Below are 56000 nucleotides of genomic sequence, written 5' to 3' on the forward strand. Positions count from 1 at the left end.
TTGCGTCACAACATGATCCTGGATGCCCTCTCTTCATACCCAGACATCGACCCCTGACATCGGAACTACTCGTCTAGGCGGTGGTCCCGGCTCCGGATCAAAGCATCGCGATCTGATCGTCCGGGCGCCGGCGCGTCGGTGCCAGGGTCATCAGCGGTCCGAGCGTGTCGCCCGGCCGTCCGCGCGCGGCGACGCGACGGCTCGGGCATTCCCGGCAAGTAGCGTCCTGCCCACTGTTCGATGGAAGGAAACTTTCGCTCGATCTCTTGCGCGCGCCAATGCTTGCCGCGGACAGTCTGGACCACCACCAGCATTCGACGTCCGTCGATGCGCTTTCCGGTGGGCAGCTGAGGAGGAAGCATGGCACCCGTCCCTCGCCGCAGAAGCCGCCTCGTCACACTCGCGATCGCCGTCCTCGCCGGCCTGGCACCGGCCGTGCTGTGGGCGCTGCCCGCACAGGCGGCCGCGCCGCTCTACACCGCCCTGGGCGACTCGTACGCCTCGGGCGTCGGCACCCGCACGTACTACTCCGACGGCACCAGCTGCTACCGCTCGCCGTACGCGTACCCGGTCCTCGACGCGAACCAGATCGGCGCCAGCCTCACGTTCGCCGCCTGCTCTGGCGCGAAGGTCGCCGACGTGTCCAACAACCAGCTCGGCAGCCTCAGCTCCTCGACCAGCTACGTCACGCTCACCGTCGGCGGCAACGACGCCGGATTCTCCAACGTCATTACGCAATGCGCCAAGCCGTGGCCGTACACCTGCTGGGGTGACATCGACAACGCGAACTCCTACATCCGGAACACCCTGCCCGGCACCCTGGACACGCTCTACAACAAGATCCGCTCGCGGGCACCGTACGCCCGGGTGGTGATCGTCGGGTATCCACGCCTGTTCAACGAGAGCGACTGCCAGTCGCTGTCCCGGATCAGCCCGGGGGAGCAGGCGGCGCTGAACGACACCGCCGATCTGCTGAACCAGACCATCAAGGCCCGGGCAGTCGCCCACTCGTTCCCGTTCGTGGACCCGCGAGCAGCATTCACCGGACACGCCGTCTGCGACTCCACCGAGTGGATCAACGGCCTGTCGGACCCGATCAGGGAGTCGTACCACCCGAACCGCACCGGCCAGTCGAGCGGGTACGCCCCGCTGGTCAAGAACGCCATGCTCAGCACCACGACGGCGGCCGCCGACAAGGCGTAGACACCGCCAGCGGGTACCGGCCGGTGCGCGTGCCCGGCCGGTACCCGGCTCCGCCGCATCAGGGGGGGCTAGGGCGAGGCGTCCCGGTGCCCGGGTCGATCTTCGTCGGTCCGGCGGCCAACGTGCGTAGATGGAGCAAAGATCGCGGCCGGGAGGTCACCCGTCCAGTGCCGCCGACGGCCGTCCCGACCATGTCCGTTACCAACCTCTCATGGAGCGGCGCCAGGACGGCGGCGACGTCGGGTGGCTGGCCCCGTCATCTAGGCCAGCTGTCCGGCATAGCGGAACGTCGGAGGCTCGCTGCCGTCGCCCTCCCGGACGTATCGATAGTGTGCAGCTCGACTGTGGCCATGATGTGCGGCACCCGGTTGATGTGCCTGGGTCACCGCCGCGTGACGCCGACGGTGCTGACCCGGGCAGCTACGTCCGCCGCCGCAGACCGGTCCTCACCGCCGTGGTCGCCATCACCGGCGCCCAGTTCGTCCCTGGACCCGCCACCGAAGCTATCCGCGTGGTCGGGGGCGTCGGAATTGTCGCCGCGGCCGCCGACGTCGAGACCGTTCTCCACCACGCGGCCCGGGCGACGGCGGTCAGCAGGACGGGACGTCCAGCGGCCGGGATCGGTGTCGGCCAGGAACCCTTCGATCCCGGGATCGCGGCCGGTCACGCAGTTGTCCAGGATCTCTCGCGCGGCGGATCGGCTCGACTCGGCGAGGCCGACGTTCCCGGTCATCTGGTGCACTCGAGCGGACTGCCGGAGCACGATGCCGTACAGGAAGGGGCGGCCCAGACCTTCGGCGAGGTGTCCAGCGCGGTGTAGGTCGGCAAGGGCCGCCTCAGCGTCACCGCGCCGCACCGCTACGTCGGACCGGACGATCAAGCCGTGCCATTCCGCCTCGCCGTAGCCCACCTCGCGGGCCTCGGCGATTCCGCGGTCCAGCCACCGGCGGGCTTCCTCAGCCCGGCCCTGTCGGACCAGGGCTCGACCGACTGACACGCGGGACATCGCCAGGAACCGGTCCCCGAGCGCCTGCCGGACTTCCAGTGCGCGGCGGGAAAAACGCTCCGCGGCCGCCGGGCGGCCCAGGACGTCGTACGCCTCGCCGAGGTTGTGCAGGCTGATTGCCAGATTGAAGTCGTTACCCGTGTCCCGATGCAGGCGGTACGCCTGGAGGAAACACGAGACGGCATCGGCGGGCCGGTCGATCTCGTAGTAAATCAATCCGATGAGCTGCAGCGTCGTCGCCTGCAGCGGGTCACCGGTACGCTTCCTTATCGCCAGTGCGGTCCGGAGATGCGCCAACGCTTCCTCCGGGCTACCGAGTCGGTGCCTGGCCAGCCCCAGTGAGGTCAGCGCCAGCGACTCGCCCCAAGGCTCGCCGGCCGCGGCGTCCCGGGCTAGCGCTGCGAGCTCGCCGAGTTCCGTCCACCGTGACCGAGGCGCCAGGTAGTGGCCGATCGCCCGCAACAGATCCAGTGCGGCCTCGTCGGGATGACGACGAGCGACAGCCAGCAGCGTGGGAAGTTCGCGCTCGAGCCATCGGTCGGCAGCCGTCGGGTCGACGAAAAGTGCGGCGTGCGGCGACTCGACCGGACGGTGGTCGAGCGGTCCCGGCCGGACCATGTTGGCCGCCCGCCAGGCGCTCGCAACGTAGTAGGCGACGACGCGCTCTGCGGCGGCGAGCATCTCGTGACCGGCCTCGTCGCCGTCGATCAGTTCCTGGCCGGTGAGACGCAGCAGGTCGTGGAGTCGATACCGGTCGGACCCGAGTAGCTCCAGCAGTTGCAGTTCGACCAGGCGCTCCACGACGGCGTCGGCCCGAGCCGGAGGTACGTCCAACAGCGCGGAGACCGCGGCGGCGTCGAACGGCTGCGCGACCAGTTCGGCCAGCAGCCGGAACGCCTGAGCCGCCAGCTGGTCTACCAGGGTTCCGGATTCCTGCAATTGCTGGTACCCGGATCGCAGGCAGGCGCGGACGCTGATCTGCGGAAGTTCCAGCAGGTCCAACCGGTTCCGCTCGTCGGTCAGCCGATCCGCCAGCCGGCGGAGCGGCAGCGTCGGGTGAGCGGCCAGACGGGCACCGACCACCCGCAGCGGCAACGGGAGATGCTCGCACAAGCGGCCAAGTCGGGCGGCCTGCTCCGGCTCTGCCGCCACCCGTTCCGCACCAATCAGCTCGGAGAGCATCCGCACGGACTCCGCGGGTGACAGCGGGCCGACCGGCACGTGAGCCGCACCGTCCAGCGAGTTGAGCATCATCCGGCTGGTTACCAGCACCAGGCAATCCGCCGACGCGGGCAGGAGCGGGGCGACCTGGTTCGCGTCGACGGCGTTGTCGAGCAGGATCATCACCTTGCGGCTGGCCGACAGAGAACGGAACTGGGCGGCCGCCTCCGCCTGGTCCCCACTGATAGCGGAGGCAGGCAAGCCCAGGCCGGTCAACAATCGGGTCAGCGCCGCGAGCGGAGTGAGCGGGGTGAGCGCCGGGGTGGAACCATGCAGGTCCAGGTAGAGCTGGCCGTCTGGGAACCGGTCGGCGAACGTGTGCGCCAGCCAGACCGCCAGGGTCGACTTCCCGGAGCCAGCGGGACCGTTGAGGGCGAGCACGGCGGGACGCGCCCGGGTGCGGGACGCCCCGGCGGCGAGCCGCAGGGCGGCACGCTCCCGGACCCGACCGACCAGTACGGCGGGCGCGGGCGGCAGCTGTCGCGGTCGGACCGGGACTGGTTCCGCCGACGACACCGGGCCGGTGGCCGAATTGCTCGGTGCCCACAGCGTCCGGTCCTGCGTCAGCACCGCGCGGTGGGCCTGCCGCAGATCCGGCCCCGGTTCAATGCCGAGCTGCTGACGCAGGGCGAGCCGGGCACGTTCGTACGCCTCCAGCGCGCCGGCCGGGTCACCGGCCTGGCTGAGCCCGTTCATCAACAGGGCGTGGGCCCGTTCCCTGGTTGGATTGGCAGCGACGTGCCGACGCAGGAGCGGCACCGCGTCGCTCGCCCGATCCAGTCGCAACAGCAGGCCGGCCTGCTCCTCCACCGCGTACGTGAACTCCGCGTCGAGTTGCGCCGTGTACCAGCTGAGCAGCGGTCCGGTTCGCACGTCGGCGAGCGCCACGCCGCGGCGCAGGGCGAACGCCCGGCCCAGAAGGGACAACGCCTGGTCCTGATCGTCGGCGGTCCGAGCGGCCCGGGCGGCGTCGGTCAGCTGTCGGAAGGTCTGGGCGTCGAGCTGGTCCGGCGCCAGATGCATGACGTAGCCACTCCCGGCGGGCACCAGCAGGTCTCGACCGGCCGGGCCGAGGTGGTGCCGGATGGCGTCGACGCGTCCGCGCAGTTCGGTGTGGGCCGCTGGAGGCGGATCCATCCCCCAGATCTCCTCCGCCAGGGTGTCGAGATCAACGGACTCGCCGGCCCGCACCAGCAGGCAGGCGAGCACGATGCGGGATCGGGGTGGCAGTGCCGGAAGCGCCGAGCCGTCCCGTTCCACTCGCAGCCGACCGAGCAACCCGAACCACAGCACTTGAGCGGGAGGCGCAGAACGTCGCTCCGTCGTCACGATCCTGGCCTGGCGGTCGGCGTCAGCGCTCGACCGGCCCGCCCGCCTCGGCGCCGAACCACCGTGAAGGCTCTCCTGGTGGAGTTCTCTGGGCGTGGGCTCGGGCACGACCCGGAGGCTGGGATCGTTGCGGAGGATCAGGTCCCGCAGCCGTACCAGCTCCGGCGTCGGGTCGACGCCGAGTTCCTCGGCCAGCCGGCGGCGAAGCTGGTCGAAGCGGTCCAGCGCCTCGCCCGGCCGGTTGGTCAGGTACAGCGCCCGCATGAGCCGTCCGACCAGCGGCTCGCGCCACGGGTACGCCTCGACGAGTTCCAGCAGCCGGCCGATCACCTCGTCGTACCGGCCGAGGCTCAGTTCGAGATCGAGGCACCGCTCGACGACGGTCATCCGGCGCTCGTCGAGACGTTGTGCGGCGGCGGTCAGAGCCGGCGTACGCAGGCCGTCGAGCGCCGGACCATGCCACAGCGCCAGCGCCTCCCGGAGGCTGGCCACGCCCGCCTCCGGCCTGCCCTGGTCGACGTGCCGGTCGGACTGGCGGACCCGTGCCTCGAAGACGTCCAGGTCGAGCTGACCGTCGGCGACCGTCAGCAGGTACCCGGAGCCCTGGGTGCCGATGGCATCGGCGGCGAGTCCGGCCCCGCGCATCGCCCGCCGCGCGGCGGCCACCCGGTTGCGGACCTGCACCTCGGCGCTCGCCGGGGGATGGTCGCCCCAGGCGGCGTCCACGAGCCGGGAGACCGGTACCAGGCGGTTGGCTTCCAGCAGCAACGCGGCCAGCATCGCCTGGCTGCGCGGGCCGCCCACGCGTACCGGCCGGTGGTCGACGCGCACCTCGACCGGACCGAGCAGCCGGAACGTCACCGCTGGCACCTGTTCGCCCTCCGAAGCGCCGATCAGGGCGACCGCGTCGGGTTGATCGCGGTCGCCGTGTCAGGCTCGACAGTAGGCGAGGGCGGGAAATCGGCAACGTGGGTATCCGGGTGCAGTGGCGGACCGGCCAGCCTGCCGGGCGGGTCAGTCCAGTCGGTCAGCCGGTGGGCATCGGCTCGGCCTGCGGCACGTGGCGGGCGGTGGACGGCCGCCGGCGGCGCCGGGCGTGCCGGCGGTAGAGCGTGCCGAGGAAGATCGCCTGCAACGTGCCCTCGACCGCCAGGACGAGTGCCCCGTCCACGGCCGCGAGCAGGCTTCCACCGGTCGCACCGGTGACCACCGCCGAGCCGGCCTTGACCGCCCCGTGCAGGAGGATCGGGATCCCGAACCCGATGAAACTGGCCAGCGCGACCAGGCTGCCGAGCACGACCGCCGCCGAGTAGACCCGCACCGCGCGGCGCTCGTGAGCCGGCAGCTCGGCGCTCGGATCCGCCCCGGTCGCCGCCATCCGGCCGGGCAGCGCCGCGTGGCCGCACCGGCGCAGCAGATGCCGGGCGTACGCGAGACCGTCGTGGAACAGGTTGCGGCACCGCAGCAGGTCGAGCAGGACGAAGTAGAGGTCGGTCCGCATGTAGACGTGCAGTTGCAGCGCCATCGACATGAGGATCACCAGCGCGACGGCGGCCAGCAGCCCTTCGATCACCGGGTGCGGCCGGGCGTACCCGATCACCAGCAGCGCGCCGCAGACGACGGCGAGGTCCCAGAGCAGCCCGCTGAGGTAGACCCGGTAGCGGTACCGGCGCGGCACCGACCAGATCGCCGTCACGTCGGTCTCCAGCACCAGGTGGTGCAGCCGGGTCGCGAACCGGATCCGGGCCGGCGCGCCCAGCGAGCGGGCCGCGACCAGGTGGCTCAGCTCGTGAACCGTCACCGTGACCGAGAAGAGCATGGTGTTCACGAGCACGGCGAGGCCGATGTAGTCGGTCCAGAAGAAGTCCCGGTACGACGGCAGCAGCTCGGGACGCCGAACCACGGTGACCAGGGTCGCCGCGACCAGCGCCAGGTAGCCCAGCTTCGCTATGGGGCCGAAGAGCCAGCTGACGTGCCGGGCCTGCAGGCGGGGCAGGTGCGGCCGGAGCGGGCGGTGCGGGTCGATGACCGGCCGGCCGTCGATCTCGGCGACCATGCCCGCCTCCCGCAGCGCCACCACCAGGTCCACGAGGTCGACGTCGACGTCGTGTTCGGTGGCGAGCCGGTGCTCGGCCGCGCCGATCGACATCCCGGCGTCGAGCAGTTCGACCGCCCGGGCGCCGATCGCCGGCAACTCCACGAACTCGCCGACGTCCGGCCGACCTACCACGACCGTGTCGGGGTCGTCGTCGGACGGCCGGACCCGAAGCGGGCGGAACCGGACGAGGCTGCCGGTCGTCGCGGCCGGCTCTGCCGGCGCCGTCTGCGTGCCGGTCATCTCCCCGCCCTCAGCGATTCTCAAGCCCGCAGGAGGGGCAGTCGGGGTCGCGCGGCACGTCCACGAAGTACTGGTGGTCCCAGCGTGCGACGTTGTGGTGGAAGACCCGTCCGGCAACCTGCCGCGGCAGCCCGGCAAGGTGATAGAGGACCTCCAGGGCGCACAGGTGCCCGGTGACGTTGGCGCTCGCCGCGATGACCGCGTTCGGTCGCTCCAGCTCGATCAGCGGCGTGCCGTTCGCGTAGAACTCGTTCTGGTCCTGCCGGCGGCACATGCAGGTGTAGCAGCCGGTTCGGTACGGCAGGAACGAGCCGACGACGGTCATCGGACCGGTGTAGAGGGCCATGAACCAGGGCGTGCGGGTACGCAACGCGGCCTCGTTCGTCCAGCTCTGGATGAGCTGCACAGGCTTGTCCGCGCAGAGCACGAAGGCGTCGCAGCCGACCATCAGCGATGCCAGCTCCTCGGCGGAGCGCACCTGGCGCTCCTCGCCGGTCACCTTCACCCGGGAGTTCATCGCCCGCAGCCGCTCCACCGCGACCTTCGTCTTCGGCTGGCCGACGTCCCGCTCGGTGTAGAGCAGTTGGCGGGTCAGGTTCGGCTCGTCGACGACGTCGAAGTCGACGCAGTGCAGGCTGCCGACGCCGCTGGCGACCAGACCGGCGGCCACCGCCGTACCGGTGCCGCCGAGGCCGAGCAGGCCCACCCGGCCCCGCCCGATCCGCGCCTGAACCTCGTGGGGCGACCGGCGCGGAGCGGTATCGATCCAGGAGTAGAAGTGCCGGGCGCGATCGTACCGGGCGGCGGCCTCGGGGGTGAATCCGTCGGGCAGCGGCGCACCCGCGTCCTCGACGAACCCCTGCTCGATCAGCTGGTCCACCACGTCGCGGACGCTCTCCTCGTCGAGATCCGGGTGGGTGGCGGCGAGGTCGGCACAGACCTGGGCCAGGTCGCGCGTGCCGTCCAGCAACGTCAGGATCCGGGCTATGGTGCCGTCCTCGTCGTCCTGGATCTCGGCGGCCACGCCGTACTGCATCAGGCCGATGATCAGTCGGTTCCCCGGTAGGGTGTACGGCTGGTGAACACTCTTGACGCGCGGTCGGACCATGCGCATCCGCGACCTCACAACGCTCGCTGGGACAGGGGCCGAGCCGGTCGTGGGGACCGGAGTCTGGACAGAACCCGGTGTGGAGCCGGCACTTCGGTCGCCACCCCCGATACACGTGACGACCGAAGTGCCGGCGCGCGATCAGCCGCCGACGGCGTCGCGGACAGCCGTCGTTTCCAGCTTCTCCAGCTTGCGGACCTTGAGCGCGAGCTTCTTCTTGCCGCTCTGCTCGACCTTGGCCTTCTCCATGTCGTGCCTCCTCGGGTCGCGTCACCTCCCGGTCACCCCGGAAGGTGAGCCCACCCTGTCGCCTGCCGTCATCAGCCGAGCACAAGTTGATCATCAATGCCGGCGGTGACCGTTGCGGATTCCCGGCGGCGGCGTCGCGCAGGCGACGCAGCGTACGGCCCTCCACCGGACCGTCCAGCGCGGCAACCAGCAGGGCGTCTGACGCCTGCGGACCGAGCGCGGCGAGGTCGATCCGGACGACGCCGGCGTCCTTCCACAGCGCGGTTAGCGCATCCGGACCCGGCTCGTCGGTACGCGCCGTGGCGAGCAGCGTGACTAGGCCCTCGATAACGGCCTGGTGAAGTACGGCGAGAGATGTCTCCTCGGGCCGCTGGGCGTCATCGACGAACAGGATTGTTCGGCCCTGCTCGGCGGGGCGACGGAGGCCGAGCAGTCCGAGTTGCACGCGGCCCAGCCCGCCGGCCCGGCTGGCGGCGGCCGGGAGCCGCCCGGTGAACCTGGCGAGCGCCAGGCCGGAGCCGGCGACCGGCCAGCGCACCGGCAGGATCCGGACGCCTCGTATCCAGTCGGCCGCTTCATGGGCCAGGCGGGTCTTGCCCACCGCGATCGGCCCAACGAGCAACGCGCCCGGGGATCCGGCACCCGCAGCGCGGCTACCGCCGAGGCCATCTCCTTTCGCGGCCGACTCGGTAGCCGGCCAGGTCGTGGCTGCACCCTAGTCCGGGGTGCACATACGATCGGCTCAGGCGAACAGCGGTCGGCTTGGCGGCGGACCGGCGAAGTCAAGTGCCTGCCGGGTTGTCTGTGACGGCAAGTCCGCGACGTCAACCTGGCGGGCACCGGCGCGGTTGATGACCACGCTCAGTCCCGACTCCCGGGTCACTGACGGGCAGCTCAACGAAGGCGTGCCCCACACGCCGGCGCCTGACCGTCTCGAAGTAGCACCACAGGATCGCCATCTGAGCTGGCCGCCGGACCGGCCGCCACCCGATCGGTGGGGGCCCGGGCAGGAGGCCCGGTTCGTACTTCAGCGGGAGGGGTGGCCCTGCCTCGGACAGGTCAAGGGGTGCTTGTCGGGATGGGACACACTGGGCGCCACCGCCGGCGGCTGCCGTCGGCGAGCTCTCTGACAGGAGCCGCCATGCAGGCCAGAGCGATCATTTCAACCGTCACCGCGTTCACCCTCACTCTTACGGTCACGCTGCTGCCGGCCGGTCCTGCGGCGGCCGACACCGCCCTGGACAGCTGCTACGACTCGGCCACCCCGCAGCACCAGGACCCCGCCGCCTGGCCCGCGCCGGGAAGCCAGCAGACGACGTGGGCGTCGCCCATCAGCATCATCCACGGTGACGCCTTCCGGGTGAGAGCCCAGGGCAGCGTCCGGATCGACGTGTGGGGCACCACCAAGAGCATCGCCGGCGAGCTACCGACCGCTCCGACCACCGGCGGATGGCCGGCACCCGGTGCCCCCCGGTACGCGCTCATAGCCAGGGTTACCACGGGCTCCATGTGGGTGAAGAAGACCAGCCGGATCTACGGGCCCAGCTCCTGGTTCCCGGTCGGCACCGACAGCGACTGCATGCTGTTCTCCAGTAACGGCGATCCGGCGCCGCACCTGGTCTTCACCTTCAATGACAACAACCTGGGTGACAACGGCGGCGGCGCGGGGGTCACCGTACGGCAGTGGTTCTGAGCAGGCGGGGTCCCGACCGGGGATGGGGGCTCCCGACCGGTGCTGGCGTGACCCGGCCGGTCGGCCCGAACGGGCGGACCGGGTAGTGCCAGCCGGTCTTCGGGCTGTCCATGACCTGCACGAAGCCCTTCGGAATCCTGATGAGAGGGTGGCTGTCCGCACCGCCGGCCTCGATCAACAGCACCCGCGCGCCGGGGTCTTCGGAGAGGCGGTTGGCGAGCACGCAGCCCGCCGATCCCGCTCCGACGATGACGTAGTCGAACTCGTCCACGCGAATCCCTTCCTGCCGATGGCCGGGCGGGTCAGCCGGGCGGTGTGGCGCGCCGCACCGCCACAGCGCCGCAAGCGGCTCCACGGGCGAGCCGTCCGCTGGCCGGGGAACGCCACCCGCGAGACGCTGCCGCCAATGAAGGCGGGAGATGGCGATCGATGGGGGAAGCGTCACGTCAACGACGGCTGGGCGTACGGCGCGCACACGGCGCACGCCCATGTGGGCGCTTACGTAAATCCCGCGGGGTCGGCTCACGTATTGGGACCAGTCGGGGCTGTGCCGGCTAGGCCTGGGTCGCTCGGTAAGTGGGTAGCGTGTTGTTGCGTGTGTTAGGACACTGCGTCGGTGACCGGTTCTGCACTGCCTCAACCGCTTCGACCTCGTGCCCTGAGGTTCGGAGATCTCGTCGTTGTCGCATCGCTGTCCGGGCCGCTGCATGCCGCTTACGAGCCCGATCTCGAGCAGGCGGTAGTCGTGCTCGAGCGGATGGGATTCCGCGTGCGTCGCGCACCGCTGCTCGAAGCAGGGCGGCACCATTGGTGGAGCGCGGCTACTCCGGCGGAGATTGCGAGGGAATTCAATGCTCTGCTGCGTGATCCTGAGGTGCGCGCCATCATCGCGCATGACGGCGGCCAGACGGCGCTGGGCTACCTCGACCTGATCGATGTTGAGGCGATCGCTGCCGACCCCAAGCCGATCCTCGGCTACAGCGACATCTCGCTGCTGCATCTGGTGCTCTACGCCCGCACTGGTCTGGTCGGGTTCCATGCCGACTTGGCCACGCCCTGGACTCGGTGGGGCGTGGCAGGTTGTGCCCGCAGCGCGCCGAGCGGAACTTGAAAGGCTCTACTCGACGTTGCTTACCGGTACGGAGGCGATCGGTGCGCTGCCTGCCACCCCGTCGTGGGAGTGCTGGCGTGCCGGTCGCGCCGAAGGCCGGCTGATCGGCGGGGTGATCAATCGCATTGTGCTGGCGCAGGCGACGCGTTACGCGCTGCCGCTCGAGTGGTTCGACGGTGCGGTGCTGTTCTGGGAGGAGATGGGCGGCCAAGCGTCGTACGTGTGGAGCTATCTGCAGGTGCTGCGGCACTGCGGCATCCTCGATCGGATCTCCGGCATGGTCGTGGGCGTCCCGTACGCGATCGACGGGCTCGGGGCGCCCGACGTGTCCCCGACCCTGCCCGAGATAGTCCTCGACGTCCTCGGTGAACGCGACATCCCGGTCCTGGGCAACGTCGAGTTCGGACACGCCGGCCCGAATCTGCCGATGCCGGTCGGCATCCGCGTCGGCCTCGACGCGCAGCAGCGGACGTTGTCGCTGCTCGAACCGGCGGTACGGTCGCATGCGGCAACGGGGTGACCGACGCCTTGGGTCATTTGTTCGGCCGGTATGCCGATCATGGCCACCTGCTCGGCGGCAGTAATCGGCTGAGGCGGTTACCTTGGCGCGAGTTGTAGTTCGCCACAAACGACGATCATGGATTCGTGGTCGACGTCGCCCTCGGACACAATCCATTACCCCACGGTGCGCACCGAGATCCACTGCGGCGCGCACCGTTTGCGCTTCCGGCACTTAGGTGAGCCGAAGCCGAGCTGCCGGCAGACCTCGGCCTTGTCGGCTGGGTTGGCGTCGCGGAGCACGGTGGCGATGTCGCCGAGCGCCCTGATTTCTGTTCCGCTCATTCGCCGCGGGCTGTTGCCCAGGCTCGTATGCAGATCTGCTTCGGCGCGGGCGCGTTCGGTCTGGGCGATCCGGCCGGTCACTACCGCCGGGTCGGCACCGGCGTCGAGAGCCGCTCGGGTAACGCTCCAGCCTGCCGTCGCATGGACCGGGAGCCGCGCGCAGCGTTGCCGGCGAGCTCGGCTGTCGCCAAGAGAGACCACCATCAGGCTCTTCGGTCCAGATGCCGGTGAGGGCGTCACGCGGATGAGACGACAACGTGCTTGACCTCTGCCATGTAGCGCCCGGCGGCCGCGGAGGCATCGTCCGGGGGACTCCCGGTTTCACGCGCCCGCATGTACGCCGCGTACCAGTCCCACCAGTCGTGCGGTGGGGCGACCGCCTCGAACGAGCCGTGGTGTTCGGCCGCCTCATGCAGGAGCTGCGCAAGATCTTCGACGTCCATCAGTCAGAACCTCCTCGGTCGTGCGGACTCGTCACCGTCCGGGTTGCCGCTCCTTGACCTCCTGCAGCAGCCACCCGTTGCCGTCCGGGTCGGTGAAGGAGGCGAATGAGGCGTAGCTGCGACGGTCTGGGGCGGGGCCGTCCACCCGTTCTTGGTCGCCGGTGTCGTAGACGTTGTGGTAGACCTCGCTCACCTCCACGCCCCTGCTGATCAGGTCGGCGCGGGCTTGATCGATGTCGGAGACCACGAGGTAGGTGCCCTGGGCAGTGCCAGGCGCCGCGGGGGTGAGCCCGCGGCCGAGGTGGATCGAGCATGCCGACCCCGGCGGCGTCAGCTGCACGATCCTGAACTTCGGGCCGGCCTCGTAGTCCGCATCCAGCCGCCACCCCAAGCCCTGGTAGAAGCGCAGGGCGCGGTCGACGTCAGCCACCGGGATGACGACGACCTCGAGTTTCATGAGCGTTGTCGGCTCCTTGACGACGTCCGTTGCGACGTCCTGATCTTCCTGCGGGGTGCTCATGTCGACCTCCCGTGACGGATGCCCGGTTCGGTTCATGACCCTGGGTGAGCCGCACCGGCCGGGGCCCGAACGGTGGCTCCGGGTCATCCGTGGACCGGCTGACAGGACAATTGTGGCTTGCCGGACACTGCCGATGAGGGCCATTGGCGCAACGGCCAACGGCACGGTGGGTGGACCGGTGCTGTCCGCCGCGCGGCAACTCCTGCGGCTCGATCGGTTGCTGCCTCCGCCGGCACCCGGGTCACAGGTCTCGGTAGAGGCCCTGCGTTCGCAACACGGCAAACCGCCGCTGGTCTGGCGGCCACCTGCCGTCTGCCGCCGACCCACACTCCGTGGAGCGGGCTACCGTCACCGAGCCGGCCGGGCTCATAGCGGCTCGTACGAGAGCATCACTACACCGGTGGTGGTCGTCGTGCAGTCGATGAGCCGCAGCCGTCGCGGCCGGTCCATCTCCCGGAACAACCGCTTGCCGGTGCCGAGAAGCAGAGGATGCACAAACAAGCGGTAACCGTCGACCAGGTCGTTCGCGATGAGGTCCTGGACGAGCATTCCGCTGCCCAGCACGGCGATGTTGCCGTCGCCCTGGTCCTTCAGGTCCCGGAGGGCCGACCCGAGATCTCCGGCGAGCGCCTGGGAGTTTGACCAGGCGAGGTTGGTCAGCGTCCGCGTGGCCACGTACTTCGGCGTCGCGTTGAGGTGCGCGGCCATCGGGTTCTCGTCGGGCTGGCTCGGCCAGAACTCGGCCATTTTCTCGTAGGTCCTGCGCCCGAAGAGATACGCCGTCGTCGACTTCAGCCCTTCGACCGCGGCGGCTGCCTGTACCTCGTCGAAGTACGGCGCGGCCCAGCCGCCGTGCTCGAAACCGCCGTCGCGATCCTCGTCCGGCGATCCCAGCCCCTGCATGACCCCGTCAAGGGTCACGAACTCGATGACTGTCAGCTTCCGCATGGCCTCGCTCCTCCGCTGTGCGGTCGGCACCGTGCCGACCGGTCACCCTCGAGACGAACGGGCTGCGGCCAAATCGACAGCACCGGGAGAACGGCGGCCGACAGCCGCCCGTCCTGCCCATGGGGTCGGTCGGTCGTAGATCGTGCTCCATGGGAGGTGGAGCGCCGGCCTTTACGCGGTTCACCAGCTGATTCTGGCCGCCACCGGCAGGTGGTCGCTGCCGGTGGCCGGCAGCACCCACGAGCTCTCCGGCTTCACGCCTCTGACCAGGATCTGGTCGATCCGCACCACCGGGAACCCTGCCGGCCAGCTGAAGCCGAAGCCATCCCCGGCCGCGTCCTGGACCGAGCGCAGCTGGGAGGTGATGCTGGCGAACGCGCGGTCGTCCATGGTGCCGTTCAGGTCGCCGAGCAGCACCACCCGCTCGTTCTGCTCGGCGGCGATGGCCTTGCCGAGCGCCTGCGCGTTTCTGTCCCGGTGGGCCGTCCAAAAGCCCGCCCTGGGATTCACCCGTGCGGAACCCAGGTGGGCTACATACACCGCCAGTGGACCCTGGTCCGTGCTCACCGTGGTGCGCAGCGCCCGGGTGTAGGTCATCTTGATGTCGAGCGGCTTGGTGTCCGCCAGCGGCCCGTAGTCCATCTGGATGTCGACCGGCTGGGTGTCCGACAGCGGCAGCTTGCTCCACAGCCCGACCGTGCCCTGCACCGTGTGGTAGGGGTACGCCTTTTCCAGCTCCTTGTCGTACGTGCCCCGGGCCTGCTCGGTCAGCTCCACCAGAGCCAGCACGTCCGCCCCGGAGGCGGCCAGGTCGCGGGCGGTGCCGGCCGGGTCGGGATTGCCGGCGGCGACGTTGTGCTCGGCCACGGTGAGGTCGCCGCGCGGATGGGACTTGTCGCCGAGCAGCCCGCCGAACAGGTTCAGCCACACCATGACCGGCAGCAGCAGCGCGGCCACCGCGGAGGCGGAGCGGCGCCACAGCGCCCCGATCAGCAGTACGGGGATGAACAGGCCGAACCACGGCAGGAAAGTCTCCACCAGGCTGCCGAGGTTCCCGATCCGGTTCGGGATCTTCGCGTGCAGCAGCATGAGCAGCCCGAGCAGCAGCCCCAGCGCCGCGAGCACCCGGCCGCGCTTCCAGGGGCCCGGCCGGGAGGCGGCGCGTATCACCCGGCGGATGTGCGCGCGCCAGGTCCCGGCGCCGGTATCCTGATTCCCGGCGCCGCCCTGCCCGGTCTCCGCCGTGTCCACCCGCGTCATGTCTGTCCTCGCTCACTGCCGGTCACTGCTGCATCCTCGGGTCCTAGGTGGGGTCGGCCGGGTTGGTCAGGTGGTCGTCGGCGCCCAGCCCGAGGCCCTTCACCCGATCCCGGATACCGGCGGCAGCGGTGAGCAGGAGCACCTGGGTGCCGGCGTCGGACCCGGCGAGGCTCCGGAAACACCTCGTCACCCGTGTGACCCGGCATGTCCCGGTCCAGCACGGCCACGTCGTACGGTTAACGCCGATCGTGCCAGTGCTCCGTCGCCGTCGTAGCAGACATCGACCGCCATCGGAGACGACTCAACCCCTCGGCGACCATGTCCGCCAACAGCCGCTCGTCGTCCGCCACCAGCACCCGCTCGCTTCCGCTCCCCGTGTTCCCATGTCTTCCGGCATACGGTCTCAAACAGGAGTTAAGGGTTCTGTAAACACCCGCGGGAGCCATCCTCCACGCCGTGGCCCCGGACAAATCCCCGCAACCCGCACCGGGCGCCGGTGCCCCCGCTGCGCGCAGAGTGGCCTCGGCGGTGACCTGTCCGGCTTCGACGTCGGCGATACCTCGGCTCACGAGGATGGGTCGGCGCCGCTGTCGAGAGCGGCGCGGTAGCAGCCCAGTCGGGGTCGCTCGCAGTAAGGCCGAGGGCCGGCTTCCCCTGCTGGGTGGCTGGAGTCAAGGCGTCCGAGCCGGTCAAGGTAGCGGTTCACGCCCGACAGTCGGGCCGCGAGCGGGCAGTTGCCGCGTGGGGCGGTCGCGGGCGCACATCAGGTGGTGCAGCACCATCAGGGGAACCACGCCGGCCGGGTACCAGGCCAGATCGACGGGGTCGAACTGCACACCCAGCGCCAGCCTCGCCGCCAGGCTCCGCGCGGCCAGCTCGGCCGGTACCCCGGTCAGCTGCGCGCACTCCACCACCCAGCAGAACACGGTGGCGACCGTCCCGGCCGGGACCGGCGCCATCCGCGGCCACAGGAACAGCACCCCGGCCCAGACCATCGACGCGTACAGCGCGGTGCCCGAGTACTGCCGCAACGCCCCGTCGTCAACGAGGCGGATCAGCAGTGCGAGGCCCAGAAACAGCAGCGCGGCCACCGGCATGAGCAGCCGCAGCGTACGGGCCGTGATCGACATTCTCGCGATGGTAGCCACCCAGCGACGGTGGGGGTGCGGCGCGAGGCCGGTGCGGCGGCTACAGCGGCACGATTCCGGCGGCCAGGTCCGCGGCGGACACCGGCGTCCTCGGCGCCCTGGCGGGGCGGTCGAGCAGTAGGCGGTCGAGGCGTCCGCCACCTCGCCGTCGAGGAGCGCCGTCAGCCGGTCCTGGTCCACCGTCGCGACGAACATCTTCGCGGCCCGCGGCCCGCGGCCCGCGGCCCGCGGCCCGCGGCCCGCGGCCGCGGCGGCGTGCCGTCGCCGGCGTCGCGGGTCGCCGCCGCCCTGACCGCGGCCACCGTCTCGGCGCCGGGGCCGACCGGCACCTGCGTGGTGCTCCCGTCGGCGTGCGCGACGACGATCCGGTCGGCTCGCGCCGAGGCGTGCCAGGCGGCGAGGTCCAGCACGCTCGGGCGGGTGCCGGCGACGAAGTGTTCCCACAGGTCGGCGGCGAGCCGGCCGAGCCGCCCGCCGTACCGGCCGACGTTGTGGCCGTACCCGGTGGTCGACAGGCTCGCCTCGATCCACATCACCTCGCCGGTGCGCACGTTGAGCACCAGCGGCGCGAGTGACCGGGCGTCGCCGCGCAGGGTGAACGGCTGCACGACCCGGGCCACGTCGAACTGCCGGCCACCCCGCTCCGGCAGCGAGAAGCCGGCGAACGCGAGAAGGGGCCTGCCACCTCGCAGCGGTCGGTTGACCTCGGGCGAATTCCGAACCGACCCGGAGGTTCACGTTCGGTTGGGCGCGCCGATCAGGTAGCGCAGTTCGTCCAGCATGACGACCAGTACGCCGGTGATCAGCGCGCCGGCGACGGCCAGTACCGCTTCGCCCGGGCGTACGGGTCCGGCCGGTGCGAGCGCGCCGGTGACGGCGCAGCCGATGAGGAACGCGTTGCGCCACATGTGGTGCCGGCCCAGCGGTGCAGCGGTGCGGCCGAAACAGCGGCAGGTGGCGCCGCCCCGCCGCAGGCTCGCGGCGACGGCGACGGTGAAGGCGAGCAGCAGGGCGGCCGAGGAGAGGAAACCGGCCAGCGGAAACACCGCCAGCAGGATGACGGCGACGAACTCGGCGGCGACCACGGCCGCGGCGAGCGGGCCGGCCGGGCGGTAGCCCATGTCACGCACCGAGCGCGTGAACTCGCGGTAGGCGGCCCGCCCGGAGACCTTGCCGACCGCCGCCGCCAGCAGCACAGTGCCGAGCAGCACCCGGCATCCGATCTCGACGTACATGTGTCATCGCCTCCCTCTGGCCACGCCGAGGATCGCCTCGCGTGGCACCGCCCCGAAGTGCCGCGAGTCCTGGCTGTGGGCGTTGTCCCCGCGCACCGTCACGGCGCCGTCAGGTTCGACCCGGTGTACGCGTTTGACCATCCACGTCAGGTCCGCGCCGGGGACGACGTCGCAGGCCCGGAAGACGACGAGGTCGCCGGTGGCCGGTGTCCGCCCGACGCGGACGACGAGCCGGTCGCCGTCGTGCAGCGTCGGCGCCATGCTGTGCCCGCGTACGACCACCAGACGCCAGCGACGGCGCAGCCAGCCGGTCATGACACCGCCAGTTGGTAGCCGTCGGCCTGGAGGCGGAACAGCCGCGCGTATTCACCGTCGGCCGCCATCAGCTCGTCGTGCGCGCCCGATTCGATGACCCGTCCGGCGGCGAGCACGACGATGCGCTGCGCGTCGCGCAGGGTGCTGAGCCGGTGGGAGATCAGTAGCCCGGTGCGGCCGTGGCGGATCCGGGCCAGCGATGCGTGCACGCGGGTCTCGGCGTCGGCGTCGAGCCCGGAACTGGGTTCGTCCAGGATGAGCAGGTCGGCGTCGGCGCGCATCAGGGACCTGGCGAGCGCGACCCGCTGCCACTGCCCGCCGGAGAGCGTCACCCCTGGCTCGCCGTCCTGATCGGTGAAGGTGCGACTGAGCATCGTGGCGTATCCGTGGGGGAGAGCGCGGAGGCGGTCGTGGATCTCGGCTCGCGCCGCGGCCCGCTCGATCTGCTCGGTCGTGTGCGGCAGCCGGCCGATGCCGACGTTCTCCGCGGCGGTGAGGTCGTAGCACATGAAGTCCTGGAACACCGCCCCCATCCGCCGGCGCAATGTCTCGACCCGCAGCTCGCGCAGGTCCACGCCGTCCCAGGTGATCCGGCCGCGGTCGGGGTCGTAGAACCGGCAGAGCAGCTTGACGAGGGTGCTCTTGCCGGCACCGTTGAGGCCGACGAGCCCGACGGCCTCGCCGGCGGTGATCGTCAGGTCGACGCCCTGGAGGATCCAGGGGCCGCCTGCGTCGTAGCGGAACCACACGTTCTCGAACCTGATCCCGGTGCGCAGCGGCGGCGCCGGCAGCGTCCCGTCGGCCAGGTCGGCGGGAGCGTCGAGAACGGCGACGTAGTGCCGGAACAGCCGCACGGCCGCGCCGACCTCACCGAGCTGACCGGCGATACCGGCCAGGCCGCTCTGTGCCGAGCCGAGCGCGGCCAGCAGGAGGGTGAGGTCGCCGAGGCTGAGCCGGCCGCGGACCGCGGCGTTCACCGCGACCACCGTCGCGGTGAGTGTCACGGCGGCACCGGCCAGCGCCCAGCAGGCCTGCACCGCCGTGGCGTGCCGCGCGGTGGTCAGCTCGATCCGGCCGGCCGCCCGCAGGGCGCCCGTGAGCCGGTCGTGGAAGAACCGGCCGAGGTGGTAGAGACGCACCTCCCGGACGGCGCGCAGGTCGGTCAGCACGGTCTGGAACAGGAAGCGGGTCCGGAACAGGCCGGCGCTGTCCTCCACCGCCCGCGCGGCTCGCCGGGACAGCCGCAGCTGGATGAGGAACTCGGGCACGGCCACGGCGAGCAGGAGCAGGCCGGCCGGCGGCCAGAGGGACGCCAGGATCACGGCGAAACCGCCGATGGTGACGACGTTCTGGGCCACGTTGACCGCGAACATGACGACCGCGTACGGCGCCTGGTCGGCGGCCTGCTGTGCCAGTGCCAACCGGTCGCGCAGTGCCGGCTGCTCGAAGGGGTTCAAGCCGAGGAAGCTGTTCAGTTTCCGGTACAGCCGTACGTCGGCGGCGATCGTGATCGCGTGCTGCAACGCCGTGGTGAAGTAGCCGGACAGGCGGTTGGCGATCGCCGCCAGGGCCGTCAGCACGGCGATCGCCACCGCGTACCAGGTCGCGGTCGACGGGCTCGCCGAGCGGCCCCTGGTGATCTCGTCGAACAGCAGCTTCGTGAACCACGCGATGCCGATCGGGGGTGCCGCGCCGACGAGGACGAGGGCGACCATGGCGGTGAGCGCCTTCGGGTCGGCGCAGCCCAGCCGCAGGGCGGCTCGCAGCGTGGCCACGCTCAGGCCAGGACCGGAAGCTGGTGGCTGGAGTCGACGACGACGCCGTCGACGACCGACAGCACGGCGGGGAACCCCTTGACCCGGAACTCCTTCTCGGCGAGCTGCTCGGAGATCGTCGCCGTGTCGAAACCGGCCAGGCGTGCGGCCATCGCCGCCGTCTCCGCCGGCGTGCCGATCATGAGGACGAGGGTGTCGTGGCGGTGGCGCTCGGCCTCGGCCGTGAGGGTGTCCAGGAGAGTCTGGCACGGTGGACAGGTCGGGGTCAGCATGACCACCGTGCGCCGGCCGGCGGTCAGGTCGGCGTGCGGGAAGCCGCTGACGTCCAGTCCCGGGGTGGGCAACACCTCGGGGACGGGCTCGCCGTCGTGGGCGTGGCCGGCCTGCGCCTCGCGCAGCCGCCGGGCGAGGGCCAGGGTCAGGACGAGGTTGAGCATGGCGACCGCGCCGATGACAGCGACGGCGGCGTAGGCGAAACCTGGCATGGGAACTCCTCGGCGTCAGGGGTGGGGGCCGCGCCGGTCGGCGCGGCCCCCGGGCGGAAGCCAGGTCAGCAGGCGCCGACCTTCTTGACGTAGCAGATCGGCCGCGACGTCGAGGTCACGCACGAGCCGTAGCAGTTGTAGTAGCCCTGCCGGTAGTAGCGGAAGTAGGAACCGCCCGAGCAGTAGCCGTTGGACGCGACGCACGAGCACGCCTGGCCGTTCTCCGGCACGCAGGCGCCGGCCTCCTCGCGGCCGAGCACCTTGCCGAGGACGGCGTCGCCGACGCGGGTGATGATCCTGGTCATGGGCAAACCTCCTGTGTGGGTGGTGCCCATCACTGTGCTGGTCGCCGCTGCGCTCGCCCTGCGCTTCTACTGCGCGCAGGCTGCGCTCCGCCAGCGCGCCAGCCGTTCGCGCAGGTCATCGACGTACGCGGCGTCGAAGTGCTCGAAGACGCGCAGCGCCTCCTCGCCCAGCACGACGGCCCGCTCGTGCCGTCCCAGGGCGGCCTGCGCCCGCGCCAGCAGGCTCAGCGAGTTCGCCAGCGGGAACGGCTGCCCGATGCCGCGCAGCATCGCCACCGAGCCTTCCAGCTCGATGACGGCCCGACCCGCGTCGCCCGCCTCGAGGTGCACCTTGCCGAGCAGTCGGCGGGAGATCGCCTCACCCCACTCGTATCGCATCTCACGGAAAGCTGGCACCGTGCGGGTCAGCAGTCGGCGCGCCGAGCCGATGTCCCCGGCGGCGAGGTGCGTCGCGGCCAGCGCCTGCTCGCCGGTGGTCACGCTCAGCCGGTCACCGAGCCGCCGAGCGGCGGCCACCGCCTGCCCCAGGTGCTCCAGGGCCTGCGGCCACCGCTCGGCGTGCCGATGCAGCAGCCCGATGCTCTCCCGCGCGAGCGCCTCGCCCCAGAGGTCGCCACCGTCCTGGAAGACCCGCAGGGCCGCGGTGAAGGCGGCGTGGGCGAACGGTGAGGTGAGCTGGTACTGCGCGTGCTGCTCGCCGAGGGTCAGCAGCACGTGTCCGCCGACCGGTCCAACCGGCCAGTGCGCGGCGCACAACCGCACCATCAGCAGCAGCGCGGCGTCCGCCTCCCGCAACCGACCGAGCGTACGACAGCACAGTGAGTAGCCGTGCAGCGCGGCGAGCCGGTGTGCCACCAGCGGCCCGCGGCTGTCCCGGTGTGCCGCGCGCAGCAGCGGCACGGCTTCGGCGTGCCGGTTCAGCATCCGGTAGGCCGTGCCCAGATGAAGCCGCAGCGACATCCGGGTCGGCCCCGGCAGGTCGGCGTGGCGGTCGAGCACCCCGCGCAGGCAGTCGACGAACTCGGGCAGGTGTTGACTGCGCATCATCGCGAAGTTGCCCATCGTGCAGGCCAACCGCCCGGCCAGGTCGACCGCGTCCAGTCCCAGGAGGTCCTGTACCGCCGCGACCAGGTTCTCCCGCTCGGCCTCGAACCAGTCGACGGCGTCCCAGGCGTCGATCGGGGACTCGGCGTCCGCCACCGGCAAGGCCTTGCAGGGCAGCGACGCGCCGGCACGTTCGGCGTACGCGTGCAGTCGTGCGTACCAGGCGATCACCCGGTGGGCGGCGACGTCGCCGCGCTCCCGGGCGTGTAGCCGGACCAGGTCGTGCATGCGTACCCTGCCGCCGGCATCGGCGGTCAGCAGGTGGGCCCGGCAGAGCTGTTCCAGCAGCGGCTCGGTGGTCTCGTCCCACATGCCGAAGCTGCGCAGCGACGTACGGCTGAGCACGGCGAGCAGCAGCGCGGCTGGCGGTGGCAACCGCTCGAGCCCGACGGCGAAGCTGCTGCGCACGTCGAGCCCATCGAGCGACAGCTCATCCAGGCGGCGCCGTTCGTCGCGCAGCCGGTCGCGCAGTCGCGCCACGGTCATCGCCTCCCGCTCGGCCAGCCGGACGCCGGCGATGCGCAACGCCAGCGGCAGCCGACCGCACAGCTCTACGACGTCGACGGCCGCCGCGGCCTCCCGGCTGATTCGCTCGGCGCCGGCGAGCGCTGCCAACAGGTCCAAGCCGTCGTCGACCGGCAGGACGTCGAGCGGGACAACCTCCGTGCCCGGCAGCCCGGGCAACGCCGCCGTGCTGGTGATGAGAGCACTGCTGCCACCGGGTGGCAGCAGCGGACGCACCTGCGCCGCGTCCGCGGCGCTGTCCAACATCACCAACATCGGCTGGTCGGCGAGCACGGATCGGTACAGCGCCGCGCGTTCCTCGACCGCCACCGGGATGACCTCACCGGCCACCCCGAGAGCGCGCAGGAAGGCGCCGAGCACCGCGCCGGGCCGCGCGGGGTCGATTGTGTTGCCACGCAGGTCCGCGTACAGGCACCCCGCGGGAAAGCGGTGGCGGCTGTCGTGCGCTGCTCGCAGCGCGAGCGTGGTCTTGCCCGTTCCCGCGAGCCCGGTCACGACGATGACCTGAGCGGCTCCGGCGGCTGGTGGCGTGCGCCCCAGCAGCGACAGCAGCAGCCCGAGCTCCTTGTCGCGTCCGACGAAGTCACCGGTGACGCCGGGGAGCTGGTTGGGCCGCACCCACGCCCGTGGGGAGGAGGTCTCCTGTTCACTGCCGAGGATCTCCCGGTGCAGCTGCCGCAGCTGCGGCCCCGGGTCGATGCCGTGCTCCTCCGCGAGTACCCGGGCCCCGGCCCGGTACACGGCGAGCGCCTCCGCCTGCCGGCCGCTGCGGTGCAGGGCCACCATGAGCTGGCCGCGCAGCCGCTCCCGCAGGGGCCGGTCACGCACCAGCGTGGTCAGCTCCGGCACGAGCTCCTGGTGCAGACCGAGTGACAGCAATGCCTCGACGCGAAGCTCCACCGCGTGCTCGCGCAGCTCGCGAAGCCGATCGCGTTCGAAGTCGACCAGCGTCGCGCCCACGTCGACGAACGCGTCGTCGCGCCAGCGCGCCAGCGCCTGGTCGAGCAGCTCCACGGCACGGCGGGCGTCGGTGGTGGCCGCGGCGACCTGCACGTCGGCGGCGAACTCCGCGGCGTCCAGGACGACCGCGGTGTTCAGCTGATAACCGGGTGACCTGGTGAGGATGAGCTCCGGCGTCGCCCTGCGCCGGACCGAGGCGACGATCGCCTGGACCCGGTTGCGGGCTCCCGCGGGCGGATCATGTGGCCAGAGGCCGTCGATCAGGCGATCGACGGAGACGATACGCCCGCAGTGGGCCGCCAGGCTCGCGACGAATGCCCGTTCCAGCGGGGCGAGCGACACAGCGACCCCGTTGACGCTCAACTCGATCCGTCCGAGGATGCCGATCCGATACCCGCGCACCGCGCAACGCTAGCGCGGTGTCCACTCTGGTCGTCCACGGCGTCGAGGAAGGCTCCGGCTCTGATCCGAAGGAGGTTTCGGCCCGACGGCGAGGGGGATGGGAGCAGAACGATGGCCGAGCGAGCCGCATCGGCTACGGCTCGCTCGGCCCGTTCGGCATCCGTCCTGACGGAGCCGCCAGCAGCGGAACCGCCGGCGTGGCCACCTCGGTGAGGTGACCAGACGCCGGGGACTGCCCGAGTTCCGGGTGACCGGAGATCGGACAGTCCCCCGGCAATCAGCGCGGCCGGTCAGGCGTTGAGCTTGCTGGCGATCTTGACGACCCGCTCGGCCATGTGGTCGAGGGCGGCGAGTTGGGCGTCGCCCAGGGGGGCGTCATTGTTTCCGCCGGTGACGTGCGAGACGCCGTACGGGTTGCCGTCGGCGAACTTCAGCGAGTCGGTGTAGCCGGGGGCGACGACCAGGCCGCCGAAGTGGTGGATCGTGTTGTAGAGCGCCAGGAGCGTTGATTCCTGGCCGCCGTGGGCGGTCATGGAGGCGGTGAAGCCGGCGTACACCTTGTTGGCCAGCAATCCCTGCGCCCACTGCGGACCGAGGGTGTCAAGGAACTGCTTGAGCTGGCTGGAGACGTTGCCGTAGCGGGTGGGGGTGCCGAAGAGCACCGCATCGGCCCAGACGATGTCGTCGGCGTTCGCCTTCGGCTCGTTCTTGGTGGCGTCGAAGTGCTGACTCCAGGCGGCGTTGGAGGCGACGGCCTCCATGGGGGCAAGTTCCGGAACCTGTCGCAGCCGTACCTCCGCGCCGGCCTGCTCGCCGGCCTCGGCGAGCCGCTTGGCCATGGCGTGGAGGGTGCCGGTGGAGGAGTAGTAGATGACGGCGAGTTTGGCCTGTGCCATCGAAGGCATCCTTTCGTCACGATAGTTGTCAGCGATACATTTGCGCTATCAACAATCACGATGCTAGCCAACCGCCACGACGGGGTCCGCACCGACCTGGCTCGACGGCCGGTGGAGGAGCGCCGGGCCGAGTACCCCGCGCGCTGGCCTGGAGCGCGAGAACGGCGGGACGCTGGCCGGGCGTGCGGGCCGGTGGGCGCCGGTCGGGTCGAGGGAAGTGCAGATCTTGCCCTGTCCGTAGGATTGTCATACAGTCCGACAAACGCGTGTGAGGTGCGTCTCTGACATGAGCACGTAACACGCCGGCGGGCGATCGATAAGGAGGCAGCCATGGTGGCGACGGTGCAGCAGAGCGAGCCGCGAAAAATGGGACAGGTAGCCCTTGCCGTCGGCATCGGCAACTTCATGGAGTGGTACGACTTCGCGGTCTACGGCTTCTTCGCGGTCGTCATCGGTCAGCTGTTCTTCGTCGGCGACGATCCGGTCGTCGCCCTCCTCGCCTCGCTCGGGGTGTTCGCCGTCGGGTTCTTCTTCCGGCCGCTCGGGGGCCTGATCCTCGGCCCGATCGGCGACCGGTACGGCCGGCGGGCCGCGCTGGCGATCTCGGTCCTGGCGATGGGCGCCGCCACGCTCGTCATCGGATTCCTCCCCACCTACTCGTCCCTCGGGATCTGGGCCCCGGTGCTCCTGGTGCTGATGCGCTGCATCCAGGGTCTGTCCGCCGGCGGTGAGTGGACCGGTTCAGCCGCCTTCCTCATCGAAGGGGCCCCCAAGGACAAGCGGGCGCGGTACGGCAGCGTCATCTCGGCGACCGCCGCGCTGGCCACCCTCACCGGCAGCATGCTGGCCCTCTTCCTCGACAGCGTCCTGACCGACGCGCAACTGGAGTCGTTCGGCTGGCGCATCCCGTTCTGGCTCGCCGCTCCGCTGGCGGTTGTGGGTCTGCTGATCCGGCTCCGACTGGACGAGACCCCGGTCTTCCACGAGCTGCAAGCGACGGCGAAGGTGGCGAAGTCCCCGCTCGCCCACGGCGCGAAGCGGAATCTCAAGGCCATCCTGCTGACCATCGCCTTCGCCGCCGTGCAGGGGCTCGGCTACTACTACCTGGCCACGTATGTGGTGAATCACCTCCAGGTGTCTTTGGAACTGCCCCGCTCCGAGGCGCTCCTGCTGGCGGGCGCGGGCCTGCTGATGTACATGTGCATGTGCCCGCTGGCGGGCTGGCTCTCCGACCGGATGGGACGGCGTCGGCTCAACATCCTCGGCACGATCGGCTACGTCCTGCTGCCGGTTCCGGTCTTCGCCATGATCGGGCTGGGCAACCCGGTGCTGACCATCTTCGGCCTGTTCCTGCTCGGCGCGGCGCAGAGCCTGGTGTCGGTGACCACGGTCGTCATGCTCGTCGAGCTGTTCCCCGCGTCCACCCGGTCGTCGAGCAGCGCGATCGGCTTCAACATCGCGCTCGCGTTCATCGCCGGGCCGGGTCCGTACATCGGCGCCTGGCTCGCTACCACCTTCTCCTCAAGCGTCGCTCCCGCGTTCTACCAGGTGACGGTTGCGCTCATCGCCCTGATCGCGGTGCTGAAGTGGCTCCCGGAGAGCTCGGACAACGACCTGTCCGCCGAGGTCGTGAACTGGGACCGGGCCAAGCGCCCGACGGAAACCGCGCCGGTTCTGGCGAGCTGAGCGGGGAGTGGATAGTCGGGAGAAGGCGATGGAGTCGGACACGTACCAGGTGCTCGTCGTGAAGTTCGGCACCCGATCGGCGCGCAAGAGCGAGGTCTACCTCAACTACCCGATCTACGGGCGGGCTGACGAAGCCGTGGACATGGACTACTTCTTCTGGGTCGTCCGCAACAAGCACCGCACGGTGGTCGTCGACACCGGCTTCTCCAGAGCCGGTGGCGAGAAGCGGAGCAGGACGTTCCTCGTCGATCCTCGGCGGGCGTTCGAGGCACTCGGCATCACCGGTGATTCGCGGCCGACGGTCGTGGTGACGCACGCCCACTACGACCACATCGGCAACCTGGACTACTTCCCGCGCTCCGAGGTCGTCCTGACGGAGGCGGAACTTCGCTTCTGGACCGGCGAGATGCGGTTCCGGCGGCAGTTCGCCCACTCGGTGGAGTTCCGGGAGCTCGACGAGTTGGCCAAGGCCCGCGACGAGGGGCGGACGCGGACGTTCTCCGGCCGTCTGGAACTCGCCCCCGGGATTGAGTTGATGGAGGTGGGTGGGCACACCCCCGGCCAGTGCGTCGTGCGGGTGAACACCGCGGACGGCGCCGTCCTGCTCGCCTCGGACGCGGTTCATTACTTCGAGGAACTCGAGCGGGACCTGCCCTTCGCCTTCGTCAGTGACCTGCCAGCGATGTACGCCGGGTTCGACCGGATCAAGGAGATGGTGTCCGAGGACGCCGTCATCCTCATCCCGGGACACGACCCGAGCACGCTGGACGGCCTGACGGTGACCGGCGAGGGCGAACTGGCCGGACTGGTCGCAACGATCGGATGAGTGCGTCGTGCCAGGTGGGCGCCGGTCGAGCCGGGGCATGACGGAGAAGGGGAGGTGAGCGCGGGGATGTCCCGCTTCGATGGGAAGGTGGCGCTGGTAACCGGCGCCGGTGGCGGCCTGGGCCGGGCTTCGGCCGAGCGCCTCGCCGCGGAGGGCGCCAAAGTGGTCGTGGTCGACATCGACGGCGACTCGGCCCGGGAGCTGGCCGAGTCGCTGCCGACCGAGGCCGTCGCGGTCACCGCTGACGTATCCAGCGAGACTGACGTCGACCGCTACATGAGCGAGGCGGTGGCGGCCTTCGGCCAGGTGGACCTGTTCCACCTCAACGCGGGCATCTTCGGGCGGTTCGCCGTGCTGCCGGAGGTCACTGTCGAGGACTTCGACCGGGTGTACGCGGTGAACGTCCGCGGGCAGTTCCTCGGCGTCCGGGCCGCGTTCCGGCAGTTCCAGCACCGGCGCGCGGTCGGACACATCGTGGTCACCGCGTCCATCGCGAGTCTCGGCGGCAGCGCGGATCTGTTGGCGTACCAGACCTCTAAGCACGCCGTCGTCGGCCTGGTGCGCGGCGCGGCCCTCTACGGCGGCCCCCTCGGCGTGCGGGTCAACGCCGTGGCGCCGGGCATCGTCCCGACCGAGCTCTTCGCGGCCGGGGGCGCCACGGTCGGCGGCAAGAACGACATGGAACGCCGGGCGTCGACGACACCGCTGCGGCGGGCCGGCCGGCCGGAGGAAATCGCGTCGGTGGTGGCCTTCCTGCTCAGCGACGACGCCTCCTACATGACCGGCCAGGTCGTCTCGGCGGACGGCGGGGCGTCCCGGCTGAACACGGTCCGGCCGTCCGGCGGTGCCGGCGCGTGGGACACCGCCGCGGTCGACCGGGCGTTGTACGGCGACGACTTCACACAGGGGGGACGACAGTGACCGGACCGCGGGTGGGTTTCATCGGCCTGGGCAACATGGGCGGTCGGATGACCGGTTGCCTGATCCGGGACGGCATCGAGGTGCTCGGGTTCGACACCCGGGCCAAGAGCGTCGCGGAGGCCGGGGCGACGCCGGCCGCGTCCGCCGTCGACGTCGTCCGCAACGCCGACGTCGTCCTGCTGTCGCTGCCCAGCAGCCGGGTGGTCGAGGCAGTCATGCTCGGCGACGACGGCGTGGTGCCGGCGGCCCGGGCAGGGCAGACCATCGTCGACCTGAGCACCTCCGACCCCGCGTCCACCCGCCGCATCCACGGCCTCCTGGCCGAGCGGGGAGTTCCCTACGTCGACGCCGGCATCTCCGGTGGTGCCGCCGCCGCCGAGAAGGGCGAGCTCACCCTCATGGTGGGTGGTGAGCAGGAGGCCCTCGACCGGATCCGGCCCGTGCTCGACCACTTCGCGGCGAAGATCTTCCACCTCGGCGGCTCCGGGGCCGGGCACGCGGCGAAGCTGCTGAACAACTTCCTCAACGCGATCGCGCTGTCGGCCACCGCCGAGGTCATGGTCGCGGGCAAGAAGGCCGGCCTGGACCTGCAGGTGCTGCTGGACGTGCTCAACTCCAGCTCCGGCGTCAACTTCGCCACCCTCAACCGCTTCCCGAAGATCATCCACGGCGACTACCTCAAGGGTGGCCTCACGAACACCCTGATGCTCAAGGACGTGATGGCCTACACCGACCTCGTCGCGGGGCTCGGGGTGGCGAGCCTGCACTCGTCCGGGCCGATGGCGGCGTTCGGGCTGGCCAAGGCCCTCGGGTACGCCGAGGAGATCAGCAACACCGTCGTGGACGCGATCGGCGACGTCTCTGGCGGCATCCGCCTGCACGATCCGAAGGAGTCAGCATGAAGATCACCCGCGCCGCGGAGCAGGCCGGCACCGCCGGCAAGCCCGGCTCGCAGTTCACCGGCGACGTGTGGAACTACCTGACCATGCCGGCGACGGACGGCGTGACCATCAATACCGTGACCTTCTCGCCCTGCGCGCGCACGTACTGGCACAGCCACGAGCACGGGCAGATCCTGCAGGTCGTCGCCGGCCGCGGCCTGATCTGCACCGCCGGCGGGCAGCCCGAGGTACTCCGGGCGGGGGACACCGTCTGGGTCCCCGCCGGGGAGCGCCACTGGCACGGCGCCGCCCCGGACGCCTTCATGACCCATACCGCGATCTCGCTCGGCAGGACCGAGTGGGCCGAAGCGGTGGCCGGCGGCGAGTACCCCGCCGCCGGAACCACCTCGGCCGAACAGTGAAGGGAGCAGACAAGATGACGGCGCAGGGCACCCACGAGGAGTCCTACGAGCAGGGGCTCAAGGTGCGGCGGGAGGTCCTCGGCGCGGAACATGTCGACCGGTCCCTCGGCGGCGTGAGCGAGTTCTCGCGACCGATCCAGGAGCTCGTCACCGAGTACTGCTGGGGCGTTGTGTGGTCGAGCGACGGCTTGGAACGCAAGACCCGCAGCCTGCTCAACCTGGCGATGCTGACCGCGCTCAACCGCTCCCACGAACTGGCCGTCCACGTACGGGGCGCGGTCAACAACGGGGCGACCGAGAAGGAGATCCAGGAAACCCTCATGCAGACCGCGATCTATGTCGGAGTGCCGGCCGCGCTGGAGTCCTTCCGGGTGGCCGAACGGGTCCTGAAGGAGCTGCGCGGCGATGACTGACAACACAGTGGCCTTCATCGGCCTCGGTGCCATGGGCCTGCCGATGGCCGGGCGGCTGGTGGCGGCCGGGGTGGCGGTTCGGGGCTTCGACATCTCCGAGGCCACGCGGGCTGACTTCACCGCCGCCGGCGGGCGGGCGTTCCCGTCCCCGGACGAGGCGGTCGCCGGCAGCGACGCCGTCGTCCTCATGCTTCCCGACTCGGGCGTCGTCGAAGCCGTGGTGTCGCAGATCCGGGCGAGCCTCAAGCCCACCACCCTCGTGATCGACATGAGTTCCTCGGAACCGCTGAGCACGCGGCGGTTGGCCGACGACCTCCGCGGGCGCGAGGGCGTCGACCTCATCGATGCCCCGGTCTCCGGCGGCGTCAAGGGCGCCCGCGCGGGCACGCTCACCATCATGGTGGGCGGCGAGTCGGCCCAGGTCGACCGCGCCCGCGGCCTCCTGGCACACCTGGGCGTGGTCAAGCACGCCGGCCCGGTGGGCGCCGGTCACGCGGTCAAGGCCCTGAACAACCTCCTCTCGGCCACCCATCTCTGGGTGACCAGCGAGGCCGTCCTGGCCGGTGAGCGCTTCGGCCTCGACCCGAGCGTGCTGCTGGAGATCATCAACGGCTCCAGCGGGCGCAGTGGTTCGACCGAGAACAAGTGGCCCAACTTCATCCTGCCCGGCACGTTCGACTCCGGTTTCGCGCTGCGCCTGATGCTCAAGGACATGCGGATCGCCGCCGACCTCGCTCGGCAGGTGGGCCTGCCGAGTGTCCTCGGCGAGGCGGCGATCGAGCAGTGGGCCCGCGCCGACCAACGGCTGGGCCCGGGCGCCGACCACACCGAGGTGGCCCGCTGCATCGCCGAGCAGCCGGAACAGTCTGACTAGACTATTGTCAGACAATCGCTCGGCAGCTGAAGAGGACCTCATGAGCCTGACCCAGTCGTGGACATCGGCGGGTGTGCAGCGCACCGCCGCCCCCCTGCGCGTGCAGGTGACGAACGCGGTGCGGCAGGCCATCCTCGACGCCCGGCTGAAGCCGGGGCAGCGCCTGGTGGAACGCGAACTGGTGGAGGGGCTCGGCGTCTCCCGGACCACGGTGCGGGAAGCGCTGCGGGAACTCGAGGCGGAAGGACTGATCATCACCATCCCGCAGAAGGGGGCGGTGGTCAGAACCCTGTCGCGATCCGAGGCGGAGGACCTCTACGACGTGCGAGCGGGTCTCGAGTCGCTCATCGTCAACCGGTTCACCCACCGTGCCTCCGAGGGCGACGTCCGCGCGTTGCGCGCGGCGTTCGACGCCTTCGCCGAGGTCTCCGCGGGTCCGGCGCCGGTCGGCGAGCTCCTCGCCGCGAAGGACGCGTTCTACTGCGTCCTCATCGCCGGCGCTCGCAGCGACGTGCTGAAGCAACTGCTGGAAGGCATTCAAGGTCAGGTCCAGGTGCTGCGGGCGCGGTCGCTGTCCCAGCCGGGGCGCCGCGCCGGGGCCGCGTCCGAACTGCGAGCGGTGGTGGAGGCGATCGAGGCGAAGGACGCGGAGCGAGCCTCCGCGCTCTGCGCCGACCACGTCCGCTCCGCAGCCCAGACCATATTCGCGTCCTTCGAATAATCTGTGCCGTCCCGCCCGCTCGAACGGGCGGTCTACCCACCCGCGCGCCAGCGCGGGCAGAGGAATCACCGTGTCGCTCACCGCTGAACAGGAACAGCTCAAGGCTACATTCATCGAGGTTCGGGGCACCTGGGGGCCGATGTGGGAGAGCCTCCTCAAGCTCGACCCCGACTTCCTCGCCGCCTACCTGAAGTTCTCCGCCGTTCCGTGGCGCAAGAACCACCTCGACGCCAAGACCAAGGAACTCATCTACATCGCCGTCGACGCGGCGGCGACCCACCTGTACGAGCCCGGCATCCGCCAGCACATCCGGGCCGCACTCTCCCACGGCGCGACGGCGCAGGAGATCATGGAGGTCATCGAGCTGACGAGCACGCTCGGAATCCACGCCATGAACATCGGCGTCCCGCTGCTGGTCGAGGTTCTCGAGGAGGCCGGCCTGCGCACCGGTCCCGCCGAGCTCACCGAGCACCAGGAACGGCTCAAGGCCGAGTTCACCGCCAACCGCGGGTACTGGCACGAGTTCTGGAACGAGATGCTGGAACTCGACCCGGAGCTGTTCGAGGCGTACACCGAGTTCTCCTCCGTGCCGTGGCGCAAGGGCGTCCTGGAACCCAAGGTCAAGGAGTTCGTCTACATCGCCTTCGACGCCGCCGCGACGCACCTGTACGTGCCGGGTCTGAAGCTGCACATGAGGAACGCGGTCGGCTACGGCGCCACGGCCGGCGAGATCCTCGAGGTCATGGAGATCGCCAGCGTCATCGGCATCCACGCCGCGACCACCGCCGTGCCGATCCTCGCCGAGGAACTGGCCGCCGGGGGAGAGGAGTGACCGCCGCTGCCCTCACCCCCGCCGAGCAGGCGGTGGTGAGCGACGTCCACACAGATCTCTTCCTCGCCGGCGCCTGGACGAAGGCGTCGGACGGCGCCACCCTGCCGGTGGAGGACCCGGCGACGGGACAGGTGATCGCCGAGGTGGCCGACGCCACGCCGGCGGACGGCGCCCGGGCGCTGGACGCGGCCGTCGCCGCCCAGGCCGGTTGGGCGCGGACCCCACCGCGCGAGCGCGGCGAGATCCTGCGTCGGGCGTACGCGGCGATGGTGGACCGGGCCGACGAGCTCGCCCTGCTGATGACCCTGGAAATGGGGAAGCCGGTGAGCGAGTCCCGGGCAGAGGTGCGCTACGCCGCCGAGTTCTTCCGCTGGTTCTCGGAGGAAGCGGTCCGCATCGCGGGCACCTGGTCCACCGCCCCCGACGGCCAGACCCGCCTGTGGACGATGAAACAGCCGGTCGGGCCGTGCCTGTTCATCACCCCCTGGAACTTCCCGCTCGCGATGGGCACCCGGAAGATCGGCCCAGCGGTGGCCGCCGGATGCACGATGATCGTCAAGCCGGCCGCCCAGACCCCGCTCAGCATGCTCGCCCTGGCCCAGATCCTGGCGGAGGCGGGCCTGCCCGACGGCGTGCTCTCGGTGCTGCCGACCTCTTCGCCCCAGCGGCTCACCGCGCCCCTGATCGCCGATCCACGGCTGCGCAAGCTCTCCTTCACCGGTTCCACGGCCGTCGGCCGGAAGCTCGCGGAGCAGTCGGCGCACCAGCTGCTGCGGGTGTCGGTCGAGCTCGGCGGAAACGCGCCGTTCATCGTCTTCGACGACGCGGACCTTGACCAGGCCGTCGACGAGGCGATGAAGGCCAAGCTGCGCAACAACGGTGAGGCGTGTACGGCCGCCAACCGGTTCTACGTCCACGAAACCGTGGCCCGGTCCTTCGCGGACCGGCTCGCGGACCGCTTCCGCGCTCTGGTCGTCGGCCGTGGCGCGGACGAGTCCGTCACGCTCGGCCCGCTCATCGACCGGACCGCCGTCACCAAGGTCGCCAGCCTCGTCGACCGGGCGGTCCAGGACGGCGCCAGGCTGGTGACCGGCGGCGGCCGCGACGACGGACGGGGCTACTTCTACCCGCCGACGGTGCTCGCCGACGTGCCGTCCCACAGCATCATCCTGCGGGAGGAGATCTTCGGACCGGTCGCCCCGATCACCACGTTCGCCACCGAGGAGGATGTGCTCGCCGAGGTCAACTCCTCGGAGTACGGCCTCGCCTCGTACGTCTTCACCCGCAGCCTGGACAGGGCACTGCGGGTGTGCGAACGGCTGGAGGTGGGCATGGTCGGCCTCAACCGGGGCGTGCTGTCGAACGCCGCCGCCCCCTTCGGCGGCGTCAAGGCCAGCGGGTTCGGCCGCGAGGGTGGCCGGGAGGGCATTGAGGAGTACCTGGAGACCAAGTACGTCGCGGTCAACGTCACCTGACGCGGTGATCCGCCCTCGCGCTACCCGATGCCGAACGTCGCGGTAGTCGCGTTTGATCCGCCAGCGGATCTTGAGCTAGCGGATCAGGTCGGTGCGGTTGGTGGTGGCGGGCAGGCGATGAACTCGGCGCTGATGGTGCCTTTCGAGCCTTCCCGCCAGGTGATCGTCTCGGCATCGGTCTCGGCCGGCTACCCGCACCGGCCGAGACACCCGACCGTCACCCGGGTACGCAACGAGGACGGCCAGGACCACGCCGTGACCGACTACGTCCACCGCACGGGCGGCCACCCGACCCGCTGTCCGGACGACCGGCCGTAGGACGGGTCCGGGCTACCGGACGCCAGGCTCCACGGTCAGCGTCCCCGCCTCGGCGTCGATCGTGGCCTGGACGCCGAGCGGGACGGTGAGCTGGCCGTTGCCATGCCCGAGGCGGAGCCCGCCGAGCACCGGTACGCCGAGGTCGTAGAGGCGGTCCTTGAGTACCGCGGCCGCATCCCACTCGCCGGGCCTGCCGACGCTGTTGGTGATCTGGCCGACAACCACCCCGGCAACCCGGCCCAGTACGCCGACCCGGCGCAGCTCGGTCAACATCCTGTCGTAGCTGTACGGCGCCTCGTCCACGTCCTCGAAGAACAGGATGGCGTCGTCGAAGTCCGGGGCGTCCCCGGCGCCCAGCGAGGTCGAGATCAGGGTCAGGCACCCGCCGAGCAGCCGGCCGGTCGCCCGGCCCGGCACCATGACCGAGGCGGCCGTCTCGGCCGGATCCCGGTTGATGGTGATCGGCGCGGTGGTCATCACCGCCCGGCGCAGCGACTCGGCCGAGTCCGGGCCGGTCCGGCTGTCCGTCCAGTTGACCATCGGGCCGTAGAAGCTGACCAGGCCGGCCTCGCGCCACAGCCGACCGTGGATGCTGGTGATGTCGCTGAACCCGACCACTACCTTCGGGTCGCGACGCAGGGCGGATATGGTCATCCGGTCCACGATCCGCTGCGTGCCGTAGCCGCCACGGGCGGCGAAGACTGCCCGCACGCCCGGGTCGGCGAACGCGGCGTTCACGTCGGCCAGCCGCTGCGCGTCGGTGCCGGCCAGGTAGCCGTAGCGGGTGAAGACGTGCTGGCCCAGCTCCACCTCCAGCCCCCAGCCACGGAGGATCTCGATGCCACGCTCCATCAGTGCCGGGTCCGGCGTGCCTCCCGGCGACACCACCCGAACCCGGTCACCGGGGATCAGGGCCCGGGCCCGCACCGGTGCCCGCCCGCGGCGCGGCGCCGCCTGGGCCGACCCGGCGGTGCCGATCAGCAACGTGCCACCGGTCGCCGCCGCCGCTCCGGCGTGCAGCACGCGCCGCCGGGACAGGACCGTGGCGTGGGGCTCCGTGGTGGCTACGCCCTCGTCAGAATCTCGCATCGGCGTCCTCTCCGTCGTGCCGGGACCGGCGTTCGGGCCGGCAACCCATCAGGTGACATCGATGTTATTGGCCTCCACAAGCGATCTCTACCTATGGAGGAGGCCCGGCTACCGGGCGCGCGTCAGGCGCGCCCGAGGATGATGTCCGCCGCTCGCCAGGCCATCGCCATCATCGGCCCGTTGAGGTTTCCGGAGACCATGACCGGCAGCACGGAGCAGTCGACGACCCGCAGGTTGGTCACGCCCCGCACCCGCAGTTGGGAGTCGACCACGTCGTCGTCGTTCGGGCCCATGGCGCAGGTGCCCATCGCGTGGTAGCCGCAGTAGCCGTGCTCCAACGCCGCGTCGATGATCTCCTGGTCGCTACGCAGATCCGCGCCGGGTAGCGTCTCCGCCTTGATCCGTTTCGCGATCGGGCCGGTGGCGAAGAGCTCCCGCATCCGGCGGAACAGGTCCGCCCCGACCCTCCGGTCGTGTTCCGTGGCGAGGTAGTTGGGCACGATCTCCAACGGGACGTCCGGGTCCGTCGAGGTGATGCGCACACGTCCTTCGCTGTCCGGCCGCAGGATCGTGCCCAGGCACATCGCGCCCGGTTCCCGCTCCAGCGGCAGCTGCTTGCCTGGCACCTGTGGGCCCGCCGAGAACGGCGCCGCCAGCAGTTGCGCGTCGGGCCGGTCGAGTTCGGGGCGCGTCTTGAAGAAGCCGGTCACGTCGTAGACGGGGAGGGCGAGCGGCCCCCGGCGGGTCACCAGGTAGCGCACACCAGCCATCGCCTGCCGGGGCTTGGTGTTGAGCACCCGGTTGTACCCGAGGTTCTCGGTGAGCCGGAACTGCAGCTTGAAGTACCGGTGCTCGCGCAACCGGGCGCCGACGTTCGGGCTGTCGACGAGCACGTCCACCCCGGCCGACCGCAGCGGGTCGGCGGGACCGATGCCCGACAGTTGCAGCAGTTTCGGGGTCGCGAGGCTGCCCGACGCGATGATCACTTCGCGGGTGGCCGCGTAGTCGACCGTCCGGCCTTCTCGCCGGGTACGCACGCCGGTGGCCTTGCCGCCCTCGAACAGGATGCGCAGCACGAGGGTGTTGACGGCGATGGTCAGGTTGCGGCGACGCGCGACCGGGTGGAGGAAGGCGGCGGCCGCGCTCACCCGGCGGCCGTTTCTGATGGTGGCCATCGTGTAGCCGATGCGCTCGTCGTCGGTGGCGTTGAGGTCCTGCTCGCGCTTCCAGCCGAGTTCGACACCGGAGGCGATGGTCTCCTCGCACAGCTCGTCGGACTCCGCCGGCGCCACCGCCGAGATGTGCAGCGGCCCCCCGGCGCCGCGTACGTCGGAGGGGCCCAGCTCGTGGTCCTCGATCTTCTTGAAAATCGGGAGGACGGTGTCCCAGCCCCAGCCGGGGTTGCCGAGCCGTTCGATCTCGTCGTAGTCGGCGCGGTTGCCCCGGTTGTAGACCATGCCGTTGATCGAGCTCGACCCGCCGAGCACCTTACCCCGCGGCCACACCTCGACCCGGCCGGTCGGCCCGAACGGGCGGACCGGGTAGTGCCAGGCGGTCTTCGGGCTGTCCATGACCTGCACGAAGCCCTTCGGAATCCTGATGAGAGGGTGGCTGTCCGCACCGCCGGCCTCGATCAACAGCACCCGCGCGCCGGGGTCTTCGGAGAGGCGGTTGGCGAGCACGCAGCCCGCCGATCCCGCTCCGACGATGACGTAGTCGAACTCGTCCACGGGAATCCTTTCCTGCCTGTGGCCGGGCGGGTCAGCCGGGGCGGTGCGGCGCGCCACAAACGCCACAGCGTCGCAAGCGGCTCCACCGGCGAGCCGTCCCGCGGACGCTGCCGCCAATGATGGCAGGTGATGGCCATCGATGGGAGAGCGTTGTGGCGCGCTGAAGATCCGCGAACGCCTGCGTGACGACTGCCGGACAACCACCCGGCATGGTCAGAGCCCGGCCGCGGCGTCATACCGGCGGCGCAGGTCGGCCATTTCCGAGTCGGCCAGCGCCTCCTTGAGCGCCAGCTCCGCGTACGTGTCCGGGAACATCTCCCGCAGCCGGTCGACGAACATGACGTCGGCGGTCGCCTCGACCACCTGGATGCCCGGGGGCTCGGTGGACATGTCCATGATCACCGGGCCGGCCAGTTTGACCGCCCAGTCCCAGGGGCGCTTCTGCTCGGCGACCCCGCAGAGGTGGAAGCCGTAGACGGTCTGCACGTCGGCGAGCGCGGTGACCTCGGCCGGCTCGTAGCCGTAGACGCGGACCCCGCAGATCACCGTCGGCCTCGCCTCCTCCTCGGTGGCCGGCTGCTGGACGTCGTGTCCAGCGTGGTTGTGTTGCCCCGGGTCCGCCTGTTCGAGCGTTGTCCGCATCCGGGTCATGATCTGCGCTTGCAGATCCGCCGGCTCCGCCTCGGAGCCGGTCGAGTTGGCCAGTACGACCGCGCCGGCCGTCATCGCCAGGATCGCCGCCACCCACACGAAGCGGTTCCGGTACCACCCCGCGAAACTCTCCCGGGAAATCATGACTGCTTCTCACCTCGTCGCCGGTTCTGGTGCGTTGGCAGACCGCATCGGACGCCCCGGCGTGTCAGACGTCGAGCGCGTCGGCCGCCGCGGGACACGTACCGGGGATACGTACGGCGGGGACATCTGCCCGGGATATGTGCCCGTCGTCGTGGAGATGGCCCGGCGATGCGGCGCGCGAGCGTCTGCCCAAGCGGCGCGCTACCGGCACTGCGATGCTCCCGTGCTGGCCGTTCCCAGCGCGGTTGCCCCCGCGCTGCGGCGATGTGAGCCATTGCAGCACGCCTGGGCCGCTCGGGCAACATCGACGATCCTCAGCGTGATGCCGGCCGGGTCAACCTGCCGGCAGGGGTGGGGAACGAGTGACCGGGCCGACCTTCTGATCGCCCGCGGCCGATCTTCGGGTCGGTCCGAAGCGGACAAACCGTGAGTCGTACCCGACGACGGCCCCGGTCAACTCAATCCATCAAATTAATCGAGAAACGTTGATATACGGACCGGTAGCTGTAAAGCTCGTCCCTGGAAGCGCTCCCATCGGATCCCTAGCGCCGAAGAAGGAGGATGTACCATGCGTTCACGCAGGCCCGATCAATCCGGCGGGCGATCCCGGCCGGCCCTTCGTCAGCCCCTTCGAGCGGCTGTCCTGCTGCTCACCATGATGGTCGGCATGCTGCCCTGGACCGGTGCGGCCCAGGCCCATGGCACCATCATCAACCCGGCATCTCGCGCCTACAAGTGCTGGCAGACCTGGGGAAGCAACCACACCAACCCGGCCATGCAGCAGCAGGACCCCATGTGCTGGCGGGCGTTCCAGGCCAACCCCGACACCATGTGGAACTGGATGAGCGCGCTGCGGGACGGCCTCGGCGGGAACTTCCAAGGCCGTACCCCTGACGGGCAGCTGTGCAGCAACGCTCTCTCCAGGAACGACAGCCTGAACCAGCCCGGAGCGTGGAAGACGACCAACGTCAGCCGCAACTTCACGATCCAGCTGTACGACCAGGCCAGCCACGGTGCTGACTTCTTCCGGGTCTACGTCAGCAAGAACGGGTTCAACCCGGCCACCCAGCGCCTCGGATGGGGGACCCTCGACTTCATCACGCAGACCGGGAGATACGCGCCCGCGCAGAACATCTCGTTCAACGTCTCGACCTCCGGGTACACCGGACACCACATCGTCTTCGTCATCTGGCAGGCATCGCACCTCGACCAGACGTACATGTGGTGCAGCGACGTGAACTTCGTCTGATCAGGAAGGCCGACAACCGCGGCACTGCTCCGGCCCGGGCCGACGGCCTGGGCCGGAGTAGCGCGGAAGCCCCGGAGCTCTCCGGTGCGATGGCGCCTCGCCCGGCGGGTCCGGGTCCTCGCCGGGCGACGCGCGCGGGTTCGACCGGGTCACGCTCAGCGGACGGCTCCGCCGCGGGCCCGGCAGGTGTCCCGGACGTGCCAGAAGTCGCGCAGGTAGTCGTCGTGCATGCCGCGTCCCATGATCCGCAGCAGGGTCTCGTCGGCCTGCCGAAGGGCCGAGACGGCGTAGTTGTGACTGCCGGTGAAGACCCGTGGCACGATGTCGTCGTCGTACGCGCCGTCGATCAGCATGTACTTGTTGTGGGTGCGGATGTCCAGCCCCGGGCCGACGTTGAAGTTGCACCTGGTGAGCTGGATGTTGCCGCCCAGCGCGTTGAGCACCGCGGTGTTCGCCTCGGTGTAGACGACGTCGACCCAGCAGCCGGCGTTACGCAGTGCGGTGAGCCGCTTGGCCACCTCGGGTCGGGTGAACGAGTACATGTTGACCCGGATGTCGGTCTGCCGGCGGATGCCCGCGTCGTCGTAGCTGCACGAGGTCACCGCGTTCAGGATGCTCACCACGGTGTCGGTGGCGGGGTCGGAGATGGGTTGGCCGGACCGTTCCCGGCGGGGGAAGAAGTGCGCCTTGTAGGTGCTGCCGGTCGGCGTCACCCAGTAGTAGTCGTTGTCGCCGGTCGAGCTGTACCGGTGGGAGCGCAGGTCCGCGAAGTACGTCCGGTAAGCGTTGTACGTGCTGGCGTCGCTGAACGTCACCCCGTTGTTGTACGCCTCGTTCGCGTCCCACCACGTCAGGTTCGCCGAGCCCTGGAAGACCACGTTGGACACGACCGCCCCGGTGTCGAGCACGACCTTCGAGGCGGTCAGGAACTTGTTGTGGTTGTACGCGGTGACCGTCGAGTCGGTGTACTGGATCGCCCGGGTGCCGATGCAGCCGCGGTCCTGGCTGGGGAAGCGGTCCGCGCAGTGCACGATGTACGAGCCGGCGGTGTCGGTCGAGCCGAGGACCGGTTGCAGCCGCTGGAACGGGCGCCCGGTCGCCGAGGACTGGTCGACGATGATCTTCACCCGGACGCCCCGCTGGTGCGCCCGGATGAGGCGGTCGGGGATGTCCGGGGTGGTAACCGAGTCGGTCACGTCCGAGAACGAGAAGTGGAACCACGACATCTGGATCTCCTCGCCCGCCGGGACCCGGTCGATGATCCGGGCCAACTGCGTGAAGATCGCGTTCTGCTCGGCGACCGAGCCCAGCGGTCGGCTGAACACTGGTTTGTTCAGCACCGGGTCGGGCTCGGCGGCGCTGGCCGGCGAGGGGAGCAGGGCGGGGGCGCCGCCGGCGGCCAGGAGGGTCATGAAGACCAGTGCCGAACGGGCCGCGAGTTGTGGCAGAAATTTACGAGTTCGCATGTATGGATGGTCTCACCGGTGTCAGTCGGCGGGCTACCCCGCGACGTGCCGGGCCGGGAAGGTCGCAACCGGCCGGCGGCGCCGCATTCACAGCCGGGCGATGTCGTCGGCCGCCGCCGACTCCGACGACGCGGGCCTCGCGGAGCTGACGCCGGACCCAGGGTCGTGATCTCGGCGCGGCTGCGGGCGCCGCTGCCGTGGGCCAACGACCGTCCTACGAGGACGCTCGGCCCGTTGACGTCGCGGCGCCCGTGCGGTCGCCGGAGGTGGACTGGGTGGCGCGGTAGTGCGACGGCGAGACGCCGTAGGTGCCGACGAACGCCTGGCGCAGGGCCTCGACGGTTCCGAACCCGCAGCGGCCCGCTATCGCCTCCACCGTCAGATCGGTACCGGTGAGCAGGTGCGCGGCCGCCTCCACCCTGGCCCGCCGTACGAACCGGCCCGGTGTCACGCCGATCTCCTTGACGAACAGCCGGGCGAGATGCCGTTCGCTGACCCCGGCGCGCCGGGCCAGCGTAGCTGCGGAGAGATCCTCGTACAGGTGCGACGAGATGTGCGAGACGGTGTCCTGCACCAGGGAGTGCCGGACCGCGGGTGGTGCCGTGAACATGCTCATCTGCGCCTGGTTGCCGGGTCGCTGGAGGTAGGTCACCAGATGGCGCGACACGTCTCTGGCCAGCGCCGGGCCCTCGTCGGCCTCGATGAACGCCAACGTGAGGTCCAGCGCCGCCGTCACGCCCGCCGAGGTGCACACGTCGCCCTCGGCGATGAAGATGGGATCGCTGTCGAACTCCACGCGCGGAAACCGCCCCTGAAGGTAGGCCGCGTGGTGCCAGTGCGTCGCGACCCGCCGTCCGTCGAGCAGACCTGCCGCGGCCAGCACGCCGGCTCCGGTGCAGACCGACGCGACGCGGCGTGTCTCGCGACCAAGTCGACGGACGTGGGCGACGAGGCGGTCGTCCTGCATCGCGTCCACGTAGCCGATCCCGCCGGAGACGATGAGCGTGTCCAACGGTCCGCGAGCCCGCTCGAGCGCGATCTCGGCGTTCACCACCAGCCCGGCCGCGGTGCGGATCGGAGCGCCGCCGGGCGAGGCCAGCCGGAGCCCGTAGATCGCGTGTCCTCGAAGGTAGTTGGCCATCTGGAGGGACGCCGTCACGCAGGCGATGTCGAGCAGTTCGGCCGCGGGATAGCCGACGACCAGGACGCGACGTGTGGTCCCCACGGTGCCACGGTACGGGCCGTGTCGCCGACCGGCGACAGGTCCGTAGGACAGCCGACCCAAGTATTCGGACCGAGACGCGGCCGAGCCTCGCCGCGACGACGTCCGCCGCGCACGGTGGGTTCATGGCAACCAGCAACCCGGCCCGGCCGGCCCACCGCCGCCGCGGACCCGTGCGCGTCGTACGCCCGCTGGTCCGGCACTTCGCCGAGATGGTCATCGCGATGACCGTCGGCATGACGGTGATCGGCGTCCTCCGCTCGTCCATCGGACTCACCGTCCCGTTCGCCGAGCGTCCCGGCGCCTCCTACCTGTTGATGGCGACGGACATGGCGATCGGCATGGCCGTCTGGATGCGCGTCCGCGGCCACCCGTGGGCCGCGACCCTCGAGATGTGCGCGGCCATGTACGTGCCCGTCGCCCTGGTGCCCCTCGTGTGGACCGGGGTCATCGGATCGATGTCGTTGATGATCGCCGTCCACCTCCTCACGCTGGCCGCCATGCTGGCCGTGCTCCTGCGCCGTCGCCACCAACTCGTCCACCGCTGACCCGGGCCGCCCCGGCCCGGTCGACAGCACCACACACCAGACCGTCTCGAGCGAGGAGCTGTGGCCCATGCGGAGACGTATCGCCCGTATCGTCATCGTCACGGTGGCGGCGCTCGTCGTGCCCGCCGCCGTCGGGACGCTGGGCGCCCGGCGAGCGGCCGACGGGGTCTACCCCGAGCGCGTCTCGGGCGCAGCCGCGCCCGAGCGTCCGGCGCCCGCCCTGGACCCGGGCCGGCCCACGGTGGCCATCGTGCTCGGCCCGGCCGGCGCCAACGTCGCGGACACCCTTGCGCCGTACGAGGTGTTCGCGGCGACGGGCCGGTTCAACGTGGTGACCGTGGCGCCGACATCCGACCCGGTGACCCTGACCGGCGGTCTCGACCTCGTTCCCGACCTGAGCTTCGCGGAGCTGGCGGCCCGGGCGGCCGAGCCGCCGGACGTCATCGTCGTGCCGCAGCTGCACGGCCCCACGTCCGACGTGGTGCGGTGGCTGCGTGCCCAGCGCCGGCAGGGAGCCCCGCTCCTGATGAGCGTGTGCGTGGGCGCCGAGGTGCTCGCCGACGCCGGGCTCCTCGACGGCCGGCCGGCCACCTCGCACTGGCTCAAGCTGATCGGGCTACGACGCAGCGATCCGGACGTGAACTGGACCGAGGGCGTCCGGTTCGTCGACGACGGCGACATCATCACCACCGCCGGCGTGCTGTCCGGGATCGACGGCGCTCTCCGAGTCGTGGAGCGGCTCATCGGCCCCGGGGAGGCCGAGCGGGTCTCCCGGGCGCTGGCCTGGTCCGGCTACCGACCCGGCGAGCCGGTCGCCATCGCCGGCGAGGGCCCGGCGCCGCGTGACCTGGTGGCGCTGTTGAGCGCCGCCTACCGGTGGGACCGGCCGACGACGGGCGTGCTGCTGGCCGACGGCGTGGGCGAGATCGAACTGGCCGCCGCCTTCCGGCCCTACACCGAGCTGTCCTACCTGGCGCGCCTCGAGGCGTTCAGCGTCGACGGTCGGGCCATCCGTTCCCGGCACGGCCTGACGTTCCTGCCCCGCTCCGGCTGGAACCCGGCGGAGCCGGGCTTCGACCGGGTGCTGGTGCCCGACGCCACCTCCGGCGGGCCCGCCGTCCTCGGCGACGCGTCGGTCCCCGTGGACCCGCTGCACGACGCGGGTGAGTTTCCCTTCGACGGCGCGCTGCGCGACATCGGCCACACCTACGACGTCGCCACCGCCCGCTGGGTCGCCAAGTCCCTCCAGTACCCGGTCCCGGACCGGGAGCTACGCGGGCCTCGATGGCCGTGGCGTCTCACCGTGTTGCCGCTGCTGCTGGCCGGCGCCGGCGCGGCCGCGGTGATCCTGGTCGGCCGCGTCCTGACGCTGCGGCGCGCGAAGCGGTGACGAGCCCGGTCCGGTGAGTTGCGTGGATGTCTACCCGGAGACGGCCGGCCGTCTCAGTGGTGTCGCCGCGACGATGTCCAGCCCTGCCGTTGCAGTCGTTCGATGCCGTCCAGCAGCAGGTCCAGCGCGAACTCGAACTCGAACTGGTCGTCGCAGCCCTGCCCCACGACCGACTCGTCGTCGTGCGATGCCGCCGTGGCGATCTCCGCGAGGTGCGGGAACCGGGCGGCGACCTCCGGTGGTAGGGCCGCCGGCGGGTCGGGGTCGGTCGTGCCGGACCGGCCGGCGCGGCGGGAGGCGTCGAACAACTCCTGACTGAAGCCCAGGATCCGGCTGCCCATCGCGTGCATCACGTGGTGGGCGAGGTCCGCCGAGAACCCGCCGGCCCGGAACGTCCCGACCATCGAGTCGAGGTAGGCGAGGATGACCGGCGTCGCCGTGTTCCGCGACTCGATCACGAGCGCCGCCCAGGGGTGGCGCCGCAGCACCTGCCGCGCCGAGAGGATGCGCCGGCGGACCTCGTGCTTCCAGTCGGCGTCGGGCGCCGGCGGGTCGATCTCGCCGACCACCACGTCGATCATGCCGTCGAGCAGTTCGTCCTTGTTGGCCACGTGCTTGTAGAGGGCCATCGGCACGACGCCCAGATCCTGGGCGAGGTTGCGCATGCTGAGGGACTCGGTCCCGGCCTCGTCGGCGAGCGCGACGGCGGCACGCAGGATGCGGTCCCTGCTCAGCGGCGTCCGGCGCAGCGTCTCAACCTGCTCAGCCATCTCGGTCCTCGTCTGTCGGCGGCGGTTGAAACCATAACCACCTTGACGGGTGTACGGCGTACACCTACGGTACTTCCATGAGGTGTACGCCGTACACCTTGAGGGGAGGGGAAGATGAAGGCGATCGTCCAGGACCGATACGGCCCGCCGGAAACGCTTGCGCTCGCTGACGTCGCCGCGCCGGTGCCCGCCGCCGACGAGGTGCTCGTGCGGGTCGAGGCTGCCGCGCTCAACGCGTACGACTGGCATGCCATGCGCGGCGATCCGCGGATGGCGCGGTTGGCCATGGGGAGGTCCCGGCCCCGGGCGCGCATCCGTGGCCGCGACTTCGCCGGCCGGGTCGAGGCCGTCGGCGCCGAGGTTCGACAGTTCCGCCCGGGCGACCCGGTCTTCGGCGACGTTGGCGACGCCAACGGTGCGTTCGCCGAGTACGTCTGCGTGCCCGAGACTCTGGTCGCGCCGAAGCCGGCGAACCTGACGCCCCGGCAGGCGGCCGCCCTGCCGCTGGCCGGCATCACCGCGCTCATGGGACTCCGCGACGTCGGGCGGGTGGAGCCCGGCCACCGCGTCCTCATCAACGGCGCCTCCGGCGGCGTCGGCACCCTGGCGGTCCAACTGGCCAAGGCGCTCGGCGCGACCGTGACCGGGGTGTGCAGCACCCGCAACGTCGGCCTGGTCCGCTCCCTCGGCGCCGACCACGTCATCGACTACACCCGCGAAGACTTCGCCGACGACACGCGTCGCCACGAGGTCGTGTTCGACCTGGTCGGCAACCGCTCGCTCACCGCGCTCCGGCAGGCGCTGACCAAGACCGGGACGCTGGTGCTCTCCGGTGGCGGCGTGTACCGGGGCGGCAGCCTCGTCGGACCGATCTGGCTGATCGCGCGCGGGCGGCTGCTGGCGCCCTTCGTCCGACAGCGCATCGTCACCCTCACCACGGCACCCAGCCGGCAACACCTCGACACACTCCGCAGCCACGCCGAGGCCGGCCGCCTCACCCCGGTCATCGACCGGACCTATCCACTTCACGAGGTGCCCCAAGCCATCCGGTACCTCGAAGGTGAGCACGCGCGGGCGAAAGTCGTCATCACCGTCTGACCGGCCGGCGGGCGACGTGACCCCGACCACTGCGGGAGCCGGGCGTTGCCGCAGGAGCGGCGGGGTTGGTGGGTTCCCGGCCGGAGGTGCTGCCACACCGTGGCGGCGGTCCGGCAACAGCGGTGCGAGGTGCGGGATGTCGACCCGGCGATCACGGATGCCCTCCGGCCGTCTCCGCGTCGGGAGACGGCCGGAGGGCATCGGTCCGGTTTGGGCCCCGGTGTGACGTTCAGCGGAGCTACCGAGTGCTGTGCCGCTCACGCTCAGCCCTGGTGACTCCTTGGCGTGACCACTCAGGCCGGGTACGGGACCGAGTCGCGTGCCGCGCGCAGGGCGGCGGCCCACCAGGCGAGCTGGTCCAGCAGGGTCTTGGCGTACCCGGACGACTGGGGGTCCAGCGGCCGACCGTCCTCCCACCCCGTGCGGTAGTTCGGGAAGGCCAGACCATCGCGGATCGTCACGGCGTGCAGTTCGGTGAGCACGTTCTCCAGGTGGAGGACGGCGTGGCGGCCGCCGGCCGGGCCCCCGTAGCTGACGAAGGCGACGGGCTTGGCCGTCCACTGGGTGAAATGCCAGTCGATGGCGGCCTTCAGGGACGCGGGGTAGCTGTGGTTGTACTCCGGCGTGACCATGATGAACGCGTCCGCGTCCGCCAGGCGGGACGTCAAGGACGCCATTCCGTCCGGGCGCGGGTATGAGTCGCCGGCGAACCTCGGTGACACCGCCGGCAACGACAGCGGAATCTCGGCCTCGGCGAGATCGACGACGTCGACGTCGAACCCGCCGTGCTCGCGCGCCCGGTCGGCGACCCAGGAGGCGACGACCGGCCCGAACCGGCCCTCTCGAACGCTCCCGACGACGATGGCCAACTTGTGCTTCTCACTCATGACTCCACGGTCCATCGTTCGGGCGACGGCAACCAGACCGGCTTCAGGCTGGCCCCCGGGGGGCCACCCTGCGAGGTCGAGGGGCTGGGGGAGACCGCGCTAGGCTCCGAACATGAGCACGCCGCTGGGCGACTTCATCCGTGCCAAGCGCGACAGCATCCAGCCGGAGTCGTTCGGGCTGCCTGATCGTGGCCGCCGCCGGTCCCCCGGGCTACGACGCTCGGACCTCGCCACGCGTGCGGGGATCAGCGTCGAATACCTCACCCGCATCGAGCAGGGACGAGACCGCAACCCGTCCCCTGCCGTGGTCAACGCTCTCGCTGACGCGTTGAGCCTCGACGCCGCCGAGCGCAACCACCTGCGCCATCTAGTCAAGATCACCAGCGGGGGGTGCCCCGGGCACGGGCGGCCGGTGCCGCCCAACCGCCATGTCCGGCCCACCGTGTTGCAGACCCTCCACCTTCTCGAGCCCGGCATCGCATTCGTCACCAACCGCCTCGGTGACGTGCTCGCCCACACGAGTGAGTTCGAGCTGCTGATGCGTGGGACCGGGCTGCTCGAGAGCGGGACGCCGAACCTGACGCGCTACGTGTTCACCGATCCGCACGCCCGGGCCTTCTTCCCCGACTGGGACCAGGTGGCCGACGAGCGGGCCTTCGAACTGTGGCTCGGGCCGTCCGCGGAGACCTCCGAGTGGTTCAGGGCCGAGCTCGCCCCGCTGGCCGGGACGGAGTTCACCCGACGACTCAACCGTCACCTGCCCCCACCGCACGTCCCGCTTCGGCTCAACCACCCCGTCGCGCAGGAGCTTCGCTGGCAGCGGGAGAAGCTCGAGTTGCCCAGAACCGACGCACAGGAGCTGGTCGTTCTCCTGCCGGCCGATGACGCGACGGCGCGAGCCATGGAGCGGCTGCGCCGCCACCCCGACCGCAATCTGCGCGCGGTCACCTAGTGCGGTGTCCACTAACGTTCACCGGGTGGCGGCGGGCGTGTTGTGGATCCTCGCCGTGAAGGCGAGCGACTCCCCACCGTTGGGTGGTGGGGCGGGCCTCCGCGGGCCAACTGATCCTCGCGCCGCGCGTGGGCGGCGGGGGTCACGTCGGGACTGGCCGGCGCCGGGTAGGTGCCGGCCTGCTCGACGGTGCGTGACCACCTCCGGCAGCAGAACAGTCGCTGCGGTAGGGGTGGTGGGTCCGCCGCCCGGGGTGCGGGTGGCGATGCTGGCGGCCGCGACCAGGTCACGGTGCCCGGTATGACACTTCCCCAACCCGCCCAACCCGGCGAACGTTAGTGGTCACCGCACTAGCTCACGGCAGCGGCCCTCCCGCCCACCACCGGCTGGCCCCGTTACACCCGGCCACATCGGCGGTGTAGCGGGTCCACCACGGCCTGATCGAGCGCGACGGGCTGCTCCACCGGCGTGAAGTGGGCCAGTCACCGCCGGTTCGGTGATCTTCCCGAGGCGGCGCCGCCGCGGGTACGCGGCCACCCCCCGCCGTCGCCTCTGGCCGGAACAGGGCGAGTACCTTGTCCGCGGCACTGTGCCATCCGGCAGCGTTTACGCTGTTACCGAGAAGGGCGGATCGTGATCGTTACATGTTGCCGGGCACTGACTCCTTTCCTGTCCGGGGTCGGCCGATGAGCGCAGTCGCATTCCTCAACGTCGCCATGCACGGGCACATCAACCCGACGCTGCCGGTCGTGGCCGAGCTTGTTCGTCGTGGCCACTCCGTCACCTACCACACGACGCCCGCCTACGCCGAGGAGATCGCGGCCACCGGCGCGCGAGTGCTCCTCTACTCCGGTGACGAGCCACCGCTCGCCGGCCCCCCGACGCCGGTCACGGTGATGGAGCAGCTTGCGCGCACGGCCGTACGCGTGCTGCCCGGCGTCCTCACCGATCTGCGCGGCACCCGGCCCGAGCTGATCGTGCACGACTCCCTCTGCCTCTGGGGGCCGGTGGCCGCCCGGGAACTCGGCGTGCCGGCAGCGTCGTCGTTCACCACGTTCGCGTTCAACCGGCACGTACCCAGCCCCACCCGCGGCTCCTGGGAGCTGCTCGCCGCGGCGGCGGCCCGGCCCCGCAACGCCGGCGGGTACCTGAAGTCGCGCTGGGAGCTGCGCCGCCGGCACGACACGGATGCGGTGCCCCTGATCGACCTGGCGAACATCCGTCAGCCGCTCAACCTGGTCTACACCTCGCGGGCGTTCCACCCCGACGCCGACAGTTTCGACCAGTCCTACCGGTTCGTCGGACCGAGCGTCGGCGCCCGCCCGGCCGACCCGTCGTTCCCGCTCGACCGGCTGCGGGACCCGGTGCTGTACGCCTCGCTGGGCACGGTGTTCAAGGCCGACCCGCGGCTGCTGCGCGGCTTCGCCGACGCGCTCGCCCCGCTGGGCGGCACCGTGATCCTCTCCACCGGACAAACCGATCCCGCCGCGCTCGGTCCGCTGCCGGCCGACGTGATCGCCCACCGCTCCGTACCGCAGCCGGAGGTGCTGGCCCGCGCAGCGCTGTTCATCACCCACGGCGGGGTGAACAGCGTCAACGAGGCCCTGTACGCCGGCGTCCCCATGCTGGTGGTCCCGCAGGGCGCTGACCAGCAGTTGGTGGCTTCCCGCATCGTCGAACTCGATGCCGGCCTCTCGATCCGCACCGAGGACGTCGACGTGGAGGCCGTGCGCGCCCTCGCCCGGCGCCTGCTCGACGAGCCCCGCTTCCGGGCCGCCGCGAACACCCTCAAGGCCGCCCAGCGTGAGGCAGGCGGTTATGCGCGGGCCGCCGACGAACTCGAGCGCTACGTGCAGCAGACCGGCCCGGTCACTCAGCCGGGCCCCGGCGGTCTGCCATCGGAGGGCTGACCGATGTCCCCCGTTGTCGCCATTCTGCTCCTCCTCGCCGGGCTGTCCGAGGCCGCCGGGCGTCTCGTACCCGTGGTGGCACGTCTGTCCGGCGCGTCGCGCGTCCGGGTGGTCGGGTTGATGCTGGCCGGCGCCGTGGTCGACGGCGCGGTGTTCGCGCTCTGGCCGCTGTCCGCGTGGACGCTCGCCGAGCTGGTGCTGCCCACCTCACCGTCCGAGGAGGCCGCGCTGGTCTGGACACCAGGCCTGGCCGCCCCGCTGCTGCTTGCCGCGGTCCTCGCGTTCCCGCTGCTCGGGCCGCTGCTGCACCTGTTGCTCATGGTGGGAGTGGGGGCCGGCCTCGCCACCGCGCTCACCGCGGTGGCCGGGCTCGGCTGGTGGGACGCCGCCGGCTGCGTAGCCGTCGCGGGAATCGGCCTCGGCGTCGCCGTCGAGGGCGTTCGCCGCCTGGTGGCGCGGCTGAACACGAGAAGAGCAGCGGAGCCACTGGCATGATCGAGTTCGCGCTCCTGCTGCTGCTCTTCGGGCTCGGGCCGGTCCTGCTCGCCGAAGCTCTGCTCGCCCGTTACGAGGTGCTGGCCTATGCCGCCGGCTGGCGGACGCCCACCACCGAGCTCCCGCGGGGCATGCCCTACGCCCGGGGCGCGGACCCGGACCGCCCTCCGGACGCCTACCTGGTCTATCTGGACGGTATCGGGAAACGCCGCTTCCACGACACCCGGGACGGCGGCCGACTGGTCAAGTCCGTGATCCATGCAGCGCCGGAGCTCAGGGTGCTGGGCCAGGTGCAGCCCTACTCTCCGCTGGCCGATCCGCTCGCCGACCGGCCGGTGTGGAAGTGGCTGCGCCGCCGCATCGGGCTGGTGCTGTTCCTGCACAACGTGGTGCAGATCTTCGTCGCCGCCGACCGCCGGTACCGTCCCCTGTACAACCGTGCCGTCGGCTCGCAGATCGCCACCCAGCTCCGGCTCGCCGGTTACCGGCGTGACAGCGGCATCCCCGTGGTGATTCTCAGTTACAGCGGCGGCGCCCAGGTCGCCACCGGCGCGGTGGACGAACTCTGGTCCGAGCTGCGCTGCCCGCTCTGGCTGATCACTCTCGGCGGGTTCCACAACGGCGCCAACGACATCACCCACGCCCAGCACCTCGACCGGCTCACCAGTACCACCGACTGGATCGAACGTGTCGGCACCGGCATGTTCCCGCAGCGGTGGCGGCTGTTCCGCCGGAGCGGATGGAACCGGGCCGCCCGCGCCGGGAAGATCTCCGTGCACTGGCTCGACCCGGCCACCCACGTCGGTCCGGGCAGCTACATCAGCCCGGAGGCCCGGCTACCCGATGGCCGCAGTCACCTCGACCGGACCGCCGACACCGTGATCGCGCTGATCCGGGATCGACTCAGCGCGACTGCGAAGACCGACGGTCCGCTGCCATGACCCGACGAGGTTGGTGACCCGAAGAACCGGGTATTCGTACAGCCGCGGTGTTCCGCGCGCAGGTCGCCGTCGGCCGTGTACGGCGCGCATTCACGGGTAACGCGGAGCATGCATCAAGAGGTGCCACGGCACCGAGACCTGGAGAGGCGTCCCGGCTCCCGCTGGGAACGGTTCGTGCGGGCGGGTGGCGGGGGTGCCGCCGAGGACCGGCTCGTCCAACGGCTCAAGGTGCGGGAGCGGGCGGTCCGGGTGTACGGCGGCGGCATCGTGGCCCTACAGGCTGGCATCGCCGCGGTGACCGCCTGGCTGCTGTCGCACGAAGTGACCGGCAATCCCAGTCCCGTCTTCGCTCCGCTCGCCGCGGTCGGGACGCTGGCCGTGTCCGTAGGGCAGCGGGTACGGCGGATCGTCGAGCTGGTCGTGGGTGTGGCGCTGGGGGTGCTTGTCGGTGACGCCCTGCTGTCTCTCATCGGCACCGGGCCCTGGCAGCTCGGCCTGGTTGTCGTCAGTGCGATCCTCGTGGCCTTCGCCCTCAGCAGTCGGGCGGCGGTGGTGATCCAGACGGCGAGCACCGCAGTGCTGATCACCACGTTGAGCCGGCAAGCCCCGAACGTGGAGTTCTCCCGGTTCATCGACGCGCTGCTCGGCGGTGGTGTCGCACTGGCCACGGCGATCCTCCTGCCGGTCAACCCGTTGCGAGTGGTCAGGCGTGCTGCCGGGCCGGCGCTGCGGACGCTGGTCGAACAGCTGACGGAAACGGCAGAGGCGTTGTGCGAGCGCGATATCGAGCGGGCGATCCGGGCCCGGGACCGACTGCGCGGCAACCAGGAGGAACTTCGGGTGTTGCGGGAGGCGGTGGCGGGCGCACGGGAGGTCACCCGGCTCTCTCCGTTGTCATGGCGGCACCGGCACGGTGTGCTCAGTCACTACTCCCGAACCGCCGAGCCGTTGGAGAGAGCGATGGGCAGCAGCGGGACACTGATCCGCCGAGCTGTCACGGTCATCGAGGACAAGGAGCCGGTCTCGGCGGCGATGATCGACGCGGTTCTCGCCCTTGCCACGGCGGTGCGGATACTTCGGGACGAGTTCGCCGCTCGACGGGAGCCGTTCGATGCGCGGGCGAAAGCCCTGCAGGCCGTCGAACATGCCGGCGCGGCGTACGGGATCGGCCCTGGCTTCTCCGGCACCGTCGTCCTCGCCCAGATCCGCACCACGGCCAGCGACCTGCTGGTCGCGTCCGGCCTCACTCAGGCGGACGCCAACAGCCAGGTCCGCCACGCCTTCGGCAGGCTGCCGGATCCGTCGCCACCAGCCCGGCAGAGCGGGATCACCGGTGACGAAGGCGTCGATCATCCACGCCTGACGCCGGACGCGTCGGCCCGGGGGCGGTGATCGCCGTCGTGGCGGTGATCACCGCTTCCGGCGTCGCTCACCGCCGATCGGCCAGCTGCCGGGGCGGGGCGGGGCGGGCGGGCCAGCGGTGACGGCGCCAGGAACCGGGCCTGGTCGGGGCGTCGAATTCATCGTCCGGCGGGTGGGTCGGCCGGATGAGGCGGCCCTGGGTCCATCGGCTCGCGGAGGCGCTCGACCAGCTCCCGTTCCGCCTCGGTGTACGCCTCGTCGGACTCGCGGGGCCCGTGTCCCTTGATCGGTGGCGGGACGCTGTCGCTGGGTGGGACGACCACGTCGCGGGGGTCCCGGAGTCGGCGGTCCACCGTTGCCGCCGGGCCGGTGACGGTGACAGGTGCGTCCGGCCGGTTGGCGGCGAAGATCCATCCGCCGATGGCGTCGGTGTCACGCCACAGGTTCAACCATCGCCAGCCGACCCGACCACCCACCTCGTGCAGCATGTCGTCGTTGATGTAGGCGGGGAAGAGCCGGGCGTAGAGCCGGCGCAGTGGTGAGCCGTAGGTGATCAGGGCGACCCGGCCGCTGACGTGGGGCGGCAGTTGGAGGATGGTGGCGGTGACCAGTACCGAACCGTGGCTGTACCCGCAGAGCAGGACGGCGTTGCCGCTCTCGACCAGGTAGGTGATGCGTCGTACCAGCTCCGGCACGGATCGTTCTGCGTAGCAGACCGGCGCGAAGGGATGGGCGGCGCGCGGCCAGAAGGTGGCCAGGTCCCAGAGAATGCCGACGTGGCGCCGGAACCCGGCGGTCCGGTAGGCGAAGATTCCGCCGATCACCAGACCGACCATGGTCGCCGCGATCGCGTAGCTGCCCATCGCGATGCCGAAGTTGACCAGGTCGCCCGGCACCCGTGCGTACCGCTCGAGTACGTCGGCTGGATACAGCCTGAGCAGGTCCAGTGCGGTGGTTGCCGCGCTGAGTCCGGCGAGGCCGGCGTAGATCACGGCCAGCGGTATCAGCCATTCGGTGAACCGGGCCCGGACGATCGCCTGCTGCACCTGCCGTAGCCGGGGCGCGGCCTCCGCCGGCGGGTCCGGGAAGTCGCGTGCGACGATCGCGGCCGCCGCGCGGGAGCGGCCGCGTCGGGAGATCAGGATCACCAGGCCGGCGACGACCAGCGTGATCAGCGCCGCCCGGAAGAAGCCGTAGATCGCCCAGGTGTACGCCGCCGGTGGGCGGGGGACCATGTCCTGCGGGGCTGAGGCGGTGCGGTCCAGGTAGTCGGCCACCCGGTGGACGACTTCGGCGGAGAACGCCACCGCGAGACCTGCGGCCACGGTCCCGGTCGCCAGCGCGCCCAGCCCGAGTAGCGGCGGATGACCCGGCTGTCGGTCCCGGCGCCACAGCAGCGCGGAAGCCAGGGCGGCCAGCAGCCCGGCATGAGCGACGAACAGCCAGGTGAGGGTCGAGCCGTAGCCGGGCAGACCACCCCCCTCCTGCCAGCGCGTGGGGCTGGTCAGGACGTGCGCGCCGACCGCGACGGTGAGACCGATGGCGGTCGTGCGCAGCAGGCGGGAGGCGGCGTCGAGCCGCCGGTTCGTGGCGGCCCGGTCGATCAGTGGAGGGGTGCAGAGCAGGGCCACACAGGTGGCCAGGACCGCTCCCGTCGCCACCGCCAGAACGACGGTGATGGCTGAGGCGCCCTGTGCGGCCCGGGCGACGAGCAGGCTGCCGTCCAGTGTCGCGAACGCCGCGGCGACGTGGATCGAGCGCAGCCGTCCCACCAGTGGCTCGGCGTCCCACGGGCCCACGGTGCTGAGCGGGTGCCTGGAAACCTGGCTTTCCGGCGGGCGGAACGCCGTGAACGACCGTCCCGGGCGCGTGCTGGCCCACCAGATCAGGCCGATGGCGGCGGCGGGCACCAGCGCGAGCACCGCCAGCCGCAACCCGGTGGGCCGTCCACCCAGCCAGGACAGCCAGCTACGGCCGGACAGACAGGCCGAGGAGGACATGCACTGCCAGGCGACGAGGTCCAGCGCGACGCCGACGGTGGCAAGCACGTAGAGCGCGGTCAGGGTGAGGCCCAGCACCCGGCACAGCGATCTGACCACCGCGTCGGAAGCCGGGTTTCCCGGTCGCATCCAGATCGCCACGTTGAGCAGCATGAACGGCAGCACGAACAGCAGCGACAGGGACCGGACCGCGGTGCCGGAGGGCAGGTCACTCCACCGGTACGCCTCCAGGGTCACCCCGCGCGGGCCGCTGACCTCCGAGCAGCCAGGTCGTGGCCGGTAGAAGCCCGCGCTGCGATCCCCCGCGACCTGCTGCACGTGCGGTTGGTCCAACACCTCGCAGGCACCTGCGGAGGCGATCCCGTGCACCCGCAACTCCACCACGTCATCCGGCGTCGCCGGCCCGCGCACTCCCGCTGGTCCATCTGACATCGGCCCTCCGAGACATCTCGGCCCACCGGAGGTGGCGGGCTGAGGAGGGTCCCGCCAGCCGAGTGGAAGGCGGGTCTACCCCACCCGACCGGCTCTAACCCTGGGGCGCGGGACCGGTGCCGCCCGGCACGACCACCCTTCCCACGTCATCGGCGAGCAGGCGGAGGCCGACGTCGCCGCGCGCGGCTACCCCCGCTCGGGGCTCGCGGTATCGCCGTCGTTCGGCCCGTTCAGCCAGCTGCGGATGCTGGCGAACGCGGTGGGGCCGTAGTCGTCGTCGACACCGCGGGCGAGGTCTGCGATGGATACCGCTTGGAGGGCGGCGCGCCAGGCGGCGTCGGCGCCGGCCATCGCGCGGGCGATGGGGCACGGCCGGGTGCAGGCCTCCTGCGGTGTCGCCAGGGGGCCCCGCTGGCGGATCTCGGTGCAGACGAACGTGGGTTGAGCGCCGTCGACGGCGGTGACGACGTCGAGGATGCTGATCAGTTCGGGTGCCCTGGTCAGCACGTATCCGCCTGCCTTGCCCTGGACGGAGGTCACCAGGCCGGCGCGGGACAGTGCCTGCAACTGTTTGGCCAGGTAGCTGCCGGAGACGTCGTGCAGTTCCGCGAGCCGGGCGGCCGGCACGGGTTCCGTCGCCGTGGTCAGCACGACGCAGCAGTGCAGGGCCCACTCGACCCCGCCGGACAGCTTCATACGACCCCCCGCTTGACTCGGACACAGAGTATCCGACTATCGTCTCGGACAGAAAGTATCCGAGTTCGGGGCTGGGTCCTCGGCGAAGCTGGCGTGTCCTCCGGCACGTCCTGGAAGGGTGAGAGCCATGAAGATCACAGTCATCGGTGGTACCGGACTGATTGGCTCGCAGGTGGTCCAGAAGCTGACCGCGGCCGGCCACGAGGCCGTCCCCGCGGCGCTGTCGACCGGCGTCGACCTGATCACGGGGGAGGGGCTGGACCGGGCGCTGGAGGGCGCCGAGGTCGTGGTCAACGTCGCGAACTCGCCGACCTTCGACGAGGCGTCGGTCGACTTCTTCCGTACCTCCATGACCAACCTGCTGGCCGCCGGGGAGCGTGCCGGCGTCCGGCACCAGGTGATCCTCTCGATCGTCGGGGTGGACCAGGTGCCCCAGCTCGACTACTACCGCGCCAAGACGCTGCAGGAGGACCTGCTCCGGCAGGGGCCCACGCCGTACTCCATCGTGCGCGCGACCCAGTTCTTCGAATTCGTGAACGCGGTCCTGTCCTGGACCTCCGACGACACCACGGTGCACCTGCCCGCCACCCGGGTTCAGCCGATGGCCGCCGCGGACGTGGTCGACGCGGTCGTCGACGTCACCACCGGCACGCCGCTGAACGGCATCCGCAACGTCGCCGGCCCGGACGTCTTCGCCCTCGACGACCTCGGCAGGATCACCCTGACCGCACAGCACGACGACCGGACCGTCGTCACGGACGACAAGGCCGGCATGTTCGCGGTCGTCGCCGGCGATGTGCTCATCGCGGGCCCGGACGCCCACCTGGCCCCCACGCGCTACCAGGACTGGGTCCAGACCGCCCGCTGACCCGGGCGCGCGGCCCGCGTCTGCTCCTCCCTTGCCCGGACGCACGACAGGGGAGGAGCAGGCGGAAGGCCCGCGGTTGCCCACCGGCGGATTCCGGCGATCACGATCGGACCGACGTGCGACGCGCGGCCCGCCGGCTGCCCGGTGCGCGATGCCGGGGACCGCCGGGTCGGGTGGAGGCGGGTCGCCGCCGCCGGCGTTCGGCGGCCGTCCGGCCGGTTGCCGGCGGAACCTCGCCGCTTACCGGCCGCGACACCAGTTGCTCCAGCTCACGTACGTGACGAAGGGGCGACAGCAGCAGCGGGACCG

The 56000-nt window shown here is 71.0% G+C and carries 53 protein-coding genes and 2 pseudogenes (1 of these 55 running past the window's edge); 26 read left to right on the plus strand and 29 right to left on the minus strand.

Annotated features, from left to right (window positions below):
* Positions 1 to 360: 360 nt before the first annotated feature.
* A complete protein-coding gene (locus tag AC1WTP_RS21855; RefSeq protein ID WP_481651127.1) occupies positions 361 to 1203 on the plus strand; it encodes an SGNH/GDSL hydrolase family protein in 843 nt (280 codons plus the stop codon).
* A 382-nt stretch (positions 1204 to 1585) separates the two neighbouring features.
* Here the strand turns inward: AC1WTP_RS21855 and AC1WTP_RS21860 are convergent, their stop codons facing one another.
* From AC1WTP_RS21860 to AC1WTP_RS21870, 3 genes are all read right to left on the minus strand, one after another.
* Positions 1586 to 5539: an AfsR/SARP family transcriptional regulator gene (locus AC1WTP_RS21860; RefSeq protein WP_481651231.1), complete on the minus strand. Its 3954-nt coding sequence runs from the start codon at positions 5537 to 5539 to the stop codon at positions 1586 to 1588.
* 247 nt (positions 5540 to 5786) lie between these two features.
* Positions 5787 to 7097: a hypothetical protein gene (locus tag AC1WTP_RS21865; RefSeq protein WP_481651128.1), complete on the minus strand. Its 1311-nt coding sequence runs from the start codon at positions 7095 to 7097 to the stop codon at positions 5787 to 5789.
* A 10-nt stretch (positions 7098 to 7107) separates the two neighbouring features.
* Positions 7108 to 8133 (minus strand): PqqD family peptide modification chaperone, encoded by a 1026-nt coding sequence (locus tag AC1WTP_RS21870; RefSeq protein ID WP_481651129.1) that lies wholly within the window; start codon positions 8131 to 8133, stop codon positions 7108 to 7110.
* Positions 8134 to 9595: 1462 nt separating this feature from the next.
* Here AC1WTP_RS21870 and AC1WTP_RS21875 point away from each other — a divergent pair.
* Entirely contained in the window at positions 9596 to 10147 is a 552-nt protein-coding gene (locus tag AC1WTP_RS21875) for a hypothetical protein (RefSeq protein ID WP_481651130.1), read from the plus strand.
* A gap of 163 nt (positions 10148 to 10310) precedes the next feature.
* On the opposite strand, the pseudogene AC1WTP_RS21880 reads toward AC1WTP_RS21875, so the two are convergent.
* Positions 10311 to 10418 (minus strand): annotated as a pseudogene (locus AC1WTP_RS21880) (NAD(P)-binding protein); the annotation flags it as partial.
* 345 nt (positions 10419 to 10763) lie between these two features.
* Between AC1WTP_RS21880 and AC1WTP_RS21885 the strand changes: the two are divergent.
* Together AC1WTP_RS21885 and AC1WTP_RS21890 are read left to right on the plus strand one after the other, a co-directional pair.
* The gene (locus tag AC1WTP_RS21885) at positions 10764 to 11258 is read left to right on the plus strand and encodes an LD-carboxypeptidase (protein ID WP_481651131.1); all 495 of its coding nucleotides are present in this window, start codon (positions 10764 to 10766) and stop codon (positions 11256 to 11258) included.
* Complete coding sequence (locus AC1WTP_RS21890; protein ID WP_481651132.1) at positions 11230 to 11778, plus strand: hypothetical protein; 549 nt, start codon at positions 11230 to 11232, stop codon at positions 11776 to 11778. Before AC1WTP_RS21885 ends, AC1WTP_RS21890 begins: the two co-directional genes overlap by 29 nt.
* A gap of 155 nt (positions 11779 to 11933) precedes the next feature.
* Here the strand turns inward: AC1WTP_RS21890 and AC1WTP_RS21895 are convergent, their stop codons facing one another.
* From AC1WTP_RS21895 to AC1WTP_RS21960, 14 genes and pseudogenes are all read right to left on the minus strand, one after another.
* Positions 11934 to 12101: a hypothetical protein gene (locus AC1WTP_RS21895; protein ID WP_481651133.1), complete on the minus strand. Its 168-nt coding sequence runs from the start codon at positions 12099 to 12101 to the stop codon at positions 11934 to 11936.
* A 236-nt stretch (positions 12102 to 12337) separates the two neighbouring features.
* On the minus strand, positions 12338 to 12544 hold the full coding sequence (locus AC1WTP_RS21900) for a bleomycin resistance protein (protein WP_481651134.1): 207 nt from the start codon (positions 12542 to 12544) through the stop codon (positions 12338 to 12340).
* A gap of 31 nt (positions 12545 to 12575) precedes the next feature.
* A complete protein-coding gene (locus tag AC1WTP_RS21905; protein ID WP_481651135.1) occupies positions 12576 to 13064 on the minus strand; it encodes a VOC family protein in 489 nt (162 codons plus the stop codon).
* 366 nt (positions 13065 to 13430) lie between these two features.
* Positions 13431 to 14012 carry a dihydrofolate reductase family protein gene (locus AC1WTP_RS21910; RefSeq protein ID WP_481651136.1) on the minus strand — a complete coding sequence of 194 codons (582 nt, stop codon included), beginning with the start codon at positions 14010 to 14012 and terminating at the stop codon, positions 13431 to 13433.
* Positions 14013 to 14192: 180 nt separating this feature from the next.
* Positions 14193 to 15272: an endonuclease/exonuclease/phosphatase family protein gene (locus AC1WTP_RS21915; protein ID WP_481651137.1), complete on the minus strand. Its 1080-nt coding sequence runs from the start codon at positions 15270 to 15272 to the stop codon at positions 14193 to 14195.
* Between the two features lie 58 nt (positions 15273 to 15330).
* Positions 15331 to 15592 (minus strand): annotated as a pseudogene (locus tag AC1WTP_RS21920) (response regulator); the annotation flags it as partial.
* Between the two features lie 369 nt (positions 15593 to 15961).
* Positions 15962 to 16402, minus strand: a complete 441-nt coding sequence (locus tag AC1WTP_RS21925) for a ribosomal maturation YjgA family protein (RefSeq protein ID WP_481651138.1) — start codon at positions 16400 to 16402, stop codon at positions 15962 to 15964.
* Between the two features lie 179 nt (positions 16403 to 16581).
* On the minus strand, positions 16582 to 17040 hold the full coding sequence (locus AC1WTP_RS21930) for a hypothetical protein (RefSeq protein WP_481651139.1): 459 nt from the start codon (positions 17038 to 17040) through the stop codon (positions 16582 to 16584).
* A gap of 114 nt (positions 17041 to 17154) precedes the next feature.
* The gene (locus tag AC1WTP_RS21935) at positions 17155 to 17655 is read right to left on the minus strand and encodes a MauE/DoxX family redox-associated membrane protein (protein WP_481651140.1); all 501 of its coding nucleotides are present in this window, start codon (positions 17653 to 17655) and stop codon (positions 17155 to 17157) included.
* 3 nt (positions 17656 to 17658) lie between these two features.
* A complete protein-coding gene (locus tag AC1WTP_RS21940) occupies positions 17659 to 17970 on the minus strand; it encodes a S24/S26 family peptidase (RefSeq protein ID WP_481651141.1) in 312 nt (103 codons plus the stop codon).
* Positions 17967 to 19745, minus strand: a complete 1779-nt coding sequence (locus AC1WTP_RS21945) for an ABC transporter ATP-binding protein (RefSeq protein WP_481651142.1) — start codon at positions 19743 to 19745, stop codon at positions 17967 to 17969. The genes AC1WTP_RS21940 and AC1WTP_RS21945 overlap by 4 nt, the downstream gene beginning before the upstream one ends.
* A 2-nt stretch (positions 19746 to 19747) precedes the next feature.
* Positions 19748 to 20230 carry a hypothetical protein gene (locus AC1WTP_RS21950; RefSeq protein ID WP_481651143.1) on the minus strand — a complete coding sequence of 161 codons (483 nt, stop codon included), beginning with the start codon at positions 20228 to 20230 and terminating at the stop codon, positions 19748 to 19750.
* Between the two features lie 65 nt (positions 20231 to 20295).
* Entirely contained in the window at positions 20296 to 20535 is a 240-nt protein-coding gene (locus AC1WTP_RS21955) for a hypothetical protein (RefSeq protein ID WP_481651144.1), read from the minus strand.
* 66 nt (positions 20536 to 20601) lie between these two features.
* Positions 20602 to 23526 carry an AfsR/SARP family transcriptional regulator gene (locus tag AC1WTP_RS21960; protein WP_481651145.1) on the minus strand — a complete coding sequence of 975 codons (2925 nt, stop codon included), beginning with the start codon at positions 23524 to 23526 and terminating at the stop codon, positions 20602 to 20604.
* A 17-nt stretch (positions 23527 to 23543) separates the two neighbouring features.
* On the opposite strand from AC1WTP_RS21960, the gene AC1WTP_RS21965 reads away from it, so the two are divergent.
* Positions 23544 to 23744 carry a hypothetical protein gene (locus AC1WTP_RS21965; RefSeq protein ID WP_481651146.1) on the plus strand — a complete coding sequence of 67 codons (201 nt, stop codon included), beginning with the start codon at positions 23544 to 23546 and terminating at the stop codon, positions 23742 to 23744.
* Between the two features lie 72 nt (positions 23745 to 23816).
* On the opposite strand, the gene wrbA is transcribed toward AC1WTP_RS21965, so the two are convergent.
* Entirely contained in the window at positions 23817 to 24422 is a 606-nt protein-coding gene (gene wrbA, locus AC1WTP_RS21970; protein WP_481651147.1) for an NAD(P)H:quinone oxidoreductase, read from the minus strand.
* 330 nt (positions 24423 to 24752) lie between these two features.
* Between wrbA and AC1WTP_RS21975 the strand changes: the two genes are divergently transcribed.
* The 11 genes from AC1WTP_RS21975 (at position 24753) to AC1WTP_RS22025 (ending at position 33791) form a co-directional block, all read left to right on the plus strand.
* Positions 24753 to 26108 carry an MFS transporter gene (locus AC1WTP_RS21975; protein ID WP_481651148.1) on the plus strand — a complete coding sequence of 452 codons (1356 nt, stop codon included), beginning with the start codon at positions 24753 to 24755 and terminating at the stop codon, positions 26106 to 26108.
* Between the two features lie 28 nt (positions 26109 to 26136).
* A complete protein-coding gene (locus tag AC1WTP_RS21980) occupies positions 26137 to 26934 on the plus strand; it encodes an N-acyl homoserine lactonase family protein (protein WP_481651149.1) in 798 nt (265 codons plus the stop codon).
* A 66-nt stretch (positions 26935 to 27000) separates the two neighbouring features.
* Positions 27001 to 27855, plus strand: a complete 855-nt coding sequence (locus AC1WTP_RS21985) for an SDR family NAD(P)-dependent oxidoreductase (protein ID WP_481651150.1) — start codon at positions 27001 to 27003, stop codon at positions 27853 to 27855.
* A complete protein-coding gene (locus AC1WTP_RS21990; protein ID WP_481651151.1) occupies positions 27852 to 28757 on the plus strand; it encodes an NAD(P)-dependent oxidoreductase in 906 nt (301 codons plus the stop codon). The genes AC1WTP_RS21985 and AC1WTP_RS21990 overlap by 4 nt, the downstream gene beginning before the upstream one ends.
* On the plus strand, positions 28754 to 29158 hold the full coding sequence (locus tag AC1WTP_RS21995) for a cupin domain-containing protein (protein ID WP_481651152.1): 405 nt from the start codon (positions 28754 to 28756) through the stop codon (positions 29156 to 29158). The genes AC1WTP_RS21990 and AC1WTP_RS21995 overlap by 4 nt, the downstream gene beginning before the upstream one ends.
* Before the next feature lie 14 nt (positions 29159 to 29172).
* Positions 29173 to 29571 (plus strand): 4-carboxymuconolactone decarboxylase, encoded by a 399-nt coding sequence (gene pcaC, locus AC1WTP_RS22000; protein WP_481651153.1) that lies wholly within the window; start codon positions 29173 to 29175, stop codon positions 29569 to 29571.
* Complete coding sequence (locus AC1WTP_RS22005; RefSeq protein WP_481651154.1) at positions 29564 to 30445, plus strand: NAD(P)-dependent oxidoreductase; 882 nt, start codon at positions 29564 to 29566, stop codon at positions 30443 to 30445. The genes pcaC and AC1WTP_RS22005 overlap by 8 nt, the downstream gene beginning before the upstream one ends.
* 40 nt (positions 30446 to 30485) lie before the next feature.
* A complete protein-coding gene (locus AC1WTP_RS22010) occupies positions 30486 to 31166 on the plus strand; it encodes a GntR family transcriptional regulator (protein ID WP_481651155.1) in 681 nt (226 codons plus the stop codon).
* A gap of 70 nt (positions 31167 to 31236) precedes the next feature.
* Positions 31237 to 31998: a carboxymuconolactone decarboxylase family protein gene (locus tag AC1WTP_RS22015; RefSeq protein ID WP_481651156.1), complete on the plus strand. Its 762-nt coding sequence runs from the start codon at positions 31237 to 31239 to the stop codon at positions 31996 to 31998.
* The gene (locus AC1WTP_RS22020) at positions 31995 to 33473 is read left to right on the plus strand and encodes an NAD-dependent succinate-semialdehyde dehydrogenase (RefSeq protein ID WP_481651157.1); all 1479 of its coding nucleotides are present in this window, start codon (positions 31995 to 31997) and stop codon (positions 33471 to 33473) included. Before AC1WTP_RS22015 ends, AC1WTP_RS22020 begins: the two co-directional genes overlap by 4 nt.
* A 27-nt stretch (positions 33474 to 33500) precedes the next feature.
* Positions 33501 to 33791, plus strand: coding sequence for a hypothetical protein (locus AC1WTP_RS22025; RefSeq protein ID WP_481651158.1), 291 nt, complete (start codon positions 33501 to 33503; stop codon positions 33789 to 33791).
* A gap of 12 nt (positions 33792 to 33803) precedes the next feature.
* On the opposite strand, the gene AC1WTP_RS22030 is transcribed toward AC1WTP_RS22025, so the two are convergent.
* The 3 genes from AC1WTP_RS22030 to AC1WTP_RS22040 form a co-directional block, all read right to left on the minus strand.
* A complete protein-coding gene (locus AC1WTP_RS22030) occupies positions 33804 to 34880 on the minus strand; it encodes a S66 peptidase family protein (RefSeq protein WP_481651159.1) in 1077 nt (358 codons plus the stop codon).
* A 122-nt stretch (positions 34881 to 35002) separates the two neighbouring features.
* Entirely contained in the window at positions 35003 to 36610 is a 1608-nt protein-coding gene (locus AC1WTP_RS22035; RefSeq protein WP_481651160.1) for a GMC family oxidoreductase, read from the minus strand.
* Positions 36611 to 36823: 213 nt separating this feature from the next.
* Entirely contained in the window at positions 36824 to 37405 is a 582-nt protein-coding gene (locus tag AC1WTP_RS22040; protein ID WP_481651161.1) for a hypothetical protein, read from the minus strand.
* Positions 37406 to 38072: 667 nt separating this feature from the next.
* On the opposite strand from AC1WTP_RS22040, the gene AC1WTP_RS22045 reads away from it, so the two are divergent.
* Complete coding sequence (locus AC1WTP_RS22045; RefSeq protein ID WP_481651162.1) at positions 38073 to 38654, plus strand: lytic polysaccharide monooxygenase auxiliary activity family 9 protein; 582 nt, start codon at positions 38073 to 38075, stop codon at positions 38652 to 38654.
* A 155-nt stretch (positions 38655 to 38809) separates the two neighbouring features.
* On the opposite strand, the gene AC1WTP_RS22050 is transcribed toward AC1WTP_RS22045, so the two are convergent.
* The gene (locus AC1WTP_RS22050) at positions 38810 to 40120 is read right to left on the minus strand and encodes a phospholipase D-like domain-containing protein (RefSeq protein ID WP_481651163.1); all 1311 of its coding nucleotides are present in this window, start codon (positions 40118 to 40120) and stop codon (positions 38810 to 38812) included.
* A 214-nt stretch (positions 40121 to 40334) separates the two neighbouring features.
* Positions 40335 to 41345, minus strand: coding sequence for a GlxA family transcriptional regulator (locus AC1WTP_RS22055; protein ID WP_481651164.1), 1011 nt, complete (start codon positions 41343 to 41345; stop codon positions 40335 to 40337).
* Positions 41346 to 41467: 122 nt separating this feature from the next.
* Between AC1WTP_RS22055 and AC1WTP_RS22060 the strand changes: the two genes are divergently transcribed.
* Together AC1WTP_RS22060 and AC1WTP_RS22065 are read left to right on the plus strand one after the other, a co-directional pair.
* On the plus strand, positions 41468 to 41890 hold the full coding sequence (locus AC1WTP_RS22060; RefSeq protein WP_481651165.1) for a hypothetical protein: 423 nt from the start codon (positions 41468 to 41470) through the stop codon (positions 41888 to 41890).
* Positions 41891 to 41957: 67 nt separating this feature from the next.
* Positions 41958 to 43280, plus strand: coding sequence for a DJ-1/PfpI family protein (locus AC1WTP_RS22065; RefSeq protein WP_481651166.1), 1323 nt, complete (start codon positions 41958 to 41960; stop codon positions 43278 to 43280).
* Positions 43281 to 43333: 53 nt separating this feature from the next.
* Here AC1WTP_RS22065 and AC1WTP_RS22070 read toward each other — a convergent pair whose 3' ends face one another.
* Positions 43334 to 44050 carry a TetR/AcrR family transcriptional regulator gene (locus AC1WTP_RS22070; protein ID WP_481651167.1) on the minus strand — a complete coding sequence of 239 codons (717 nt, stop codon included), beginning with the start codon at positions 44048 to 44050 and terminating at the stop codon, positions 43334 to 43336.
* A gap of 114 nt (positions 44051 to 44164) precedes the next feature.
* Here AC1WTP_RS22070 and AC1WTP_RS22075 point away from each other — a divergent pair, with 114 nt between their 5' ends.
* Complete coding sequence (locus tag AC1WTP_RS22075) at positions 44165 to 45148, plus strand: NAD(P)-dependent alcohol dehydrogenase (protein ID WP_481651168.1); 984 nt, start codon at positions 44165 to 44167, stop codon at positions 45146 to 45148.
* Between the two features lie 293 nt (positions 45149 to 45441).
* On the opposite strand, the gene AC1WTP_RS22080 is transcribed toward AC1WTP_RS22075, so the two are convergent.
* The gene (locus AC1WTP_RS22080; RefSeq protein WP_481651169.1) at positions 45442 to 46035 is read right to left on the minus strand and encodes an NADPH-dependent FMN reductase; all 594 of its coding nucleotides are present in this window, start codon (positions 46033 to 46035) and stop codon (positions 45442 to 45444) included.
* Between the two features lie 112 nt (positions 46036 to 46147).
* Here AC1WTP_RS22080 and AC1WTP_RS22085 point away from each other — a divergent pair, with 112 nt between their 5' ends.
* The 5 genes from AC1WTP_RS22085 to AC1WTP_RS22105 all read left to right on the plus strand — a co-directional run bounded on the left by AC1WTP_RS22085 (position 46148) and on the right by AC1WTP_RS22105 (position 51725).
* Complete coding sequence (locus AC1WTP_RS22085; RefSeq protein ID WP_481651170.1) at positions 46148 to 46987, plus strand: helix-turn-helix domain-containing protein; 840 nt, start codon at positions 46148 to 46150, stop codon at positions 46985 to 46987.
* A 686-nt stretch (positions 46988 to 47673) separates the two neighbouring features.
* Positions 47674 to 48897: a macrolide family glycosyltransferase gene (locus AC1WTP_RS22090; protein ID WP_481651171.1), complete on the plus strand. Its 1224-nt coding sequence runs from the start codon at positions 47674 to 47676 to the stop codon at positions 48895 to 48897.
* A gap of 3 nt (positions 48898 to 48900) precedes the next feature.
* Positions 48901 to 49392 (plus strand): hypothetical protein, encoded by a 492-nt coding sequence (locus AC1WTP_RS22095; protein ID WP_481651172.1) that lies wholly within the window; start codon positions 48901 to 48903, stop codon positions 49390 to 49392.
* Positions 49389 to 50333 carry a hypothetical protein gene (locus AC1WTP_RS22100; RefSeq protein WP_481651173.1) on the plus strand — a complete coding sequence of 315 codons (945 nt, stop codon included), beginning with the start codon at positions 49389 to 49391 and terminating at the stop codon, positions 50331 to 50333. The genes AC1WTP_RS22095 and AC1WTP_RS22100 overlap by 4 nt, the downstream gene beginning before the upstream one ends.
* 174 nt (positions 50334 to 50507) lie before the next feature.
* Entirely contained in the window at positions 50508 to 51725 is a 1218-nt protein-coding gene (locus AC1WTP_RS22105) for an FUSC family protein (protein ID WP_481651174.1), read from the plus strand.
* A 128-nt stretch (positions 51726 to 51853) separates the two neighbouring features.
* On the opposite strand, the gene AC1WTP_RS22110 is transcribed toward AC1WTP_RS22105, so the two are convergent.
* Entirely contained in the window at positions 51854 to 54127 is a 2274-nt protein-coding gene (locus AC1WTP_RS22110) for a hypothetical protein (RefSeq protein WP_481651175.1), read from the minus strand.
* 186 nt (positions 54128 to 54313) lie between these two features.
* Positions 54314 to 54823 carry an RrF2 family transcriptional regulator gene (locus AC1WTP_RS22115; RefSeq protein ID WP_481651176.1) on the minus strand — a complete coding sequence of 170 codons (510 nt, stop codon included), beginning with the start codon at positions 54821 to 54823 and terminating at the stop codon, positions 54314 to 54316.
* A gap of 127 nt (positions 54824 to 54950) precedes the next feature.
* On the opposite strand from AC1WTP_RS22115, the gene AC1WTP_RS22120 reads away from it, so the two are divergent.
* On the plus strand, positions 54951 to 55691 hold the full coding sequence (locus AC1WTP_RS22120; protein ID WP_481651177.1) for an SDR family oxidoreductase: 741 nt from the start codon (positions 54951 to 54953) through the stop codon (positions 55689 to 55691).
* Between the two features lie 100 nt (positions 55692 to 55791).
* Here the strand turns inward: AC1WTP_RS22120 and AC1WTP_RS22125 are convergent, their stop codons facing one another.
* Positions 55792 to 56000: the 3' end of an MFS transporter gene (locus tag AC1WTP_RS22125; protein ID WP_481651178.1), read on the minus strand. 1183 nt of this gene lie beyond the right edge of the window; only the last 209 of its 1392 coding nucleotides appear in the window; the start codon falls outside the window, past its right edge; its stop codon occupies positions 55792 to 55794.

The sequence above is a fragment of the Micromonospora sp. R311 genome (assembly GCF_056780015.1).

Excerpts from the sequence above, each read along its gene's own strand:
- AC1WTP_RS22025 (WP_481651158.1), top strand. The coding sequence starts at position 33,501 with ATGCCGAACGTCGCGGTAGTCGCGTTTGATCCGCCAGCGGATCTTGAG.
- AC1WTP_RS22110 (WP_481651175.1), bottom strand. The coding sequence starts at position 54,127 with ATGTCAGATGGACCAGCGGGAGTGCGCGGGCCGGCGACGCCGGATGAC.
- AC1WTP_RS22100 (WP_481651173.1), top strand. The coding sequence starts at position 49,389 with ATGATCGAGTTCGCGCTCCTGCTGCTGCTCTTCGGGCTCGGGCCGGTC.
- AC1WTP_RS22090 (WP_481651171.1), top strand. The coding sequence starts at position 47,674 with ATGAGCGCAGTCGCATTCCTCAACGTCGCCATGCACGGGCACATCAAC.
- wrbA (WP_481651147.1), bottom strand. The coding sequence starts at position 24,422 with ATGGCACAGGCCAAACTCGCCGTCATCTACTACTCCTCCACCGGCACC.
- AC1WTP_RS22070 (WP_481651167.1), bottom strand. The coding sequence starts at position 44,050 with ATGGCTGAGCAGGTTGAGACGCTGCGCCGGACGCCGCTGAGCAGGGAC.
- pcaC (WP_481651153.1), top strand. The coding sequence starts at position 29,173 with ATGACGGCGCAGGGCACCCACGAGGAGTCCTACGAGCAGGGGCTCAAG.
- AC1WTP_RS22010 (WP_481651155.1), top strand. The coding sequence starts at position 30,486 with ATGAGCCTGACCCAGTCGTGGACATCGGCGGGTGTGCAGCGCACCGCC.
- AC1WTP_RS21935 (WP_481651140.1), bottom strand. The coding sequence starts at position 17,655 with ATGTACGTCGAGATCGGATGCCGGGTGCTGCTCGGCACTGTGCTGCTG.
- AC1WTP_RS22115 (WP_481651176.1), bottom strand. The coding sequence starts at position 54,823 with ATGAAGCTGTCCGGCGGGGTCGAGTGGGCCCTGCACTGCTGCGTCGTG.
- AC1WTP_RS22050 (WP_481651163.1), bottom strand. The coding sequence starts at position 40,120 with ATGCGAACTCGTAAATTTCTGCCACAACTCGCGGCCCGTTCGGCACTG.
- AC1WTP_RS21910 (WP_481651136.1), bottom strand. The coding sequence starts at position 14,012 with ATGCGGAAGCTGACAGTCATCGAGTTCGTGACCCTTGACGGGGTCATG.
- AC1WTP_RS22005 (WP_481651154.1), top strand. The coding sequence starts at position 29,564 with ATGACTGACAACACAGTGGCCTTCATCGGCCTCGGTGCCATGGGCCTG.
- AC1WTP_RS22045 (WP_481651162.1), top strand. The coding sequence starts at position 38,073 with ATGCTGCCCTGGACCGGTGCGGCCCAGGCCCATGGCACCATCATCAAC.
- AC1WTP_RS22120 (WP_481651177.1), top strand. The coding sequence starts at position 54,951 with ATGAAGATCACAGTCATCGGTGGTACCGGACTGATTGGCTCGCAGGTG.
- AC1WTP_RS21980 (WP_481651149.1), top strand. The coding sequence starts at position 26,137 with ATGGAGTCGGACACGTACCAGGTGCTCGTCGTGAAGTTCGGCACCCGA.
- AC1WTP_RS22075 (WP_481651168.1), top strand. The coding sequence starts at position 44,165 with ATGAAGGCGATCGTCCAGGACCGATACGGCCCGCCGGAAACGCTTGCG.
- AC1WTP_RS21925 (WP_481651138.1), bottom strand. The coding sequence starts at position 16,402 with ATGTCGATCACGGCCCGTACGCTGCGGCTGCTCATGCCGGTGGCCGCG.
- AC1WTP_RS22030 (WP_481651159.1), bottom strand. The coding sequence starts at position 34,880 with ATGCGAGATTCTGACGAGGGCGTAGCCACCACGGAGCCCCACGCCACG.
- AC1WTP_RS21855 (WP_481651127.1), top strand. The coding sequence starts at position 361 with ATGGCACCCGTCCCTCGCCGCAGAAGCCGCCTCGTCACACTCGCGATC.
- AC1WTP_RS21940 (WP_481651141.1), bottom strand. The coding sequence starts at position 17,970 with ATGACCGGCTGGCTGCGCCGTCGCTGGCGTCTGGTGGTCGTACGCGGG.
- AC1WTP_RS22065 (WP_481651166.1), top strand. The coding sequence starts at position 41,958 with ATGCGGAGACGTATCGCCCGTATCGTCATCGTCACGGTGGCGGCGCTC.
- AC1WTP_RS21860 (WP_481651231.1), bottom strand. The coding sequence starts at position 5,539 with ATGCTGGCCGCGTTGCTGCTGGAAGCCAACCGCCTGGTACCGGTCTCC.
- AC1WTP_RS21900 (WP_481651134.1), bottom strand. The coding sequence starts at position 12,544 with ATGGACGTCGAAGATCTTGCGCAGCTCCTGCATGAGGCGGCCGAACAC.
- AC1WTP_RS21995 (WP_481651152.1), top strand. The coding sequence starts at position 28,754 with ATGAAGATCACCCGCGCCGCGGAGCAGGCCGGCACCGCCGGCAAGCCC.
- AC1WTP_RS21915 (WP_481651137.1), bottom strand. The coding sequence starts at position 15,272 with ATGACGCGGGTGGACACGGCGGAGACCGGGCAGGGCGGCGCCGGGAAT.
- AC1WTP_RS21870 (WP_481651129.1), bottom strand. The coding sequence starts at position 8,133 with ATGCAGTACGGCGTGGCCGCCGAGATCCAGGACGACGAGGACGGCACC.
- AC1WTP_RS22095 (WP_481651172.1), top strand. The coding sequence starts at position 48,901 with ATGTCCCCCGTTGTCGCCATTCTGCTCCTCCTCGCCGGGCTGTCCGAG.
- AC1WTP_RS21895 (WP_481651133.1), bottom strand. The coding sequence starts at position 12,101 with ATGAGCGGAACAGAAATCAGGGCGCTCGGCGACATCGCCACCGTGCTC.
- AC1WTP_RS21905 (WP_481651135.1), bottom strand. The coding sequence starts at position 13,064 with ATGAGCACCCCGCAGGAAGATCAGGACGTCGCAACGGACGTCGTCAAG.
- AC1WTP_RS22080 (WP_481651169.1), bottom strand. The coding sequence starts at position 46,035 with ATGAGTGAGAAGCACAAGTTGGCCATCGTCGTCGGGAGCGTTCGAGAG.
- AC1WTP_RS22040 (WP_481651161.1), bottom strand. The coding sequence starts at position 37,405 with ATGATTTCCCGGGAGAGTTTCGCGGGGTGGTACCGGAACCGCTTCGTG.
- AC1WTP_RS21955 (WP_481651144.1), bottom strand. The coding sequence starts at position 20,535 with ATGACCAGGATCATCACCCGCGTCGGCGACGCCGTCCTCGGCAAGGTG.
- AC1WTP_RS21875 (WP_481651130.1), top strand. The coding sequence starts at position 9,596 with ATGCAGGCCAGAGCGATCATTTCAACCGTCACCGCGTTCACCCTCACT.
- AC1WTP_RS22060 (WP_481651165.1), top strand. The coding sequence starts at position 41,468 with ATGGCAACCAGCAACCCGGCCCGGCCGGCCCACCGCCGCCGCGGACCC.
- AC1WTP_RS21985 (WP_481651150.1), top strand. The coding sequence starts at position 27,001 with ATGTCCCGCTTCGATGGGAAGGTGGCGCTGGTAACCGGCGCCGGTGGC.
- AC1WTP_RS21865 (WP_481651128.1), bottom strand. The coding sequence starts at position 7,097 with ATGACCGGCACGCAGACGGCGCCGGCAGAGCCGGCCGCGACGACCGGC.
- AC1WTP_RS21975 (WP_481651148.1), top strand. The coding sequence starts at position 24,753 with ATGGTGGCGACGGTGCAGCAGAGCGAGCCGCGAAAAATGGGACAGGTA.
- AC1WTP_RS21950 (WP_481651143.1), bottom strand. The coding sequence starts at position 20,230 with ATGCCAGGTTTCGCCTACGCCGCCGTCGCTGTCATCGGCGCGGTCGCC.
- AC1WTP_RS22085 (WP_481651170.1), top strand. The coding sequence starts at position 46,148 with ATGAGCACGCCGCTGGGCGACTTCATCCGTGCCAAGCGCGACAGCATC.